Origin of the sequence: Microcoleus sp. A006_D1 (assembly GCF_036702805.1) — a bacterium.
Taxonomy (GTDB): Bacteria; Cyanobacteriota; Cyanobacteriia; order Cyanobacteriales; family Microcoleaceae; genus Microcoleus.
On the sequence record NZ_JAUBVZ010000003.1, the window covers coordinates 277,459 to 324,210 of the forward strand.

Consider the following 46,752-nt stretch of genomic DNA (forward strand, 5'->3'; position numbering starts at 1 on the left):
AGCTCTCGCGCCGCCGTGCTGAAGGCGCCGACTCGCACCACCCGCTCCAGAATTTCCACCCAGTTGCGGGGGAACACAGTATCGCCCCAACGCGCCATCTGCACCATGTGCCATAGTTGTTCGGTGCGACTTGGGCGGTTCACCCCGTCGCCGGAGAACAAGTGGTGGGCGTATTCCCGCATCGGAGAATCGAGGTTGCAAGCAGTAGATTTGGGGTCGCCGAGTTGGATGAAACTCTTATCGGTAGCGACATATTCCCGTCCCGCGACAATCTCGGAAACTTCATCGGCGTGGGCCGGATCGGCGCAATAGTGGGAAGCTTCCAGTAAAGCTTTGACTAGAGCAATGTGAGTGTTGGGATAAGCAGCAGCCCACTCTTCGCGAACTCCCAGAATTTTTGCCGGGTGTCCGGGCCACAGTTCCAAATCCGTAGCCACGGTAAAGCCGACTCCTTCCATCGAGGCCCGCAAGTTCCAAGGTTCGCCGACGCAGAAACCGTCAATCGTCCCGCCTTGCAAGTCCACAATCATCTGGGCTGGAGGGATGTTTTTGAGCAACACATCATGATCGGGGTCAATCCCGCCGGAAGCCAGCCAGTAGCGCAGCAGCAGGTTGTGCATCGATGAAGGGTGAACGATGCCCATGCGGTGGGTTTGGGCGGGGGTTCTGCGCAGCATTTCTTTGAAATCTGCCAGAGTGTAGATTCCTTGGTCGTAAAAGCGTCTGGCGAGGGTAATTCCGTTGCCGTTGCGGCTCATGGTGAGGGCTGTAACGGTTGGTATCGGCTTCTCTTGGTGGCCTCCCAAGGTCAGCCACATCGCCATCCCAGAGGGCATTTGCGCTGCGTCTAAGTATCCTGCGGCGATGCCGTCTACGATGCCCCGCCAGCTTGTTTCGCGCACGAGGTGGACTTCATCGAGTCCGTGTTTGGCAAATAAGCCTTTTTCTTTGGCGACGGCTAGGGGTGCGCAGGCGGCGAGGGGGATAAAGCCGAGTTCGAGGTTGACTTTTTCCAGGCCGTGGCGGGCGATCGCGGGTACTTTCCGCGCCCGCAGTTTTTTGACTCGTTTTTGCTGGTTGAGGAAGTAGATCATTTCGCTGCGCAGGGCGTAGTAGCTGGGGTGCGTGACTACTTCCATGCGCTTGCGGGGGCGGGGGATGTCTACTTCGAGGATGCCGCCTATCTTCGATTCTGGGCCGTTGGTGAGCATGACAATGCGATCGCTCAGCAGCACCGCTTCATCCACATCGTGCGTTACCATCAGGGCGCTGATTTCGTACTCTTGGCAGATTTCCATCAACTTTTCTTGCAAGTTGCCGCGAGTCAAAGCGTCTAGGGCGCCGAAGGGTTCGTCCAAGAGTAACAGTTTGGGGCGCAGGGCTAGGGCTCGGGCGATCGCCACGCGCTGTTTTTGTCCGCCGGAGAGCAGTGCCGGTTGTTTCTCGGAGTGGGGCCCCAAGCCCACCATGTCGATGTGTTTTTGGATGATTTCTAAACGATCGGCTTTAGCTAAACCGTTCATTACCGAGTCTACGGCTAGGGTAATGTTTTCTCTGACTGTCCGCCAAGGTAGCAGCGAATAGTTTTGGAATACTACCATGCGATCGGGGCCTGGTTTGGTGATTCTTTGTCCGTCAATCGTCACCAATCCTTCTGTTGGCAAGTCCAAACCTGCCACCATATTTAGCAGCGTAGATTTACCGCAGCCGGAGTGTCCGATTAAGGAGATAAATTCGCCTTTTTTTATTTCTAAGTCGATGCCTTTGAGGGCTATGTATGTGCCGCCGTCTGATAAATTAAATGTTTTTCCGACTTGTTCTACCGCAATCAAAACTGACATGGTTTTCTTGCCTTTTTTGTAGGTTTTTCCTTGACTTTTTGACGATTGATTGTTGACTGTTGACTGTTATATTATGTCGGCTCGCACAACTGCTATATTGGTTCGTAGTGAGGACAAAGAATTCTCTTACACAGGCTGAGGACTTCAGTCCTTACTAAAAACCAGATCGCAGTTATTTTACCGGACTTGATATTAGCTTTTAGCTTTTAGCTGTCAACTGACAACTGCCAACTGTCAACTGACAACTGACAACTGTCAACTGTCAACTGTCAACTGACAACTGTCAACTGTCAAGTTAGCTATTTTCCTTGAGATGGAGCAATCTTGTGCTGCAACCACGCCATCAGGCGATCGAGCATCAAGCCAACAGCCCCAATGTAGAACACCGCTAATAGAATTTCGCTGATGTAGTTTTGCTGGTAAGCATTCCAAATAAAGAAGCCAATACCCGTAATCCCCGACATCACAATTTCCGCTGCAATAATCGCCAGCCAAGCCAAACCGATCGCAATTCTCAATCCCGTGAAGATATAAGGAAGCGCCGACGGAAACAAGATATTGATGTAATACTCCTTCCGAGAAAGTTGCAGCACTTTCGCTACGTTGTTGTAATCGTCAGGAATTTGGCGGACACCTTCAGCCGTGTTGATTAAAATCGGCCACACTGAGGTAATAAAAATTACGAACAAAGCAGCAGGTTCGTTTTGTTGGAGTGCAGCTAGGGCAATGGGTACCCAAGCCAAAGGCGCCACCATCCGCAAAAACTGGAAAATCGGGTCTAAAGCCTTGTTCAGGAAAGGATTTGTACCTACCACAACTCCCATACTAATGCCCACAGCAGCAGCGAGAGTGTAGCCTTTTGCTACGCGTTCCAAACTAGCCAAAGTCTGCCAAAATAAGCCGACTCCGTAGGTTTTGGAGTTCATAAAAGGATACATCAACAAGATCCGCGTGCGTTCGTCAGTCCAAACGCTAGTCGGCGGTGGCAACTTGATGATTCCAGTACCCGATAGGAATTGCCAAATTAGCAGAAACCCCAAAAGTCCTAAAATTGGCGGCAATATATTTGAGGAATTCTTCTTCCAAAACTCGCCCAGCGTGCCTTGGACATCGACTCCGCCTCTCCGATTTGTGCTTGCAGCCATCTTGCTAATCTCCTATGTTTCTGCTATTTTTTTCGACACTAATACCATTTTTACAAAGTTGACGCACCCTAGGAATAATCTCCGATGTTTCTGCTGTTTCTTTTGAGACTAAGTTATGGGAAGCTTCTACCCATCACGCTTTTTTAATTGCCAAACTCTTGAGGTAATCTTCTGGCTTGTCCGGGTTAAATTCTTTGCCGTCAAAGAACTTCTCAACGCCGCGAGATGTATTTTTGGGAATATCAGCATCAGCAACTCCGGCTAATTTAGCCGCTGCTTTCCACAAATCGCCGCGGTTGACTTTACCGATAATTGCCTTATAATCTGCCAAAGTTTTTGTTGGCAAGAAACCCCAGCGGACGCTTTCGGTTAAGAACCACAAATCGTGACTGGCGTAAGGATAAGAAACGCTGCCGAGGTCGTCTTTCCAGTACAGCGTACTCATTTTGAAGTCGTTGATTTCGGGCTTGCCGTCACCCAGATCATACTTGCCTTCATAAGGAGTAAGCAAAACTTCCGGCTTTACGTCAAAGAAGTTTTTGCCAGAAACAATCGACACCAATTCGGCACGATTTTCAGGTTTGTCGCACCACTGCTGCGCTTCAATTATTCCTGCTAACAAAGCTTCGGTGGCTTTCGGGTGTTTGTCTACCCAGTCGCCGCGAATTGCTAGGTATTCTTCTGGATGTGCTTTCCAGATTTGGGCAGTTAGGGCTGACAAGAAACCGATTTTTTCGCTGACTATCCGCAGGGGCCAGGGGTCGCCGGTGCTGAAACCGTCCATGCTGCCGGTTTTCATGTTGGCTACGGTTTGGGCTGCCGGTACTGTCAGCAACTCGACATCTGTGTCGGGATTGATGCCGTTAGCTGCGAGCCAGTAGCGAATCCACAAATCTTGGTTGGCTTTGGGAAAGGTGTAGGCTGCTTTGAAAGGCGTGCCTGCTTTCTTGAGTCCGAGGATGTAGTCTTGGGCGGATTTTTCGAGTTTGAGTCCGATGCCTTTGCCTTGGTGTTTGCCCGCGATCGCAATTCCATTTCCCTGAGTGTTTAGCTGTAACAGCACGTACATCGGGATTTGGACGCTGTTTTTGGTGATCAGACCTTGACTAATTTGATAAGGCATCGGCATTTGCCACTGGCCGCCGTCTATGCCGCCGCCTGCTGAGCCGATTTCTACGTTGTCTCTGGCAGAGCCCCAGTTGGCTTGTTTGGCAACTTTGACATCTACCATGCCGTATTTGGCAAAGAAGCCTTTTTCTTGGGCAATAATTAATGGTGCTGATTCGACGATCGGGATATATCCTAATGTAATCTTTGTGCTTTCGATGCCTTCTACTCTTTTCTCGTTGGCTACAGCAACTGCTGATGTGGCAACAGGAACTGCTCCGCCAGCACCGACACCACTACCACCGCCAGCACCGGCAGTTGCACCGGGTTCGGGGGGATTTCCCAAACAGCCTTTGAGCAGTATTGAACTGACAGCACCGGCACCTGCTGTGACGATAAATTTGCGTCTTGAAAATTGATCTGAAAACTTTGTCATAGCTTAGCCTCACTCCAATTCATAATCTTCTGTAACGACATCACTGAAGTTTATCAAAGCACTTTTTTGCTGTTCGCTAATTGGGTTTAGGGAACTCTTTTAAGCGCAGGTTGGCAGTAAGGAGTAAAAAACTTATTGTTACCATAAGCTTTTATGATATCCCTGCTGATTTGACTCTTTTGATTAACTCAATATTGCGATCGGCCAAGTTGCGTTAACTCGCCAGCAGCGAGCTCCACGTTTTCTCAGCTTGATTATTCAGTTTACCGTACTGTAGCTGTAATTATAAAACAAATATTAAATTTAACTGATAAGTATATGTTGTAGAGTCTTGAGTTTTGTTAAGTATTTCTTGGTGTTGCCTGCTTGTTTGACCCTTCGCCAATATTTCACCAAAATGCTTGTGGTGTCAGGTTTTGGGCAGTCGCCCGCTGCCTGCATTCTCATGGTTGTCAACGATCGGCTGCATCTCATACTTTTGATGTATTGACTGTATTTCTAAAAAATGTTAAAGAATCGGTTCAGGATCTGCCGATCGAGCGATCGCCCGTGGAGGTGGCGCGCTTATATTATGAGAAAAAAATGAGACAAAAAATGAAGTTTTGAGTGTTTTGCTGAGAGACAGGCTCCCAGCAAAACACTCAAAATTCACAATTGTCAAGTATTCAATTGTCGGTAAGTAGAAGAAAGTTCGGCAGCGGATTTTGTAGCGGATGTAACGGATGTAGCGGATCTAGCGGATGTAAGGAAGAAGTAAGAAGGAAGTACGACCATAATCAGATTGGTTCGATCGTTCGGAATGCGAGTCCCCATTCAAGAAGGGCTCTTCGTCCTCACTACGAACCTTTGATGAATGCCGAATTCTATTAGTTAGGCGGATCGAAGCGGTTGACAGAAAGCGCAACGCCGATCATCGGTAGCGCGACGCCGAAACAAATCAGCCACTGATCGAGGTTCATCGGAGCCGTCCCGAATATGCGATTGATAAACGGAGAGTTAGCAAAGACAATCTGCAACAGCATGGCGATCGCAATTCCCACACCGAGGGCGGGAGCACCGCTAACTTCTTGCTTAGAACCGCTAAATTTGGCCATCAAAGAAGGTAGCAACTGGCTGAGACTTAACAGGTAAAAAATTCTCGCCATTACCAAAGCTTGAATCGCCATTGTCCGGGCGAGCGGCAAAGTTCCCCAATCTGCTTGGCGCACCCATTCAAACATTCCGAAAATCACAGTCCAGTTATACAGAGAAATAGCCAAGATCCGTTTGATCCGACTTTCAGTCAGGAAAGGTTCGTCAACCGGGCGTGGCTGCTGTTGCATCACTCCGGGAGACTTTGGCTCGAAAGCGAGCGGCACAGTCATGGTGATTGAGTTGAGCATATTCAGCCAGAGGATTTGCAGCGACAAAATCGGCAATTCTCGGCCCAGGAGAGTGCTGAGCAAAATGGTCATCGATTCTCCGCCGTTGACTGGCAGAATGAAGCTGATGGATTTAAGCAGGTTTTTGTAGACCGATCGCCCTTCTTCCACCGCAGCCTCGATCGACGCAAAGTTATCATCGGTCAAAATCATGTCGGCGGCTTCCTTAGAAACCTCCGTACCGCTACCCATCGCAATCCCGATATCCGCTTGTTTGAGGGCGGGCGCATCGTTAACGCCGTCTCCCGTCATCGCCACAATTTCGCCTTTGTGTTGCAAAGCTTCTACGAGGCGGAGTTTTTGTTCTGGGGCGACGCGGGCAAAAACTGAGCCGGCTTCTACGGCTTCGGCGAGGGCGTTTTTGTCCATTTCGGCGAGTTGCGCGCCGGTATATGCTACAAGTTCTCTGTTATGTTTAGTTTTGCGGAATCCCATGCGACGGGCGATCGCCTTGGCCGTAGCGATGTGGTCGCCGGTGATCATTTTAACTTGGATGCCGGCGGTTTGACAGGCTTGGACGGCGGCGATCGCAGAGGCGCGCGGCGGGTCGATCATGCCTTGCAGTCCCAAGAAAATTAGGCCTGATTCTACGTCTGAGTGAGCAACAGAGTTCTGTTCATCGGGGACGATTTTTTTAGCCAAAGCCAAGACGCGCAAGCCTTGATCGGCCATTGCATCGACTTGGTGATGAATTTGCTCGCGATCGACTTCTACCGGATTTCCTTGAGTGTCGAGACTGGAACCGCAGCGGACGAGAATTGATTCAACAGAACCTTTGACATACAAAATTTTGCCGCTCGTCGGAGTTCGGTGCAACGTCGCCATGTATTGAAACTGAGATTCAAAGGGAATTGAATCGAGGCGCGGCATGGACTTTTCTAAGACTTGCTGGCTAAGTTCTGCTTTTTTGCCCGCAGCAATTAAAGCTCCTTCCGTCGGATCTCCGACGACAATCCAATTATCGTCTTTGAATTCGAGGTGAGAGTCGTTGCAAATCAATCCGGCTTGTAAACATTCTTGCAAAGTTGGAGCTTGACTGACTGTAATTGGCAGTTGGTTGAGCTGAAGTTCGCCTTCTGGGTTGTATCCCGTACCTGTAACTGAGTAGGATTCGCCGCCGGAATAGATTTCTTGCACCGTCATCTGATTTTCCGTCAAAGTTCCGGTTTTGTCGGAACAGATGACTGTAGCGCCACCTAGGGTTTCTACTGCGGGCAGTTTGCGGACGATCGCGTGTTTGGCCGCCATTCGCGAAACCCCGACGGCGAGGGTGACGGTGATGACGGCGGGAAGTCCTTCGGGAATTGCCCCGACAATTAGGGCGACTGCGGGTTCGACTGCTTCTTTAAAGGCTGAAACTCCGGCTGGAACTGGTCGCCCTAAACGCACTGCAAAGGTCAAGCTTGCCATCGTTAGCACGAAGAGCAGCCAGTTTTGACTGAATTGGTTAAATTTGCGGGTGAGGGGCGTGGTGAGGTCGATGTGGCGATCGAGCAATTGGGAGATTTTGCCGGTTTCGGTGTTATTGGCGATCGCAATTACGATACCGCTACCTTGGCCGAAGGTAACAAAACTGCCCGCATAGGCCATGTTATCGCGTTCTGCGAGTGGCGTTTCTGCTGGCAAAACCAAGTCTCCCGCCTGTCCGAGTTGTTTTTCGACAGCAACGGATTCGCCCGTAAGTCCCGATTCATCAATTTGCAAGTCGCGCACTTTAACTAAGCGCAAGTCAGCGGGTACTTTGTCGCCGGAAGTCAGAGTTACTAAGTCGCCGACAACGAGTTCTTTTGAGGGAACTCTTAATTTTTTGCCACCCCGAATGACTGTGGCTTCGGTGGTGACAGCTTGGGCTAGGGCTTCAATTTTTTTCTCAGCCCCCGCTTCTTGGATAAAACTAATAGTAGCGTTGGTGGTGGTTACGCCCCAAATTACGCTGGCGTTGAGCCATTCTCCAATCAGTGCTTTGATTAAACCTGCACTCAGCAAGATAATCAGCAAAGGTTGGTTAAATTGCAGGATGAATTTTAACCAAGCTGGTTTCCCTGCTTTGACTGTTAGTTCGTTGGGGCCGAATTTCTGTTGGCGGCTGGCGGCTTCTGTCGGATCGAGGCCGCTTTCCAGGTTGGTGTCTAATCTAGTTGCAACCTTTGATCTTTCTAAGTAGTGCCAATATTGCTCTGCTACGTCTACATCGTTGGCGGCTGTTGCTGGCATGATTTTTCCTTAAATTTTTGCTGTCGGGCGAGCTTTTATGGCTCATTAATCGGCGCGCTTAATACAATTCCTCCCTCGTTGGAGCGTGAATATATTGAGCGACTATGAGGTTTGTTGATTGCTTTAACGGGCTGTGACTTCGATCGATCTTACAACAGATGTGTCTGTCTTTTGCAATAGGTTTGGGAAATTCTTTTTGATGCTAAATCTTGTTTGGGATTTGTCCGAACCGGTAAAAAAAGTTACTCAACTCCTTGACATTTGGCAAGTTTTAGGTTTTGTTGAAGTCAAGCGTGAAGAGGGAAGAAGGCTAAAGAAAAATGCTCCCACTCCCCCACTCCCCCACTCTCCGACTCTCGGACTCTCCCACTCTTCGAGTCCCCCACGGACGATCGCGATCGCGTGTTAAAACTTAGGTTAAGCAACAAAATTTTGAATTCATGGAAATAGTGGTAACTCTGCTGCTGGGTTCGGCGCTGTTTGTCTGGGGAATGCGGTTGGGAAGGGTGTTAGTGCGATCGGGAGTGACCGCTAACGATCTGTTTAAGGGCCGAAACTCGATCGCCCTGCTGTTTTTAGGTTTTTACGTTGGCTTGCTGCTGCTGGCGTTAAATCTGCCTCAAATCCCAGCTTTGCCGATCGAGTGGCGCTTTCACGGAATGCAAGTAACTTGGACTTTGCTCAGGGTGATGCTGATGGGAGTCTGCGGAATTGGGTTTAGTATAAGTTGGTTGACGGCGCGATCGCAAGTAGTTGCAGTAATTTTAATTGGCTTGCTAGGATTGGGCGGATTTACCGGGGCTGAAGCTTATTTTCTGGCGCCAATTTACGCAGATTTAGTGGATAATTTGCAGCCAAACGGTGTATTTCGGCAAACTTCTAACAGCAGTTGTGCACCGGCAGCCTTAGCAACAGTTTTGAAGCGTTGGGGAATGGATGCGACGGAATCAAGTGTAGCGCGTTTGGCGGGTACGAGTCGTTTGGGAACTTCGATGCCGCAGTTAATTGTAGCAGCGAGGGCTTTGGGTGTGAACGCAATAGAATTGAGGCCGACTTGGGAGCAAATGCAGCAAATCAATCGCCCCGGAGTGCTGTCAATTTCGCTGGCTACTGGGGCTATCAAACGGCCGCACGCGGTGGCTTTGCTGGCGATAAATGACAGTGTAGCTATTATTGGCGATCCGGCGCTGGGGAAGATTTTTTATTTAGACAGGGCAACTTTAGCTCGGCTGTGGCTGAAGGAATACGTGCCGATTTTTCTAGCGACTGATATTTTGTTAAGTGACAAGCAAGCTGTTAATTATTTGACTAAATTAGGATATAATTCTGGAAATTTAGCAGCAGACATCGAGCGCTTTCAAGCTGATAAAGAAATGAAAGTCAGCGGCAAATTAGATAGGATGACTGAATTAATGTTGAGCGGCCCTTTTTTGGAGGGCGTACCGAGATTGGACGGGAAATAGATCAAGGAATGAAAATCCTTCTTGCACCCATGTAGTTGCCAGTATAAAGCGCAATCTCAACAAGACGATCGACGCACTGTTCTCGATAACTTGAGTCATTTAACACTCGATCGGCATTACCAATTGTCGCAACTGGTAATGAGTTCGGAGTGTTTTCCTCACGCATGACTTGCTCCAATGAGTCTTCATCTTTCATGCTTCGATTAGCTGTGGGTAAAATCATTTGATTTTCCTGAGCTAGTCTCCAAACGACTCTATCACTGCTATCAATTGATAATCCCACCTCCTCAAACATGACAAAGCGAATTTGAACAAAATCAAGCCAGCCTTGGCTGGCAATACTGCCAAGAAGGATTCGTGCGTGTCCTTTGAAGTTATGATCTACTAAAAAAATCATGAGTGGATTTGGTGACGAGCCTTCGATGCTTGAAGTTTTTCCCAGGCGGCTTCCAACCCTGGTGGTGGTGGCAGAGTGGCAATGCGGGCAAAGAGCTCGCGATTTTCCTCTTGGTAATATTGTCGAAGTTCCTCAGTTTCCTTGAGAACAACTTGGTATTCTGCGTCAACTTCGGCCCAATGTGTATCTATGTAGGAGAGGGCTGCATTAATTTGCTCCTCTGTCAAATCAAACAGGGAACGAATAAATTTAGCGGGATACTGGGCGATTACGTAATCCATCACGTCATAGAGAGTGATGCGCGTACCTGCGATCGTCAACCCACGCTCTGTACGGATAATAGCCGATGGCTCATTGGATACTGAAGTCATAGTTAAAGCCTGTTGTTAACTTATCTTTATTGTACCTCACAAAGAAGCTAACAACGCATTTGGTGTAAGGTGTGCATTGCGAACCCAAGGGATTTTGTGTGAGGTACTCTTCGGCACACCCTACGAATTAGAAATATCTAGCCAAGTATCAATTGGCTGAGTAGATTTAACCACATTCATCCCCGCCTGCGCGAATCTTTGAAAAGCCGCATCTGCTTGTTCCGTAAAATCAACAACACCCGGAACAACCACCGGCGAAGTGCAATCTTCCAACAAATAAACCTTCCTAGCCAACTTAGAATCCCGCGCCACAATTTCAGTTAACAAATCATCAATCGTCCAAGCAACGCAATGACTCTTCGCTTGTCCCGCAATAATTACGGCATCGAAATCAAGCAACTTATCAATAAACGCAGCATTCTTTTCAGCAATAGCAAACCCGTCCGGCCCGTCTAAGACTTCCGGCCGCAAAACCGAATAGTTTTCAGTTAAAGGATTGCCGCCTTTAATCTCAAAAAGTGCTTGGCTGTTGCGGGCGATGCTGTGGAAAAATATCGCTTCTTCCACGGCGGAAACCAGGGCGTGTCCGATGCCACCCAGCATCGAGTGATAGGGCCAAATTGTCAAGGGAAATTTGCCGTTATCGCTGAGTTTCTGCACGTAGTGAAGGCAGTGTTTTTGTAGTGCCGCATAATTCCCGCCCGCGATGCTATCGGCGACGGCTGGGTTGACCTTCCAAAATCCTTGCTGCACATCTTCCAGAGTAATTAATGTAGCGGCGGGAATAGGGTTTTCGCCTGCATCATTGATCCAAAAGATTGGATGAAAAATTTGCATGGCGGTGTGCGTATCCATTGTCGGCGCAATCGTGGTAATTGCGTTTAAGTTGCGGTAGATGAATTCGCACAGCCGCAGATTATCATCGACAGCGCCGCTACCAGAATGCCCGCCAACAAACAGTTCAAATTCTGGCAAACAAAAGGTATTTTGAGCATCGATTATCAGCAAAAAAATCCGATTTTTGTCGCTACTTGCGGGCTGGATGCTGTGTTGCTTTGCCCAGTTTGTAGCTTCAGCGGCGCGTTCTCCGTAGGGGACTCGCCAGACTTCGCTGATTTTCTTGGCGTCGAAACAATCGGGGATTGGGAGTTGCATTTTTGGTGTCAGGGCTGATTGAGTCTGGCGGATAATGGTAATTAGTAATTGGGTGCTGACTTGGAAGTACCTCTCTTGTTTGAAAACTGTTATATAATGTTGGTGTCTATTTACGGGTGAATCATGGCACAAGAACCAAATCAAAATTTTACGATGGAGATTTTTAAACGCAGATTGTTGTTTTTGTCGATCGCGCTTTCGATCCCTCTCTTAATTCTAGCAACTAAGTCTCCCTACGTTCAAGAGCTGTTAAGAACGGTTTTAATGCAAATCGAGGACTTAGGCGTTTGGGGCCCAGTCGCCTTCATCGTTACTTACAACTTAGCTACGATACTATTTATACCTGGTTCGGTGTTGACGCTGGGAGGTGGGGTGCTTTTTGGCTGGTGGTGGGGCTCCATCTACGTGTTTGTCGCCGCAACTTTAGGGGCTACATTTGCTTTTCTGATCGGGCGATACCTGTCGCGCGATCGCGTGATAAAATATATGGAAGCTCACCCCAAGTTTAAAGCGCTCGATAGCGCAGTTTCTAAAGAAGGATTAAAAATAGTTTTTTTGACTCGTCTCTGTCCTTTACTTCCTTTCAATTTATTGAATTATGCTTTAGGAATTACTCAGGTTTCTTTGAAAGATTATGTATTGGGTTCCTTCGGGATGATACCGGGAACTCTGATGTACGTTTACTCTGGTTCTTTGGTAGGAGATATTGCGACAATTGGCTCAGCAACATCCTCTACAAATCCCCAAGCAGAAGCAATCAAATGGTTGATTAATATCATCAGTTTTGCGGCTGCTGTCGCTGTCACAGTCTATATAACTCGGATTGCTCGCAAGGCTTTGGATGAAACTGTTTAATTAGGAGAATTTGCTCGTGTCGCAGTCAAAAGTTGATCGCATAATAGTTCATCCGATGGACGAATACAACCAAAAATTAGTCTCCTATTTAGGGCCGCCAGATTGGGTAAATCCCCAGCCTGCTAGCAGTTACAACTTAGTCGTAATTGGCGCGGGGCCAGCCGGATTAATTGTGGCTGCGGGCGCGGCTGGTTTGGGTGCAAAAGTTGCTTTGATTGAAAAACATTTGATGGGCGGCGACTGTTTGAATGTCGGTTGTGTACCGTCAAAAGCGATGATTCGATCTGCCCGCGCTGTCGGCGATATCTGGAATGCCAGTAAATTTGGCGTTAATGTTCCGAACAATCCCGAAGTAGATTTTGCCGCAGTCATGGAACGGATGCGCCGGATTAGGGCGGGTATCAGTGATGTTGATTCAGTCGATCGCTACCAGCACAAATTAGGAGTCGATGTTTTCTTAGGTTACGGCTCTTTTACTAGCAATCATACCATAGAAGTCGCAGGTCAAACTCTTAAATTTAAGAAAGCAGTAATTGCCACAGGTGGAAGGGCGCGAAAACCGCAAATTCCCGGCTTGCAGGAAGCTGGATATCTGACAAATGAAACTGTATTTAACCTGACAGAAAGACCGCAACGTTTGGCAGTAATTGGCGCCGGGCCGATCGGCTGCGAATTAGCTCAAGTCTTTCGGCGCTTGGGTTCAGAAGTCGTATTGCTACACAAAAATGCTCAAATTTTGGACAAGGAAGATGTCGATGCTGCTACAATTGTGCAGCAGGCTTTTGTACGAGAAGGAATTAAACTAATACTTGAAGCCCAAATAGAGCGCGTTGAGAAAACAAATTTAGGTAAAATCATTTATTATCAATCTCAAGGTAAGGAAGCATCAATAACAGTAGATGAAATTATCGCGAGTGCGGGGCGATCGCCCAACGTGGAAGGATTGAATCTGGAAGCTGTCGGCGTTGAATACGACACACAAAAAGGCATATTTGTCAATGACAACTTACAAACTACTAATCCCCGTATTTATGCCGCCGGCGATATTTGCATGAGTCACAAATTTACTCACGCTGCTGATTTCGCCGCCCGGATGGTGATTCAAAACACCCTGTTTTTCGGGCGCAAAAAGCTCAGCGCTTTGACGATACCTTGGTGTACCTATACAGATCCGGAGGTGGCGCACGTCGGAATGGGCGATCGCGAATTTCAAGCCCAAGGAATCGATATCGATACATTTTTAATTCCTTTCAGTCAAGTCGATCGGGCAGTTATTGACGGCGAAGAAGAAGGATTCGTAAAAATTCACGTCAAGAAAGGCAGCGACAAAATATTAGGTGCAACGATTGTAGCGCGACACGCTGGGGATATGATAAGCGAGATTACTTTGGCAATGGTTAACAATATTGGTTTAGGAAAGATTGCGAGTACAATTCACCCCTATCCGACGCAAGCCGAAGCAATTCGCAAAGCTGGGGATGCGTACAATCGCACTCGTTTGACGCCGTTTGTGAAAAATTTGTTCAATCGCTGGCTGGCTTGGACGCGGTAGAAATGCCATGATAATTTACACACAAATTCAATATAATCTTGTGGGATGGGCTTTGAGCATCGTCCCATAAAGCCGATCCCCCCTTAGCTTGCCCCCTACTCCCCCTTGAAAAAAGGGGGGGACAAGAAGTTCTTCAAAGTCCCCCTTCTTAAGGGGGATTTAGGGGGATCTCCGGGCCAGAAAAATAAATTATTAACTGAACCATATTGATTTATGTTTCTGTTTCTGTTTCAAACCCTACACCTTCATACAAAAGTGCGATCGGCAAATCAAACCCAATACTTGATAAAGTGATAATCTCCCCAGCAGTGTAAGAATAGTATAGCCACATTCTGCCCTCTCCTCGACAGTAACGCTCAACGAAAATCTTTTCTGCGTCAATCAAGATATACTCTTGCAAAGTCGGAATTTTTAGGTAACAAGTGAATTTTTCATCCCGATCTTTAGCACTTGTACTGGGAGAAAGAACTTCCACAATGATTTTAGGATTCTGAATGAATTTGCGGGAATCCATGTCTTGAGGGTCGCAACTGACTATCACATCAGGGTAGTAGTAACGGCTTTGAAAACTGACTTGCAATTTCACATCTGATACGTTGATTCGACAGCCTCTGGAACGCAGATGCGGGTACAAGTTCCTGTAAAAGTTGAGCGCAAGATCGTTATGAGGAATTGTACTGCCTGTCATGGCAAAAACTTCGCCGTTGACATATTCGTAGCGAATGTCTTGTTGCGCTTCCCATTCGAGATATTCCTCGAAGGTCATTGTTGGGGGAATAGCTATCATAGTAAAATTTTGATTCAATGTTACTTGGATTATAGCATCACGGCCAAGGCGATCGTCGGAATTTGCGATCGCCCTGTCCAACATCCATCCTCCGTCAAAAATCCCCTTCATCTACTTGAAATACAGTCAATCCCAAGCTTCTCCACATATCAACAACTTGCTGGCGATCGTCCAATACAAACTTAACATTATATTGCCCTGCAATCTGCTGCCGATAGATTTCCTCTTTCATAATCGCATCCTTCCTCATATCTCCGGTTTTCCGCATATAAAGACCAGCATAATTCACCTCGTACTGCTGTAACCATTTTTCTGTTTGAGGCTGACAGTCATCGGTTCTCCCCGATACTACAATGATATTGGCGCTGGGCTGCCATTTGCGGATGGTATCTAAGACGGGCTGATTCGGTAAATCGCGATCGCACATCGAAGCATCAAAAGGATTTCTACCGTTGAGAAGCGCCAACGTGCCGTCCATATCCACAATAATTGCATCCGGCAAATCCGGGTTGTATTCCGGCGGCGCAACCGGAACCCGCACATACTTATTGTACATCTTCATTATCACATCTTTGCCCACCGAATTTAGCCTTTTCAAATCCCGTTTAATACACTCCTCCACCGGAACTTGCAAGAAAGAATCATTAACTTCAACGATAGCTTTACCTTTCACCAACTCCTTGATATGCTCGATATGAGAGCCGAAATTAGTATCATCAACAATCACGTGCTTGCCGCTTTCCAAAGCCATCAAAATAATCGTATCTCTCAACTGCACAATAAACTTTTCATTCGCAGGCGACCAATGGGAAGCATGAGCCATTTCCCTGAGCAAATCTTTATTGCTGCGAACCCACTTCGCAGGTTCAGATAGCAGCAATTCCTTCGCAAATTGAGACTTTCCAGAAGCAGGTAAACCGACAAGAACAATAACTCTTTTCATGGTAATTGGTAATTGGGCATAGGGCATAGGGCATCGGGCATCGGTTAGTCGTTATTGTTTATTGGTAGAGCATCACTAATAACAAATAACAAATGACAAATGACAAATAACTACTCACACTCGATAATTCATCCGTTCAATCCGTTACAAAATCCGTTGCCGAACTTCTTTTACAAACCTAAATGAACGTAATCCAAACCCAATAACTCCTCTATCTTATTGATCGTAACATCGCGGAGAGCTTCTTTCACTCCCGCAACTCTGCGGGCCCGCAAAGAAAACAAAATCCCCGAATATGGCAAATGTTTCACAGCCAAAGCAAAATCTTTCTGCACTTCGATATGTTCATGCTGTCGGTAAACATCCTCAATTTCTGCAACCAAACATTGATATTTGTCCTTAACTTTTTGATACAACTCCGTCCACTCGGGAAAATAAGCTAAAAACTCTTCTCCTTCATTCGTCAAAACAATTTCTATCATGCGGCGAGTCGAAAACCCTTCCCGCAGATGAGAAATAGCGACATATTGCGGAGACTTTACTTTAACTCGGTTGAAGTTAGCATCGCAGATAATATACCCTTCGGAATTCATCGGATCTAAATGTTGAGCCGCTTCGATAACTTCTTTCCAGCTAGTTAAAGGATAGGATGCAACCAATTCCCAGCCGTATTTATTTGCCCAAATACTGGGCTCGCTTTCTAACAGCGTTTGAGTGTTGCGAACCCCGTGCAGCACGATTTGATTGTTTTTTGGCTGAACAACTATTCTATTGTAAGGTGTCATCAACTCAAACATAAAACACTCGTCGGTTGCTTCCGGCAATTGATATCCCAACTCTTGCCAGACTTTCCAAAAAAGTTCGGCAAAGCTGAATCCAAAGCCATTAACTTCGCCCGCTGCGTCGGGAGTGCCGCTAGATTGCACTCTCCATTTTCCTTGGTAAAAATACAGTACAGTCAGAGAACCGTCTAGTTTTTCGTAGACTTTGGCGTGACTCCAATCAATTGCAGCGGCGTGCCCTTCCCCGTAGTTAAAAAATTTGTCGTAGGGATAAGAAACAATCTGCCAGTCTTGAGACGCATCTAAAATAATGCCCCGGCACTGCTGGACTATTTTTTCGCCCAGGGGAGATTCTATCTGCGAGTATTTCAGACAGACTACATCGGGATATTGGCGGTGGCGGGTAACTTTTATCTGATAATTTTCGCACAAAGTTTCCAATCCGTGCTGGCGTAAATACTCTTGCAGTTCCACGTTCAACTCCTAAATTGCTCGCCTTCTCTATCTTATCGGTAACTGCATATTTTTTGGGCGTCTTTGTTGAGAAAATTTAAACGTTTTATTTCCTGAGTGCCTGTTGTGACTTTTGGATTGGGGAATTGTGTTATAAATTAGGCTCAGCGGTTCCGGGTAAAACTGGACTGTTTCGACATTGAGGAGAAAAACTCTGTATAGTGTAGGTATTTAAAACGGACGGGAAGCAGATGTAATTAAGATTGTAAATTCTGCGATTCAAGCTGGAAAACGTTAATACAATTTGCGATTTTTGATTGGGGATTTTTTACTCGTTCAATCAATCAAAAGTGTCCGAAGCGAGGCAGAGCAAGAGTGATATGGGTTCCCAGGCTCAGAGAAAGGAACCAGTTAAAAGTCCCCTTTCCAAAGCTGGGGGAAGCAAGACAGAATGGTTGTGATGTCTATAGGGAAATTATGATGAGGGGAAGATGGCTATTTGGGGCGATTTTTGCTGGTGTGGTGACTGCTTTGGCGATCCTCTTCGTTGGCGTAGCCCCCGTAGGGGCGGGCTTCGCTAAGGCACTTTTGACACCCAACTCAGTCTTAGCAAGGACAGAAGCGCCGGTTACAGAAATTCGCTGGTTTAATTATACTTCTAAAGATAACTGGCAATCCCTACAATTTATTGTACCCGATCGCCATACTGCAAAATCTGCCGACAGCCGTAAGTTGCGGCTATACGATGTTCATATTGCCAAGATGTTTGAGATTTCTCGTTTTTTGTGCGATCGCGATCGCACTTCTGCCGGTTACAATTGGTCTTATGAAGCGGAAAATGGCAATATTGAGATGGGACGCTTCAAAATTAGCTGCAATCTCGCCCGCGAAATCGCCACAGCATACGGGTTAGGCAAACCGGAAATTACAGTCATTCGCCGCAACTTCGATCTTAAAAACGGCCGCCCTTCTGTTGCTGTAGAAAAATCTTCAATTCCTACTCTGAATATCGCTAAAAATAGAGTTGTGCAGTGGAGAGATTTTGTACAAAAGTTTCCCCCAATCCCCGATAAGTCAGGTGCAAACCAAGCTAACAGTCGTTTTCCTGCGAGTAACATCTTTCGGCAAATCAAAGGCAAAACGCGAGTGCCTGTTTTTCTGCCAAATATACTTCCCTTATCTGACATTCAGGAACTTGATTTTGATGTGCAAGCGGGTTCCCACGGTTACATTGTTGGAATGTATTTAGGCAAAGGATGCCGCGCGGGAGCCTGTTATTTTGGCACAATCGAAGCTAAAAAAAATGAACCGTTTTCGCCTCCTTCGCAATTGCCGAGGGATAGTTACAGAAGCATTGAATTGGCGGGCGGAATCAGGGGGATTTATTTCAATAATTGCGGTGCTTACTGCACTGCTTTTGTTGAGTGGCAAAGGCTGGGGGTGCTGTACCGAGTCACAAAGAAAAACGGACGGCAGTCAGAAGTTGTTGCGATCGTAAATTCTGCACTTCAAGCAGGACAACGTTAATACTATTTTCGTTTTTTGATTCCAGTTGATGTACAATTTAATTGTACCTAAAAAACTAATAATAAGATGCCTGCGATTAGCGTTGAAGAAGCCAAGCAGAATCTGCAAGATATCTTGGAAAAGGTGGCAAAAGGAGAAGAAGTGACAATCGTACAGGAAGGTAAAGTAGTAGCTCGCGTAGTCCCGCCCCTATCCAAGGAGCAGCGGTTAGCTAGGCGTAAAGCATTCCGAAACTCCATTAATGTCAAGGGCGAACCCCTGAGCGCAACAGTCATTAGGCTAAGGGAGGAAGCACGGTATTGATTTATATAGATACCAGCGTTCTTGTCCCCTTCTATTTACCAGAAGCTCTCAGCGATGCTGTGGATGAATTACTGAGGATTCAAGACAGACCTGCACTAAGTCAATTAGTTGAGGTGGAACTGTTTTCAGCAGTTGCCCGCAAATTGCGAATGAGGGAAATTTCTCCAGAAGAGGCAAGACAAATAGCGCTCGATTTTCAAACTGACTTGGATGAAGATTTTTATACTCGCATCCCCTTAGAGCCAATTCATTACAATTTAGCTCGCGATTGGATTAGTAGTTTTGAAGTACCGTTGCGTACCTTAGATGCACTGCATTTAGCAGTAGCAAGTTCTAATCAGTTGCTTTTGGTGACTGGCGATGAGGCTCTTGCTCGCAGTGCTCGGACTTTAGGAATTGAAGTTCAGTTATTAATTGCCGTAGCTGAGGGCTAAAAGTTCGATGCCATGTTGTAAACCAAGCTGTACTTACGCCTCTACCAAAGGTGCATAGCAGGATTTCATATCCTCGTGGGAAATGATTTTAGTTGATGTTTCCGCAGGTTCTAATCCCTGGCGGGCGTTGAGCCAAGGTGTCTCCGATTGCGTCAATTCTGCGATGTTTAGCACTTAATTATCCATAAGCATTCCCAACTTCTTCAAGTACCTCGATCTCATTTTCATCAAATTCTCCTTCAAAATTATCGGTAGCGGGAATATCGCTATATTTGTAAGCTTTGTACTCATCCCAAACATCGCGGACAATGGGGCCGGAAACCCAAGCTTCAATATCTCGATCAAATAGCGGCTGGTCTCTAAAGACTAAACTCCAAGCTTGTGCATAATACACGAGCTTTTGCAGTTTCAGAGGAGAAATGGTATCGCCTGCTTCTCGATCGACACGACATAAAAAGTAACGCGCAACGTCAAGAGCACTTTTCATAGTTTTAGGATTTTAGTAATTTGACAAATTTACTTTTGATGGTAATATGACTTACGCACGAGTGTTTAGAAACCGGGTTTTTTTACCAACATACTTGATTGTAGACCGCAGATTCGGTAAAAAACCCGGTTTCTGGGGCCCCATGTGTAAGTCCTGGGTAAGCTATTTGGTGGCTTTAGAAGTACGATCGCAATTACGATCGCCCTTTTCCCCTGATTCCAACATTTCTCTCCCCAAATCCTGCAACCTTGCAGCTAATTCTTTCTCGCTACTGCTGAGCCAACTCTTCAGGCAAACCAGCTTGGGCCCGATCGACCCTAGGCAAATCATACACCGTCGGCTGCCTGTCGCTCTCCAGGTCGATCGGCTCAGTTTTATGGCCTGAATTATCCCAACCAGCAATTAAAGTCCCCACCTGCGGTACGCTAGATCAGGTGAATATATTGGCTGATTTCAAGCTATCCTCCGATCGATCTTATGTCCCCAACCACATCTGCCCCCTCCCGAACCGTCCGCATCGGTTCACGCAAAAGCCAACTCGCCCTCGTCCAAACCCACTGGGTGCAAGCAGAGCTACAGAAACACTTCCCGGAACACACTTTTGAAGTCCACACCATGTCCACCCAAGGGGACATAATTCTTGATGTCGCGCTTGCTAAAATTGGCGACAAAGGACTTTTCACCAAAGAATTAGAAACGGGAATGCTGAACAATGAAACGGACTTTGCCGTTCATTCCCTCAAAGATTTGCCCACCAATTTACCCGAAGGTTTAATTTTAGGATGCGTCACCGAACGGGAAAATCCCGCTGACGCCCTGGTAGTTCACGCCAAGCACAAAGACAAGCAACTCGACACCCTCCCAGAAAATGCAGTAATCGGCACTTCTTCGCTGCGCCGACTGGCTCAACTGCGGCATCATTTCCCTCATTTTGAATTCAAAGATATTCGCGGCAATCTCAATACTCGACTCGCTAAATTAGATGATGGCGGTTACGACGCGATTATTCTAGCAGTTGCAGGACTCGAAAGATTGGGAATGGGCGATCGCATCCACCAAATTATCTCTCCAGAAATCTCCCTTCACGCCGTCGGACAAGGTGCTTTGGGCATCGAATGCCGCACCGGAGACACAGAAATCATGGCAGTGATTAAAGCTCTCGAACACTCGGAAACCGCCCAAAGATGTTATGCCGAACGCGCATTTCTCCGGGAATTAGAAGGCGGCTGTCAAGTACCCATCGGCGTCAATACCAAAATAGAAAACGGTCAATTAACCTTAACCGGAATGGTATCGAGTCTCGACGGCAAGCGCTTCGTCAAAGATACTGTTTCCGGCCCCGCCGAGACTGCTGAAATGCTGGGAATTGACCTCGCTCACCGCCTGCGCCAACAGGGAGCCAGTGAAATTTTGGAGGAAATTTTTATCGAAGTTAAACGCGGTTCATAAACCACATCGGCATCTATTTGTCAATGCTTTTAGACGCAAAATATCGCCTTTTATCAAATAAAAATAACTGGCGGTTCGCTTTTGCTTTCACAGGTACAGTAGCAGTAGGGTTGTAGATTTTTGATGGGAGCTTTAGATAAAATCGCCCATGATTTCAAAAATATATAACTAATTTAGGACGCTCCGCACGGTGTTGAGAAACCAGGTTTATGGATGGATGCTTTGCTATAAAGCCCAGGATTTTTCGTAGAAACCGGGTTTCTTTGGCCTGAGTCCTATAATTGTCAACGTACCAATCCAAAATCCACAATCAAACATCCAAAATAAATCAGCAACCTATTTCAGGGAAAGGCAAAATATGAGCGCTAGAGAAACTCAATTAAAGCTTGAATTGAAAAAAGTTCAGGAACTTTATCGCAAAATGCAGGCAGACAAAAAAGCTTTGCAGCAGCAATTGAAAGAGTTTAAAACCCAGACGGGAAACTTTTCCGATGTCGTCGAGCAAGTCTTGCCGTCGGTAGTTTCAGTTTACGTGATGGATTGGGATACAGGAGAAGAGATTTCTTCTGGAAGCGGATTTTTTGTATCGCCGGACATAATTGTCACTAATTATCACGTTGTCGAAGATATTGCCGATGAAGATTACTTCTACGAGGAAGATGAAGTCGAACAGGTTTTAGTAGAAACTAACGACGGAAAGTTGAGAATGGCAGAGGTGGTATTTACTGGCAATGCGGAAGAGGATTTAGCATTGCTTTTGATTACTGGTTTTATGATCGATCCGGAAACAGGAGAACAAGTAGAATCTCCAGATGAATATCCTCCCCTAGAGTTGTCTTTTGATGTCAAAGTTGGCGATCGAGTAATTGCTGTTGGCAATCCTTTGGGACAGTTTGCTTCAACTATAACTCAGGGTGTTATTAGTGAAATTCGCGAACCAGATGAGTATGAGGAAGGGGACGAAGAAGATGATGATGTTGCCGAGGTGAAGGTGCTGCAAACTGATGCGACGATCAATCCGGGAAATTCCGGCGGCCCGCTGATTAATATGGCCGGTCAAGTTGTTGGGGTTAATACCTGGGGATGGGAAGATGCTGATACTATTAATTTGGCGATCGCCTCCGTTGCTTTGGATGACTTTTTAGCTGGATTTGAGGAAACTTTTGAGGATGATGCCGAGAATTAGTCGCTAGTTGTCGGTAGATTTTATCCAATTACCACCCATGTAGGGGCGGGTTCACCGAAATATTTGATACCCATCGACCAATCATAAAAACCCGCCCCCACCACACCTTTTGAGTAAAGTGCCAGATCCACCTGTGCAACTGAGATTTATACTGGTTTTTGCACGTCGCGTTAATATTGTGCCGATCGCCATTTAAACTTAATCTAGACTAACTACCTTAAGAAACACAAAAAAATCATGCGCATTTTATTTGTATCCGCCGAAGCAGCACCCCTAGCCAAAGTAGGCGGTATGGGCGATGTCGTCGGCGCTTTGCCTAAATTTCTGCGCCGCATGGGTCACGATGTCCGCATCTTCATGCCCTACTACGGTTTCGTCCCCGACAAAATGGACGTTCCCAAAAAACCCGTTTTCCAGGGGGCGGCGATGTTCCAAAGCTTCTCCGTCTTTGAAAGTGTTTTGCCGGGAACCGATGTACCTTTATACTTATTGCAACATCCATCTTTCTTACCCCGTCGCGTTTACGGCGGATTAGATGAAGATTGGAGGTTCACTTTCTTTGCCAATGCCGCCGCTGAATTTGCCTGGAATCACTGGAAACCCCAAATTATGCACTGTCACGACTGGCATACAGGGATGATACCTGTTTGGATGAAACAAGACCCCGATATCAGCACAGTTTTTACTATTCACAATTTAGCTTATCAAGGGCCGTGGCGCTGGCGTTTGGAGCAGATGACTTGGTGCCCGTGGTATATGCAAGGTCACAATACAATGGCTGCGGCAGTACAGTTTGCCGATCGAGTAAATACAGTTTCACCGACTTACGCCGAACAAATCAAAACCCCAGCTTACGGGGAAAGTTTGGAAGGTTTGCTGTCTTTCCTCGGCGGCAAGGTGTCGGGGATTTTGAACGGAATTGATACAGAATCTTACAACCCAGAAACAGACAAGTACCTCCATCAACAATTCAGTGTTGATACTATTGAAAAGCGTCCAGCCAACAAAATTGCCCTGCAAGAAGAAGTCGGTCTGGAAGTGAATAAAAGCGCCTTTTTAATCGGCATGGTGACGCGGCTGGTAGAACAGAAGGGATTGGATTTGATCATTCAAATGCTCGATCTCTTCATGGCCTATACCGACGCTCAGTTTATTGTACTCGGAACGGGCGATCGCTACTACGAAACCCAGCTCTGGCAAATGACCGCCCGCTATCCCGGTCGGATGTCCACCCAATTACTCTACAACGACGCCCTCTCCCGGCGCATTTACGCAGGCTGCGACACCTTCCTGATGCCCAGCCGTTTCGAGCCCTGCGGCATCAGCCAAATGCTCGCCCTCCGCTACGGGTGCGTCCCAATGGTGCGCCGCACCGGTGGTTTAGTCGATACCGTCTCCCACAACAACCCGATCGACAATACTGGTACCGGTTACTGTTTCGATCGCTACGAGCCCCTCGACTTGTTCACCTGCATGATCCGAGCATGGGAAGGTTTCCGCTACAAAGATAAGTGGAAAGAACTGCAACAACGCGGGATGAGAGAAGATTTTAGCTGGGATATTTCTGCCAAGAAATACGTCAACTTGTACAGCGATATTTTGGGAATCCCGCCCGAAGAAACTGCACCGGAATCAGAGCCAGAATTAATCATTGGCAAGGGTTGATTTCTTTGCTTGTAGGGTGTGTCAGGCGTTATTTTCGATTTAAGCGGTAGGATATTTGCTGACACACCCAAAAACCTGTCATCTAAATTCGCACCTCTTCTCTCAAAATTCATCCGTTAAATCCGTTACATAATCCGTTGCCGAACCTCTTCTCTCAATATCCATCCGTTAAATCCGTTACATAATCCGTTGCCGAACTTCTCATCAATTAATCAACAAACAAATCCAAAGGTAAATGACCGTAAGTCCCGCTAACTCCACCTTCTGAGGAAAATTGACACGACACCAAAACGCCCCGGTAAGTTCCGGTATAACCGTCAACATAATACGAACCCTTCAAAGTATTGAACTTAATATAAACCGAACCAGTAAAGATCGAACCAGCATTTGGATCTAAAACAGCTTGATATCCCAAAGCTTTTAAATAACTTGCTAAAGCGGCAAAACCCTCATCCGTCGAAGACGCGCAAACTCCCAGCATTTGGTAATCAGACAAACTTGCTACCAGCAAAATCGCTTGACGCAGCGCCTGTTTTTCCAGCGGCGATACTACAGATTGCATATCCAGACAAGTAAAATCCTTGAGGATTTGCTGTGCTGCTTCTACAGTTAGGGTAGTCGGGTTTTGAGTAGACATCAATTGCTCTGATATTTCCAAAAAGTACGATCGACACTCAGGTACTCGCCAACGAAATTCTGGCATTGTCACCCTCGATCCACGGCAGTAACACTCGCGCCAGCCCCGATTATAGCGCATTCTGCGCTCTGGCAATCAAGGGAGGGCGATCGTCTTCGAGGCTTCGCCAACGGCTGCATCTCAAACTATACCTAAATTCCAAATAAATCGCCAAAAAAATGTCAATCTTGCTGAATTTGCCTCTATTAATGGTAGAGATGAATAGCACGAAAAATGGTAATAAAATTATGAAGAGCGAGCACTTGTTAAAAAAAGCAAACATCCTGCGAGATTTTCTATCTCGCCTGCTACACAAAGCCAAACCGATTTACTTATTGCTAATATTTGCAATCAGTATAGGTATTTCTGGCTCGACACTAGAATCTAATTTCATTAGAATCCCGATTATCGGCTTTCACGATATTGTAGACACTCGAAACCCCGCCGAAATGCCACCTCGGAGACTCGCTTTTCCCATCGACTACACCAAACAAAATTTTTCACTCTTTTTAGAATATCTAATTAAAGAAAATTATTGGTTGTTATCATCTCAAGACTTGTACGTATACTTTATCAACAAGTCGCAGCCCATACCAGCTCAATATCTAGGTAAAAAACCAATTATGCTCGCTTTTGACGACGGCTACAAAGGCGTTCACGAAAATGCACTGCCCCTCCTAGAAAAACTTTCAGTTATTTACAAAGAAAAGGGCAAATTTGTGTTATTTGTCAATCCTCACTTTTTAGGCGTTAATATGGGAAAAGATTTTTTAGCTCACACTACTTGCAACGATTTAAGAGATGGATACCAAAAAGGTTTTTATGACGTTCAGTCTCACGGTTTTACTCACAAAAATTTAACTAAAATCAGCGGCAAAGAATTAGAATTTGAAATTGCTAAATCTAAGTCAGAGTTGAGAAAATGTATGGGAGATTTAGACAAAAATAAGGTTATCGGCGCTCACATCGCGTATCCCTACGGTGCATCAGACAGGGAAGTCGAAGAAATTTTGCCTAAATATCATTTAACTGGCTTTTTGTACGATGACAATCTATTCAGAGTAAACCGACTGAAAAATAACTACCGGATCTCTCGCATAACTGTGGACAAAAATACATCGCCGAGAGATTTAATTCGGATAGCTAAAAAAGCTTCTACTCTCAGAAAGAAAGGGTGGTTTTAGGCAAAATTTGGGGTTATGCTATCTCTTGGATTGGGAAAGTTTAGTTGTAGCAATAATCGCGAATGCACGTGTTTTTTGTGTCATCTGGCAAAAAAGCTAGTAGTTTTTACCGATATTGTCATGTTTAAATCAGTCCGCGTTTTTTCAGCTTTGCTAGCGCATCTTCGGCTGCATTTTTCTCAGCATCTTTTTTACTTTTGCCTTTACCTTCTCCGTAGCATTTGTCTGCAACATAAACTTTAGCGAGAAATTCCGGCTGGTGAGGAGTTCCCCCTGCTTGGACTGTGACGTATTTGGGCGGAGTCGTGTCACCGTTGACCTGTACCCACTCCTGAAAGCGGTTTTTCGAGTCTACAGTCGATCGAGTTTCCACAACATTGTCGGGAACCGAATCAAACATTTGCCACACAAAGTCACGAACTTTATCCATTTCTTCCGTATCGAGATAGTAAGCGCCAATGAATGCTTCAAAAGTGCTGCTGAGCAAATTTGGGTTGGTAATCCCGCCTTCTCGATAAGCTCCTTTACCGAGTCGCATTTTTAAGTCTAAACTGATTTCAGTAGCAAATCTGGCTAATTGTTTTTCATCTACCAATGCAGAACGGCGGCGAGTCATTTGGTCTTCTCCCATTTCTGGGTGACGCTGATAGAGATATTCGCCGCTGAGAAAAGTCAGCAAAGCATCGCCGAGAAATTCTAAGCGTTCGTTGTCTGCTTCGCGGAAGGTGGGGTTTTCGTTGACGTAGGAACGATGGGTGAGGGCTTGGCGCAGCAGTTTTTCATTGTTGAATTGGGGAATGGTTATTTGGAGTTCTTGTGTTTGATTAGTTAATGGCATGGGAGTTTGATAATTGTTATTGATTTTGGAGTTTCGTGTTGTTATGTTGGCGGACATGAAGGAGCCGCAGATAGCGGTTGGTTGGGAGAATCTAGTTTATCAAATAAACTGGATTTTGGCTATCTGCGGCGAGGTGAATGTCTAGGAAGTTTAGGCAGTCATTTTGTAAGTCTCGATCGACTTCGGCAATTCATCGATCAAGTAAAATCGATCGGCAAGCTTTTTGAGATTGTGACTATCATTACCTTTGCGGGCAACAATTATTACCTTCTTCCCCTTTTCATGCAGATCGTGAGTCAAAATTTCACCGTAGCCGTCTCCAGACACAATAATAAATGTGTGTGGGTATGAGCTCATTGAAGCCTCGCTACAGCAGTTCATTGACAAATAAAAGTCTACAGCATTTTTGATGTTTAGGGATACATCAAAACGTTGAAAATTTAGATAGTCTAAAGTTTCTTGTGCAGTCTTATTTCTTTGTTTCCAATTGTCGTAAACTTTTTGATTGACTACATATCCTAGTCCACTAGCCAAGAATAATAAATCTTTGGCTCGTTTGTAATCAGGGACGTTCTGATAATCCCAATAAATGGAAACTAAAGCTTGCTGTTGGTAGATTAATCCATTTGAGGTTCGATCGGTGTCCATTCGAGTATTTCCTAAAATTAGGTTGACTGGACAGCCTCGACGTATCGCGCATCTACCATTAATGGAACGTTGCCTGTGGATTTGCTCAAAAATGAACATCTCAGCACAAGACAATCTGTTACCACAAAACACTGTAATTTTGTGGGATTTGATTAGCGTCTTAGCTACAGGATTTATAGAACTGGAAGGAGCTTAGTAGCAGCCCGTTGAAGGGAAATCTAACTCTATAATGTTTCGATTTTCTCAAGCTTGTATTAACTATCAACTTGTTAAAACGACATTAGACTTACTTTCCGCTCAACGGGGTGCTAGAAACTTGTTCGAGTTGTATACATCCTGTAGCTAAGACGACTCAATCAACATTCCTTGATTTTGAATGCGATATTTACTTTTAGCTGTGGCTTTAGTATGGCGCTCTAATTATGGGATGTCAAGTATTTATTGAAATTGTTTTTTGACATCCTTATATCTCACCAAGATTTTCGCTAACCTGACACCGATCGACCCACGCGCCCTGACCTCAGAAACCGGGTTTCTACGAGATTTGGCGACGAGTAACGGAAATATCTGAAGAAACCCGGTTTCTAGCCCCCGAGGCGATCGCCCGTCCCCAATGCACCACCATCTCCCCACAGGGGTTCATCCCCCTTATGGCCGATATTTGAAAAACAAATGTAAAAATATGTTGCAATATTTTTACATTTGTGTTAACTTTAGTTACATAAGGTTGAAATACAACGAGGTTTATGGTCATGGAAAACAAAGACGCAAAATTAGGCTTCACTGAGTTCGCTGAAACCTGGAACGGCCGTTTGGCAATGCTGGGCTTCGTTATCGGCTTGGCTACCGAATACCTCACCGGTCAAGGCATTCTCTCTCAAATCGGTTTGATGTAATCAGCTTAACTGCACACAATAGCTGTAATTTGTGGCGGGCGATCGACGCATCACTGCGATCGCCCGCCCACAAGTCCCCTTCACTCACACTGAAGGGGCTTTTGCATTTTTAATCAAAAAAAATCCAATCCATGGCACAATCAAAATTTTTTTCCGTCTCAATATTTATCGCCACACCAACTACAGCTTTCCTAAGCAATTCCTACCGAATCCAAAATCCTCACTTTAGGAGTCAAACCAGGAAGCTTCACCAAACCGTCCCGTTTGTGAGCCCGCAGGGTGTTACTTAAAATCATTTCCGACAGATCCGGCATTTCCTGCCAGCAGTGCGAGCAGAACCAATAAACGCGATTGTGGCGAGCGTGGCGGAGTAATGTCGAGGAGCAACAAGGGCAACTATTCATGATATTTTAAACCTTCTTTAAGATATGGAGCGATAACCAATTCATTACAGACCGTGACTAATGTCGGTGCATCTCAAATCCAGACACAACAATAAAAAAAAAATCACTCAAAACTTTCCGCGTTTCGTAAGTAGCACTTTTGGATACCCAGCAGCAGCATTACAATCAGAAGCTGAATGCTCCAAGGGGCTAAAGAGAAACCCCAGACAAAACAACCCAGTCCGGCCAAACCCAGCAGTACAAAAATATCTTGAGAGGTTTGCCAGTAAGTCCAGACGGCCGCCAGAGAAACTATCAGTAGTAAAATGTAAGCTGAGGGCATATTCGTCTTCTCCCAAGGTTTCTGCCAACAGTCAGGAGCGATTCCTGACGATGTGCTTAAATTAAAACGAAAAACTGAAGAACTTATGAAGATGAGCAAGTTGTTACAAAATAAAATATAATCCTGCCCGATGATATTCAGAATAAAAATCTAGCAGGAATAGTTTTTTTATTTGGTTATACAATTTGAGAGGCCCGATCCTCTTCGTTGATGATCCTCCCGTAGGGGCGGGCTGCGCTAACGACTTATACTTCATCCCAGCCCAAAGCTTCAGCCACCTGAGCAGCCAAAGCCATCGGTTCAAAAGGCTTAGCAATCACACTCACCACCCCCAAATCCGCGAACATCCGCCTGTCGCTAGCGAGAGCCTTAGCCGTCAATAAAATTACCGGAATGTGCTGCGTAGCATGATTAGCTTGTAACTGTTTAAAAGTAGTAGGCCCATCTTGGTCGGGCATCATCACGTCCAAGAGAATAGCATCAGGTTGTTCGGCAAGAGCCTTAGCCACACCCTCGCGGCCAGAACTCGCGGTCAGGACTTCCCAGCCCCCCACCACCTCAAGACTGACTTGAGCCACTTCCCGAATATCTTCCGCATCGTCAATCACCAAGATGCGCTTGGCAGTCAAAATTAACATCTTTTGTAGGAATGAGAACTGATCGTAGACTAGAAGTAAAATGTGAATATTTGGTAAAGCAAACCATTTTACCAGATAGGCTTTACACTAAATTTACAAAACTGTAAAATTTTCCCACCCAAAAAATCCACTTTTCGACCTCACATCGCGATTTTTGCCCGCTTCTGCCTGTATATCCCGAGGGGCAAGAATCACAGTCCCGGACGCACTCGCGACTCCTCGAACCCGGGTTTTTTTTAGCGTTTCTACAGGCTGCAACGAAGTATTTAGGTAAAAAAAAACCAGTTTCTGCATCTAGGAGGGAATGAAAATTTTGGCATTCAATTTTTTTCATGACTAATGACGAACGACCAAGGACTTCCCTTAACTTTCTCGCTCCCCAATAAGTGGCAGACTTAAGAAAAAAGTGCTGCCTTCCCCCAAAACGCTCTCCACCCAAATCCGGCCCCCGTGCTGCTGCACGATGCTGCGACAAATAGCCAGCCCCAAACCAGTTCCTCCTTTCTGGCGACAATCAGAAGCATCAACCTGTTGAAAGCGCTCAAAGACCATCTCTAGCTTGTCCGCCGGAATGCCGCGTCCTTGGTCTTTAACAGCAATCAGGATTTCCGAACTCACTGGCAAGTGCGGATTGGCGGCCGGCTCAGGAGACAATAAAGACGACCCAGCTTTTTCTGCCACATCCCGATCGCGCGTCAACTCCCCGCTTAGCCAAATCCTAGCACCCGGAGCCGAAAATTTTATAGCATTACTGAGCAAATTTGTCAAGGCCTGAATTAGCCGATCGGGAACAGCCAGTAATTGCGCCCCCACAGGCGTCACCGACAGAGTAACTCCTGCCTGCTGAGCCATTCCCTGCATCTCCTCAGCAGCCTGCAACATCAGATCCGCGACATTGCAAATTTGTTTGATGGCAGTGCTGTAATTCGACTGCATCCGCTCTAAATCCAGGATGTCGTTGACCAAGCGCACCAAACGGTCAGTATTAGTAACAGCAATCTCCATCATCCGCTTGGCTTTCTGGGGGTGAGCGTCAAGGATGCCGCTGTTGAGGAGGCCGAGGGCTCCGTGAATCGAGGTCATCGGCGTCCGCAATTCGTGGCTGACAACAGAAATGAATTCATCTTTCATGCGCTCGATCGCCAGCCGATCGGTGATATCTTTAAAAGTCACCACAGCGCCAATAATTTCGCCTTGTTCTCGCATCGGAGCGACAACGTACTCAACCGGAAAACTGCTGCCATCTCGCCGACAAAAAACCTCATCGGTGACGCGCCGCACCTCTCCGTCTACCAAAGTGTCTAAAATTTGAGAACTTACTGGGTTCGACAGTTTTCCCGTCGCCGGTGCGGCGCAGTGTGGGGCAAGTTGAGAGCCGGAATTGATGTCTGTTGCAGATGACAAAAGCTCGATCGCCCGCGAGCATTCTTCCTGTGAACGGTGTATGGTTTCATAGAGCGGTCGATCGATCAATTCCTTCGACTGGCAGCCGGCCATTCTTACCGCCGCCGGATTCACAAAAGTTACCTTTCCCTGTTTATTCAACCCGCAAATTCCTTCGCCTGCGGAGAACAAAATCATTTCATTTTGGTGGCGGAGTTGTTCGAGCGCTTTTTCGATGCGCTTGCTATCGCTGATGTCGCGAGCGATTGTCGAAATGCCCGTTAGTGTTCCTGTCGCGTCTTTAATCGGAGAAATCGTCAGGGAGACATCTATTTGTTTGCCGTCTTTACGCAAATGCAGGGTTTCGTAATGGTCGATAGTGGCTCCAGCCCGAATATTTTCCAGAATTTGCGACATTTCCTTGGGGCGTTCGGGAATTGCTAAAATCTCGATCGACTGCCCCTTGACGAACTGCGCGCTGTAGCCATAGAGCTTCTCGGCCCCTGTATTCCAGCTCTGAATTGTCCCGGCGAGGGTTTTGCTGATGATGCCGTCGTCGGAAGACTCGACAATGGACGCTAAGCGCACCAGTTCGTCTTGCGCCTGCTTGTATTCGGTAATGTCGCGGCCCAAAATCACGATACTTTTGCGTCTGCCCTCGGGGTGAAATACGGGTACTTTAATTACGTCGTAGATTTTTAGAGTACCGTCCGATCGCGGAACCACTTCTTCTCCCCTAGAAAGTGTACCTTTTTCCCACGCTGCTCGATCGCTTACTTCGCACGCCTGTAGGGTCTCCCGGTAAAAACTGCTGAGTTCTCCTAGCTGAGAATCTGTCAGCCCGCGGTATTCATCTGCTGATAGCTCGAAGACTTCCAATATCGCTTGATTTGCCTCCTGCCACCTGCCCTCGCCATCTTTGAAGCAGACAATATCTGGCATGGCATTCATCAGCAAGTCGAGATAGGAGTTTTCTCGCAGTGCAGCTTCAACCTGGGCCCGCTTGGCGATTTCCTGTTGCAGGTTTTCGTTTGCCGTTTGCACCGAGTCGATTAACAAACTTTCGGTAAAAGTGCGTTCTTTAATTACTTCCTGAAGTCGGTGGATTTCTAGGGACAATCGCCTGCGCGCCAACAAATTTTCTACCCGTAAGTGCAGTTGGGTGGCATCTACGGGAGTTGTGATTAAATCGTCAATTTTGCCTTGGAGTTGTTTTGCACTCAGCGAAAACGGCGGCTCAGAAACAGCCGAAATTTGGGATTTTGTCACGAGCAAAAACGGTAAAAATATCGGAGCGGCGGCTGCTTTTAATGCTTCTACCAGCGGCCCAATGCGATCGAAGTTTTCCTCGTCGAGAATGCACAAGTCAAAAGCAATTTGGGTAATGGGAAAATCCGAGTTTGGTTCTGAAGTGCGATCGTCGGGTACTATCACCTCATGGTCGGTGTTGAGGTGTGCGATCGGCAAATGTTGTTGTTGGAGGCGATCGATCAAGAGCAAAATGCGGCTCATTAGTTTGATAATTTCCCAATGACTAATGATTTGATGTTCGGTAAATTCACCCAGTCTCAGGTTTGTAGTGAGGACTTCAGTCCTCATAAGACAGAGGACGGTCGTCCTCACTACAAACCAATTTTATAGCGGTAGAACGACCGGACACAATAGGACTAATGACCAATAACTAATGACCAATGACTACTGACAACTGTCAACTGTCAACTGTCAACTGTCTTTTTACGGCATTCCGATCGGAATCAAAGCATCTTCCGGCATAGAACTAGAATAACGCTCCCCTTCCGATAAAACCGCAATCAGCCTCATTTGCCAGTCGGGCATAATTTGCAAATCCGCCCAGGGTATTGCTACCTCCAAACATTTATCCAGTCCCACTTGGGCGCGGCTGATGCGGGAATGCCACTCATCGCGCTCTCCTGCTTCCTGAAACCAAATCGATTTCGTCAGCAAATTAATCTCTAACTGATGGTGGAATCGATAGTTTAGCGGTGCTTCGTCTGGCAAACCCGACAGCGGAATCATACTATTGTGCATTGTGCGATCGGGATAATACCAGAACAAATTCAACTCCGGCGGGCAATCAATACCCGGGCGTATCCCAGCCTTAAAGTCGGCGCGAAGGTAAAAATTCAAGTGATCGACACCGTACCAAAGCCGCTGAATTGCCGAACTCCGGTGCATTGTACCCCTTGCTCCCCCAACTTCAATCCGGCCGGCTTTGTCCCAATCCTGTTCGTTACCGATACCGTCGATAATCGGGTGAATAAAGCTCAGCGGCAGGTGGTCACCTTGAACCTGGTGCACCTCTACTTGCTGTCGCACATCCGGGGGTACGGGCTCGCCCAGAGCTTCGTAGATGGCAGCTAGGTGTTCGCGAAATAGCTGGTCGAACATGGCATCTTGGTTCGACGTATGGCCTTCGCCAAACCACCAGAACCAATCGGAACCTTCGGCCGCAAACAGCGCTTCCCAAGCTTCTGGATTGCTCTCTTCTGTGGCCTCTGGATGGTTTGCTAGTACCTGTCTCGCGGCCCCTAACAAGTCCCAAGCGCGATTTTTAGCGGGATCTCCGATCCAAGTTGTCAGGGAACCGTCTACCCAGGAACCGGTATGGAGTTGGGCGGCGGGTATGATTTCGGTGGCTGGGAATTTGTCGAGAAATTCCGAGACTGTGACTAATTTGATATCGGGATTGTCGCTGAGAGTTTGATAGAGTGATTCTAAGAACGGTTTGCCGTCTTCGGGATAGAATTCCCAGCAATTTTCGCCGTCTAGGGCGATCGTCACTAACCAGGGATTTTCTAAAGCTGTTTGGCCGCTTGACTGTCGGTGTTTGAGAGTTCTGCCGATCGCCTCCAAGTGTCCCACCAAATCAGATGCTGCTTTTTCCGGTTCCATAGAACCGTAGGTAAACCCAATCAAATCAGACAATCTGTGGTCTCGAAATACGATCGCCAAATCCCCATCAGGAGTTTCTAAACGATAAGGGCGATATAACAATTCTGGTTCACAAACATTCCCCGCCCCATCGCGATTAAAAAAGTGTTTAATTGTCCACCCCAATACCGCCTCATCCGAGACAATCCATTTAAACCCTTGTTTAGCAATGTAGGGCAAAATTTCCGGGCTGACTGCTTGTTCCGACGGCCACAAACCACGCGGTTGGCACTCAAATCTGTCTTGATACATATCCCAGGCTTTTCTCAAATGTCTGGGAATATCTTCTGCCCACTGAAACCTGTGTTCTGGCAGCGTCATGTTAGGAATCGCTATGCGGCCGCCGTTGGTGTCAGCAAGTAGCGGTAAAATCGGGTGCGTGTAGGGGGTTGTGGAGACTTCCAACTGTCCCTCAGCTTGCATTTTACGGTGCTGTGGAATGATTCTGGCGAGGATTTCTTTTTGTTTTGAGTAGATTTTTTTTCGGTCTGCCTGATTGAAATTTTGTCCTTGTTTGAGCCAGCCTGCAATCTCGGGGTCATCCCAAAACAGCGGGTCAATCCAAGCTAAATTGTGCCACGCCAGCAAGTCGCCAAAATCCTGCACTTTCCAGTTTGCCAAACACCACTGAATGCCTTTTTCCTGCCGTTGAGTGTAGAGTTGAGCGTAGCGGGGATGCGGCTGAATCAGGGTGTGGTAATTGGCATCAAAGAAGTGTTCTAAAATGAACTCTTGTTCTTGGATGTTTAAAGTTTCGGCGGGCTTGAGAGTGACCGCCAAGTAAGGGTCTAATGCTCTGTCGGCGATGCAGTCTTCTATCTGCAAAATCAAGGACGGAACCAGGTTTACTGTTTGATGCAGTTTGGGGTATTTTGCCAGAATCAAAACTAAATCTAAGTAGTCTTTGACGCCGTGCAAGCGCACCCAAGGCAGTCGATAGTGTTCTTGGAGGTGAAATTTGGGGGACTGCAATATCGGCGAGTTTGACCCCGAACTGGTGTCTGGCTCAGCAGCGGATGCCCTCGATTTATACAAAGGCTGGTGCTGGTGCCAAATAAAGGCGACGTAGAGAGGGTGTGACATTGGTAATGAGTAATTATTGATGAGCTAGTTACGTCTTGTGCAACTTTCAGATAAATTCCACTCTGTTCACTAACATAAAGTTTATGATGTTTTTGTTAAGTACAGTGGAACTATGCTAGTCAGATCGACACATTTAGGGCACCGGGAGCTGCCGACCAGTATGGTGCCGATCGCTCCACAGAGCAGCTTTCTTGGCAGTGCTGTTGAGGTCGAAAATGGAGAAATCTCGGTATCAATAGTTCCATAGATAGGCGACCGTTTTCTGTGTTAGCAGGCACGCTGCTAAAAGCAACTGGTACCACAACTTCGCTCAAAAGCCCGCTCTTTCGGTTTCTCTTACGCTAAATTTATTATGTCATCAGTTAAACAGCTTGCTGTCCGAGGGGCAGTGTGGACGATCGCTAGCTACGGGCTCAGTCAAGTGCTGCGGTTGGGTAGTAACCTGATCCTGACTCGCCTGCTAGTACCGGAAATGTTTGGTCTGATCAGTCTCGTTTACGTGTTCATCACGGCTCTGCACCTGTTCTCAGACCTCGGTATCGGTACTAGCCTCATCCAGAATAAGCGCGGGCAAGAACCCGATTTTCTCAACACAGCCTGGACTTTGCAGGTATATCGGGGCCTGATTCTTTGGTTTTGTACGCTGTTGATGGCCTGGCCAATTTCCCAGTTATACCAACAGCCTCAGTTCCTCTGGTTAATCCCTGTGGTGGGTTTGGGCACAGTGATCTCTGGGTTCAATTCAACTTCGATATTCACGATCAACCGGAATATGGATTTTCGTAAGCTGGCAATTTATGAGTTGTCGGGACAGTTAATGGGGATTGTGGTAATGATTGCTTGGGCTTGGTTCAGTCCGACCATCTGGGCGATATTGATCGGCTCCTTTGCATCACAAATTCTGCAATTGGCGTTGAGCCACTATTGGAATTCTGGTTCGCCTCACCGCTTCATCTTGAATCAAGAGGTAGTTAAAGAAATTATGTCTTTTGGAAAGTGGATATTTGTGTCCACGGCTTTAACATTTTTTGCTGAGCAAGCCGATCGGCTGATTCTGGGAAAAATACTGACATTGGATGTTTTGGGCATTTACGGCGTTGCTCTGACGCTTGCTGACATACCGCGCTCTGTCACTTTAGCTCTGAGTGGCAAGGTGATGTTTCCGGCTATTACCAAGTTTGTTGAACAGCCTCGCGAGATACTTCGCGCTAAGATCCTCAAAAATCGCCAACCGATCCTGATCGCATTTGCGGCTGGCTTAGCACTCTTGGTGAGCTTTGGAGATGTCGCGATTAAGATATTGTATGACGATCGGTATATTCAGGCTGCTTGGATGTTGCCGATCCTAGCTCTGGGCATCTGGCCTCGGGTACTTTGCAATAGCGGAATTGAGTCAGCTCTATTTGCGATCGGGAAAATTCAATATCCAGCTTTCGGTCAATTCTTGCGGTTTCTTTGGACTAGCATTGGATTGTGGGTGGGATTTTCCACCGCAGGATTGGTGGGGGCGATCGTCGCAGTTGCCCTGAATGACCTTGGCTTCTATGCTGCAATTAGCTACGGTCTTTGCCGCGAAGGATTGAATGCTTTGGTGCAAGACCTTCAAGCAACAATTCTGCTTTCAGTGTTTCTTGCAGCCCTGCTGTCAGCTCGGTACTTTTTGGGGTTTGGTCTGCCTATAGATTTACTGCTTTAAATCAATCGTGAACCGCGAATTAGGGAGGTTTTTTTTGAATACTCCTGGACGCAAATTTTAAGTTTTTACACTACCAATAATGAATGTAAGGTGCAACCTAAGCACTCAACAAATAGAGTTTGTGGATAATATCAATTCTGGCTGCGCCGGAATGATCAGCGAGATTTTGGATAATATTAATTCCAATCCAACCGGAAATGATATTAGTCCTGTTGAAGTGAGGTACGAAAAAACTAATTCGCAATTCCCTTCTATGAAAAGGAACCACTGATTTCCGCGAGGAGCAGCTAATTTAACTGATAAAGGCTATATTTCTGTTGCAACTCGCGGAACACCGTTTGGGAGCATTATGGTCGTCGCCCGACTAGCTGGGCGACTCCCTCGGAGAAGAATCGGGGACGGACTGCTTGGTTTGAGACGTAGTGAATGGCGATCGCATCTGAGGAATTTGTCGCTAGTCCCATCTGGTACGAAGGCGGCAGTTCATTCCACCCGAACTCTCCGGCCATCAGGGCCATCAGGGTCTGCTCTGCGAAATAATGGGCGCGCCATTCGGGCGTGTAGGCGCGCAGCATCCGCTCTAGGAACTGAAACTGCTCGTCCCCAAACTTGGGAATCACGACCATACCGCAGTTGAATCCGCATTCGATACGAGTCCCGCACCGCGCCTCGAACTCCTTCACCGGAGCCAATACCGACACCCAGTCGAATTCGTCGCGAAAGCTTGTTAGCGCGAGACTTTCGTGGGCCACCAAGCACTGTTCGAGCATCTCCGTCGGGCGATCGAAAAACAGGACATCGGAGTCTAGAGCAACCACCACTTTCGCCCGCTCTGACATATGGGAAGCAACGAGTCGCGAGCCAAAGAAGTGAGTACCGAAGAAGCTTCGCAAGAATTCAAACTCGTTTCCCGCTAACCGCTGATCGACCCACTTCTGGGCGTCTTCATGCCAAATGAATTGAATGTTTGGAAAAAACTGCCTAAACCGCAAGACATCCTCTGGGGTGATCGAACCGTCTGAGTGAATCACCGGGGTCATCTTGCCGTCCGTCCATCGGAGCAGGCTCCACAAGCTCCAGATTCCCATCGTTATGTGGGAATGACCGCAAAGCATATGAACTTCGATCTCTGATTCGACTGGAGTATCGATCGGATTGAGGACGCCCTCGGACGCCAGTTTGTCGAGGAGATTACCCGCCCAACTATTCAGGCGTTTGAGCCGCAATTTATATCGGACTTCCTGATGTCCGCCGTCCAACAATACGTACTTTGCGTATCCCAATTGCTTGCGAATTCTGTGCAGAAGGTTTTGGGGGGAATCAGTCGTCTTCATTGTGTTTGATGGCTCCATGCGCGTTCCTCAATACCGAGATAGGGTGCTTTGACGATCGGACTGCGAAAATTCATACCTCATCTGAGGTTTAAAGTTACAAGGTCTGGCAGTTTCATTGACACTCTCAGGTCTAAAGACACTGAGATTCTGCGGACAAAGCAAGCTTGGGTAACACCCAAAGTCTAACTCTCGCTACGGTCGTCAAACACCGCCTATTCAGTTGGTCAAGGCTTACACCTAACTTACTGACTACTTTTCTGAGAATATTGGCAGCACCATTTAAATCTGCATTCACCACCGTTCCATTAGCTGACCGATACAGTCCACGTTTAATTCGTTTTCCAGATGCTTTCCACCCAGATGGCTTTTCACCATATCTGGGCAGGGAGTCTCCATCCAAAAAACTAGCTTTCGATGTATAGGCTTCTTCGGTTTCAGCAAACTTGATGCCGTGCAAATCACACAGTTTTTTTAACCTATTTTTCAGTTTACCTAAAGGCATTTTAACGAATTTTTGATTGTTCACTTTGCCCAGATTGCTGTTAGATTTGAAACCTTGATTCCACCCAATTATTAGTGTACCAATGCTGGCCGTCAACCCCAAGGAAAATATTAAGTGATTGCCAACAAGTTTCGGTCTTAACCCTCCAGAATTAGGATAAGCTACTTTGAACAGCTTAGACCCTTTCAGGTATCCCGGTGGCTTGGGCTTAAAATGCAATTGACTTTTAATGTACAAATCCCTTAATTCTTTAAAAGATTTGAATGTCTCTGTGACCGACATCAATGTTTGTTGCATTGGTGTTGATGGCAAGGACTTAGCAACCATTGACTTTGAAACTGACGATTCAACAGACAAATCAAACTTTCCAGTTAACAACTTTCCTGTTTTGAAAAAAGTTTGACGAGCCAAATAAACGCCACTGTTGTACAGTTTACCTGATTGTTGACAGAGATACTCCAACAATGCTTGAAGTTCCTTGTTAGGAGACAGCAATACTTGCTGAACTCCCATTACTTTTTTAGCTTTAGTCACCTCTGTTTCCCTAAAGACTGGTTGATTTGTCTAGTCTAGGCGAGTGAAGACCCACATCACTCGGCCAACTAAAGAAAGAACACGGGGACTGAAGTCCCCCGTACCGCTTCCCTAGGAAGGACTAAAGTCTCGCTCGTTTCTCGCATCCCGTATTATTTTTATGATTGAGCGATCGGCTACATTACCTGTTCTACTTCAGAGATTTCTGGGATGGCCTCGCGCAGGCGGCGTTCAATGCCCATTCTCAGAGTCATTGTGGAACTCGGGCAAGAGCCACAAGCTCCTTGCAGTCTCAGGTGTACAACTGGGCCGTCGATTTCTACGAGTTCGACGTTGCCACCGTCGGATATCAGGTAGGGGCGCATTTCATCAAGAACTGTTTCGACGTTATCTCTGGTTAGTGCTAGTGTCGTCATAATATTTCGCCTCTGTGATGATGTGTTGCAGTTGATTTTGTCGGATTTGTTCGATTTGACGGAGCAGCGGGAAATTTCAGAAACTGATGGGTTTCTCGATCGAAGATTTGGGCGCTCAGATCAGCCGCTGGCAGAAAATGAGGTTTCTGTGATGCTGATGCTCGATCGGAGTTGACTCTCTAGTTCGATCGTACCGTTACTTGCCGCCAAATCAAGTTGATTCTGATAGACCAACCCAAAAACCCGTTTTATTTAAGAAATCGGGTTTTTGGTTAGTGCTACACTACTGCTGGTTGTAGCAGTTTGACGTTGGAGTAGTTAAACTCGGTTGTTGTCAGTTGACCTTTTTCTTTCGATCGCACTACTTGCTTGGTCATCACATAATAGTCGCCAATCTTCTCAAAGGTATCTTCAAATTCGAGTTCTCTGATGATCTCGTCAGTTTGGGGGTTGCGGAAAATCGCGTCGTAGTGGCTCGCCAAAGAACCTTCGGGCGTTTCTAAGCTTTTGTGGGTGTCAATTACAAAAGCCATGCGGCCCATCACCCGGCTGACTTGAGAAATCGACAGACCTCGGATTTTATAATTCGACCCCATGGAGTCGCCCTGGACTAAAATATCCACAGCGTCGGTGCTGTCCTTCTCGCCGAGGGTGAAGCTATTTTTGCCGTGAGATTTTTCAAATGATGAGCGCTTGCGGTGGGTAACAATGTCCCGCATTTGCGTGTAAACGCTCTGCTGCACTTCCTCGTCTGCAATGCCGCTGACTTCCACGGTCATGTCCGGTTTGATCGAAACATGACCCGTATATACTTCCTCGCCTTGTTTGAGTTCAATATCGGCGCTGTAACCGGGAAAGTTGGCATCCCAGGTGTAACGGTGTTCGTAAGCAGCGCGAAATAAATCGCGAGCGTTGGCTGGCTCTGTCATAAATCTCTCTTTCTATTTACACACATCTAGTTTAGCTTAACCGCTCCAAGCCTGGCATTCACGGGATAGGGCAGTTGCGGGCAGTTGCGGGCACTTCTTGGGGGTGCTGTTGGGCTGGCAATTCGATCGCAACAAGAATTTACCTTCTGTATAGCTTGCTACGATCTGCCAATAAAGTGACAAAATAGATGGTGATTGAGATCGCAGTCGATCGCCTGACAGCAGTCTTAGTTATGCGTTATCTTGAAAAAACTTCTGTCCACTTTTGAGGGATTGCACCTTTGGCAACTATTATATCCTCTCATTAATAAAATGCTAGAAACAGTTTACAAATACTTAGAAACATTGCAGGAACAAGTTAACCACTTGCCACCCCCGCAACAGGCAATTTTAACAAAAGCTGTGGAAAATTTATCAAATTCTTTGCAGGAAATGGCAGCCCGCCGCCAGTTTGAAAGTGCGACAAATAACGCAGCAAAGTTAGTTGAGGCAGAAAATTTAAATCGCCTCTTGGAACGCACAATCGCGCAGCAAAGAGCGCAAATCAGACAGCTACAGGAGAAATTGGACAAAGAAATCAGCCAGCACCGCAGGGACAATCAAGTATTAACTAAAAGCGAAGCCAAACTGCAAGCTACGCTGCGCTATTCTCCCGATATAATTACTATTATCGGCTCCGACGGGCGAGTGCGATACCACAGCGCAGCCCTAGAGCGGGTTTTGGGTTACAACCCAGAAGAGAGAATTGGCAAGTTTCACGGCGAGTTAATCCATCCAGACGATTTGCTGGCTTGGCGGGCGTATTTTGGCAAGCTACTCGAAAATCCCGGAATTCCAGGGACGATCGAATATCGCAAACGCCACGCTAACGGTTCTTGGATTTACTTGGAGTCGATCGGCAACAGTTTGCTTTACGATTCTAGCGTGCAGGGAATTCTGATAAATTCGCGGGAAATTGGGGAACGCAAGCAAGCAGAAATCGCAGTCCGCGAGTCGGAATCCCACTACAGAGTTATATCGCAAATTACTTCGGATTTTGCCTATTCTTTTCAGAGGCTTGCAGACGGCAAGTTCGCCTGCGAATGGGCGACAGAAGCTTTTGAGCGCCGCATCGGCCGCCTTCCCCAACAATTAGAATCGTTTGGTTGGTGGAACTCTGAACTCGTTCATCCCGATGACAGGGAAATGTTAGTTAAACAGTTAGAAGGCTGTAGTTTCAGCCGCACTGGAACCAACGAGTACCGCATTATAAATCAAAAAGGCGAGGTGCGCTGGGTGCGCGACTCTTGGCAAGCGATTTGGGACAAAACTGAAGGGCGGGTTGTGCGTTTGTGGGGCGCTTGTCAGGAAATTACCGATCGCAAGCAAGTAGAATTGAAACTGCAACTCGCTAACGAAGTCACGATAGCACAGATAGCATCGGCGCCGCTAGCGATTAACTGTACCGGCAATGACGGCACCACTCTTGTGTGGAACCGCGCCGCCGAAGAACTTTTTGGCTGGACTGCGGCTGAGGCTGTGGGGCAACCATTGCCGAATATTCCTGAAGGCCAAAAGCAGGATTTTTACGCGCTGCTGAAGTCTGCGGGTAATGGCAAACTGCAAAAAGGTTTGGAAGTATCTTTGTTGAAAAAAGACGGTAGTTCGATCGATGTTTGGCTGTGGGCGGCACCCGTGCGAGATGCCGCAGGCGAGACACTCGGCAGTATCAATATATTTTCTGACCTTTCAGAACGCAAGCGCATAGAGCAGGAGCGCCAAAAACTAGCCGCGATGAAAAACATGAAAGAACCTTTTTGGGCGCGCTATGTCAGCCCTCCAGAAACTAAGAAAAAAAATGGCGATATGTAATTCCATCAAGCACAAGTGCAAAACATTAAAAGTGCTCCACAGCAATCTTTTGCTGGCGATATAATTTTCGGTAAAATAACCGTTACCAAACAGAATTGGTTTAAAGCCTCCACCTTAAAGGCGAGAAATTAAAATCAGACTATTCATTACTCCAATCCTCGGACTTCCAGGTAGAGGTCGCCCTCAACTGTCAACTGTCAACTGTCAACTGTCAACTGAATGAAGACTTTGTAGTGAGGGCTTGCAGCCCTCATAGGTTGATGAGGACTTGCAGCTCTCACTACAAACCTATTTTATGGGTCGTTCTAGCCGACATAATATGATATAGCAACCGCCACATAGGCTAGGACATAAATAATGTCATGAATAGATCCTATGACCATGGGAGCATAAACGGTTTGATGCTTGTACACTGTCAACTGTCAACTGTCAACTGTCAACTGTCAACTGCTATAAATGCACCCAGATGCTACGTTTAGTAGTTGGTATGCTGTGCTGGACAAAACCCTAATGACCTAAAAATAATTGAGTAACCAGCCACTGAATTTATTCAGGGAATCTATAGATGCAAGTGTAAGATTTTCCAGGCAGAAGACTTGCCTGCACGGTAAATATTCTACTTTTTAAATGGGCGGCTCAAATCTTTACTGGTGCAGAGATTTCTCTTGCCTCCTGAAAGAGGCTAACTCTGCGTGAGTCTGGCAAGCTTCACTTGACTCAATAGAATCTAAGACATTACCAATTACCTTAGAAAGGTGGAGAGCCGAACGGTGAGCTTCTTCGATAAAAGCTCTCTCCTCTATAGGATCGTCGGCCAGATCATCTACAGTTAGTTGTAGATAGCCGATGATGTGATTTAGGGGAGTGCGCAGCTCGTGGGATGCGGTTAACAAAAATTGCTTTTTGAACTGGGATATGTCTTGTTTTCGCTGGCTGTTCTCTTGGTAGAGGGTGGCAAGGGCGATCGCACTTCCGACTTGATCTGCAAGTTCTTCTGCGAATTCGATCTGGCATTGAGTCCAAGGTCGATCGACCCCACCATTCCCCGACGATCCGCCCTCGCATCGGTGCAAACTAATTATGCCATTAGGTTGCTCTTGATAAGCGGTAGCCACTACTAGCAGCGAGTGCCGCTCAAAAGGATCATCGGCTCCCAAGGACTCTACTACCACAGGTTCGAGGGTGGCTAGAGCTTGAACGATATGAGGTGCTGATGCGAGCGAGATTCCCACTCCCAGCATGGGTAGAAATGGTTCTTGGCAGTATTCAGCAGCCACTTTGACTTGCAGGCTAGAACTTTGATAGGGACAAATGATGCAGCGACTGAGGCCTAGCGTTTCTCCCAGATTGTTAACTGTTTGCTGCCAAATGGTATGGATATCCAACGTTCGACGAATCTTTCTGCCCATTTGCAGTAAAAGTTTTTGTGATTGAGCTGATACTTGCTGATTCATAGCAACCCCTTTTTCTACTAGATTTTGCAAAAGCTTACTAGCCGGACAACAGAGCAGGAATTTACTTAATTTGCTGGCCGCAAACTGTCCGATTTGGAACTTACGTAATTACACTTAAATTTTGCCATAGGCAATCAAATATTACTAAGTAGTTTGGCAATCTTTACAATATCTTTATGATTCTCATATAAAACTGAGAGCGTCAAGCTTTCTTAATAATCCTTTACATTAGGGGATTGGGAAGCTGAATCAGTCCTATGAGTTGAGATGAAGTTCTTGTAAAGTTGGCGATTTACGGGGGTTAATGGGGGGGGCGATCCCCCAGGGGACAGATCAAGATGAGCTGTTATCCCTACCCCCCCGAATGCCATTGATGCGAATTCTGCGTTGGTCTGGAAGTGGCGGGGGCGATCGGTCTGAACCCAAAACATCTATGGAGGGAGATTGGTGACGGACAATGTAAAATTTGATACTGTGGTGACTAATATAACTGTGTTTTTAGGAAAATTGGCAATTTTCGATGATTTTTATCCAGGAATTGGTAATTCTGGATACAGTAATCTCGAAATTATCAAGTGAGCGATCTCAAATTGGTAAGTGGTGAATTGAACCATATTGACCAATGACCAATGACCAATGACTAATGACCAATGACCAATTCCCGCGATCAATTTTTAAACAGCGGTTCTTGATAAAGTGGCACAGTAAAAGTAACAGTCGAGCCGAGTCCTTCTCCCATACTGTAAAAATTTACTGTACCCCCCATTGCTTCTATGAGTTTTTGAGAAATAGCTAATCCCAAACCGGTGCCGCCATACTGCCTGGTACGAGCGCCGTCCACCTGAAAAAATGACTCAAATAATTTATCTTGCTTGTCGAGAGAAACCCCAATGCCAGTATCGGCGACTCGGATTTTTACCATTCCGGGGAATTGCTGGCTGTAAACCGTCACCTTTTTCTTGATAACTTCGGCAGTGATCCGAATTCCTCCTTCCCTGGTAAATTTAATCGCATTGCCAATCAGGTTCAACATTACCTGAAGCAAGCGTTGGTAGTTGCCGTACAGAATAATTTCGTCCTCGGCTGCGGGTTTTTGGATCTGAAATTGCAATCGCTTTTGCTGTGCTTGAACCTGGGTAAAATTCTCAACTTGCTGCAACAGTTCGTTGAGTTTGACGGGAGCGAGGTCTAACTGCATTTTGCCAGCTTCGATTTTAGCAATATCCAAAATATCGTTAATTACATTGAACAAGTGTACTGCCGATCCGTAAGCTTCTTCGATAAATTGGTGGGCTTCTACGGGGTCATCTGCCATGCCGTCCAGAACCAGTTTTAGGAAGCCGAGGATGCCGTTGAGGGGGGTGCGGAGTTCGTGGGAAGTATTGGCAAGAAATTGACTTTTAAGTTGGGACAGAGCGACGGCTTCGGCGCGGGCTTGTTCTAATTCTTGGTAAAGTGTAGCGTGGGCGATCGCGCTGCCGACTTGAGCGACTAACTCGCGGGCGAATTCGAGTTCGACTGGACTCCATGGAGGGGAACTGCCGCAGCGGTGCAAACAGATGAGGGCATTGGGTTGTTCTTCATAGGATGTGGCTGCTACGAGCACTGAATGGCGATCGAAGGGATCGGCGGCGGGGGAGGCGTAATTGAGTGCTACAGGTTTTAGGGTGGCTAAAGTTTGAATCCACCCCGGCTGTTCGGCTGCGCGCAGTTCTAGTCCCAGCATCGAAGAGTAAGGTTCTTGGCGGTACTCAGCTACTACTTTAAAAGTTTTCGATTGGAGGTTTTCGATTTGAGCTGGGGAAAGTGGGGGCGAGCAGTCGCTGGCAATTGACTTTTGTAATTCGGCTTCTGGGGCTGGATAATTTTGCTGATTTTCTGAGGCTAGGAAGGGGGAGGATTCGAGATTTTCGCTGGATTTTTTGGAGGAACAGATGATGCAGCGGCTCGCGTTCAAGACTTGACCCAAACTGTTAGCTGTTTGTTGCCAAATTGTCTCTAAATCGAGGGTTCTGTGCAGGTTGTGAGCGATTTGGGAGATGATGTTGCGATCGATTTGGGAGTAGGGAGGGAGCGCTCTACCGATCGGGCTTGCTGGATAGAGCATTTGTTGGCGGGCGTCGGAGGGGGATGGCAAAGCTGGATCGGGCATGAATTCTGGGGAATCTGGCGGCAATTCTGTGGGTTTGTCAGACAGCAGCCTTCCCATAACTAAGACTTTTGTAGCTTTGCCGTTGGAGTCGATCGCTGGAGTGACTGTCAAATCGAACAGAAAATATTGTCCGGCGCGGCAAAATGGATAGCTGAACCGTTGCGGGACGAGGGTTTCGAGCACTCGGCGCAGGATTTCGAGATAAGGCTTAGGGGCGATGGGTTGCAGGGTTTCGCTGAGGGGGCGATCGACAATTTCTGCTGCTGTGAGGTTGTACTGTTCGGCTTTTTGCCAGTAAAAAGATAGGTATCGACCCTTTGCGTCTTGGATAAATGCTAATTCTGCCCCTAACTCTTGAAAAAATGCTGTAGAGGCGAGGCTCGATCGCCGGAAATCGGTGTTAGAGTCCATCATGAGTTGGGGATGAAAGTAGTTCTGATTTTTTAATCTTAAGTTTTTGATTAAAAACTCAAGATTAAAAATTGTTTTCGGCTTCGATCGTTAAGTTGTGAGTTATTGCAGAAGGAAGTTTGGCAACGAGTAATGTACGGGATTTAACGGATAGGAGGAAGAATTAAGAAGCAATATAAGAGCTCATTTTTCAGCAATTAAGAATGTCCTAACCCTGTTGGCGATTGCTATATTAATCAACTAAAAAGTTCTTGGCTCTTTAATTAATGATGCACAGATTCAGAACTCACAACTCACAACTATTTTAGGCTTCTACGATTGCGTCTTGAATTATTAATGAGCTAAAAAAATACTTTTTTAATTCAGAACTGAACTCAAAACTCACAACTATTTGTTGTCAGCCGTTTTGGGTAATTAGGTGGGTACAAATAAACATTAGGTGGGTCGGGCGGGTTTTGCCTTGACAAACTGGTTTG

Annotated in this window: 43 protein-coding genes (1 of these 43 only partly in view); 16 read left to right on the forward strand and 27 right to left on the reverse strand. The window is 46.5% G+C overall.

What is annotated here, in order from left to right; translation table 11 throughout:
• The 4 genes from QUB68_RS06795 to QUB68_RS06810 all read right to left on the reverse strand — a co-directional run.
• Window positions 1–1,841, reverse strand: the 5' portion of a protein-coding gene (locus tag QUB68_RS06795) for an ABC transporter ATP-binding/substrate-binding protein (RefSeq protein WP_332990603.1). It extends 160 nt beyond the left edge of the window; the window shows 1,841 of its 2,001 coding nt (coding positions 1–1,841); the start codon lies at window positions 1,839–1,841; the stop codon falls past the left edge of the window.
• Window positions 1,842–2,140: 299 nt separating this feature from the next.
• Window positions 2,141–2,986, reverse strand: coding sequence for a nitrate ABC transporter permease (gene ntrB, locus QUB68_RS06800; RefSeq protein ID WP_332990606.1), 846 nt, complete (start codon window positions 2,984–2,986; stop codon window positions 2,141–2,143).
• A 133-nt stretch (window positions 2,987–3,119) separates the two neighbouring features.
• A complete protein-coding gene (locus QUB68_RS06805) occupies window positions 3,120–4,529 on the reverse strand; it encodes a CmpA/NrtA family ABC transporter substrate-binding protein (RefSeq protein ID WP_332990610.1) in 1,410 nt (469 codons plus the stop codon).
• An 866-nt stretch (window positions 4,530–5,395) separates the two neighbouring features.
• Window positions 5,396–8,164, reverse strand: a complete 2,769-nt coding sequence (locus QUB68_RS06810; protein WP_332990612.1) for a cation-translocating P-type ATPase — start codon at window positions 8,162–8,164, stop codon at window positions 5,396–5,398.
• Between the two features lie 199 nt (window positions 8,165–8,363).
• Between QUB68_RS06810 and QUB68_RS06815 the strand changes: the two genes are divergently transcribed.
• Together QUB68_RS06815 and QUB68_RS06820 are read left to right on the forward strand one after the other, a co-directional pair.
• Window positions 8,364–8,573 carry a hypothetical protein gene (locus QUB68_RS06815; protein ID WP_332990614.1) on the forward strand — a complete coding sequence of 70 codons (210 nt, stop codon included), beginning with the start codon at window positions 8,364–8,366 and terminating at the stop codon, window positions 8,571–8,573.
• Between the two features lie 31 nt (window positions 8,574–8,604).
• A complete protein-coding gene (locus tag QUB68_RS06820; RefSeq protein ID WP_332990616.1) occupies window positions 8,605–9,627 on the forward strand; it encodes a cysteine peptidase family C39 domain-containing protein in 1,023 nt (340 codons plus the stop codon).
• A gap of 1 nt (window position 9,628) precedes the next feature.
• Here QUB68_RS06820 and QUB68_RS06825 read toward each other — a convergent pair whose 3' ends face one another.
• From QUB68_RS06825 to QUB68_RS06835, 3 genes are all read right to left on the reverse strand, one after another.
• Window positions 9,629–10,024, reverse strand: coding sequence for an ACP S-malonyltransferase (locus tag QUB68_RS06825; RefSeq protein ID WP_332990617.1), 396 nt, complete (start codon window positions 10,022–10,024; stop codon window positions 9,629–9,631).
• On the reverse strand, window positions 10,021–10,395 hold the full coding sequence (locus QUB68_RS06830; protein WP_332990619.1) for a DUF433 domain-containing protein: 375 nt from the start codon (window positions 10,393–10,395) through the stop codon (window positions 10,021–10,023). The genes QUB68_RS06825 and QUB68_RS06830 overlap by 4 nt, the downstream gene beginning before the upstream one ends.
• 120 nt (window positions 10,396–10,515) lie before the next feature.
• Entirely contained in the window at window positions 10,516–11,550 is a 1,035-nt protein-coding gene (locus QUB68_RS06835; protein WP_332990620.1) for an isochorismatase, read from the reverse strand.
• A gap of 123 nt (window positions 11,551–11,673) precedes the next feature.
• Here QUB68_RS06835 and QUB68_RS06840 point away from each other — a divergent pair, with 123 nt between their 5' ends.
• Together QUB68_RS06840 and QUB68_RS06845 are read left to right on the forward strand one after the other, a co-directional pair.
• Window positions 11,674–12,405 (forward strand): TVP38/TMEM64 family protein, encoded by a 732-nt coding sequence (locus QUB68_RS06840; protein ID WP_332990621.1) that lies wholly within the window; start codon window positions 11,674–11,676, stop codon window positions 12,403–12,405.
• Between the two features lie 16 nt (window positions 12,406–12,421).
• On the forward strand, window positions 12,422–13,957 hold the full coding sequence (locus QUB68_RS06845; RefSeq protein WP_332990623.1) for a mercuric reductase: 1,536 nt from the start codon (window positions 12,422–12,424) through the stop codon (window positions 13,955–13,957).
• Window positions 13,958–14,168: 211 nt separating this feature from the next.
• On the opposite strand, the gene QUB68_RS06850 is transcribed toward QUB68_RS06845, so the two are convergent.
• From QUB68_RS06850 to QUB68_RS06860, 3 genes are all read right to left on the reverse strand, one after another.
• Window positions 14,169–14,855, reverse strand: coding sequence for a Uma2 family endonuclease (locus QUB68_RS06850; protein WP_332990624.1), 687 nt, complete (start codon window positions 14,853–14,855; stop codon window positions 14,169–14,171).
• On the reverse strand, window positions 14,839–15,687 hold the full coding sequence (locus QUB68_RS06855) for a phosphatase domain-containing protein (protein WP_332990626.1): 849 nt from the start codon (window positions 15,685–15,687) through the stop codon (window positions 14,839–14,841). The genes QUB68_RS06850 and QUB68_RS06855 overlap by 17 nt, the downstream gene beginning before the upstream one ends.
• A 170-nt stretch (window positions 15,688–15,857) precedes the next feature.
• Complete coding sequence (locus tag QUB68_RS06860) at window positions 15,858–16,943, reverse strand: T4 RnlA family RNA ligase (protein ID WP_332990628.1); 1,086 nt, start codon at window positions 16,941–16,943, stop codon at window positions 15,858–15,860.
• A gap of 456 nt (window positions 16,944–17,399) precedes the next feature.
• Here QUB68_RS06860 and QUB68_RS06865 point away from each other — a divergent pair, with 456 nt between their 5' ends.
• From QUB68_RS06865 to QUB68_RS06875, 3 genes are all read left to right on the forward strand, one after another.
• Window positions 17,400–18,449 carry a hypothetical protein gene (locus QUB68_RS06865; RefSeq protein ID WP_332990630.1) on the forward strand — a complete coding sequence of 350 codons (1,050 nt, stop codon included), beginning with the start codon at window positions 17,400–17,402 and terminating at the stop codon, window positions 18,447–18,449.
• A 66-nt stretch (window positions 18,450–18,515) separates the two neighbouring features.
• Complete coding sequence (locus tag QUB68_RS06870; RefSeq protein WP_332990631.1) at window positions 18,516–18,752, forward strand: type II toxin-antitoxin system Phd/YefM family antitoxin; 237 nt, start codon at window positions 18,516–18,518, stop codon at window positions 18,750–18,752.
• On the forward strand, window positions 18,749–19,186 hold the full coding sequence (locus tag QUB68_RS06875; protein WP_332990634.1) for a type II toxin-antitoxin system VapC family toxin: 438 nt from the start codon (window positions 18,749–18,751) through the stop codon (window positions 19,184–19,186). The genes QUB68_RS06870 and QUB68_RS06875 overlap by 4 nt, the downstream gene beginning before the upstream one ends.
• Window positions 19,187–19,219: 33 nt before the next feature.
• On the opposite strand, the gene QUB68_RS06880 is transcribed toward QUB68_RS06875, so the two are convergent.
• From QUB68_RS06880 to QUB68_RS06890, 3 genes are all read right to left on the reverse strand, one after another.
• Window positions 19,220–19,360 (reverse strand): hypothetical protein, encoded by a 141-nt coding sequence (locus QUB68_RS06880; RefSeq protein WP_332990636.1) that lies wholly within the window; start codon window positions 19,358–19,360, stop codon window positions 19,220–19,222.
• 4 nt (window positions 19,361–19,364) lie between these two features.
• A complete protein-coding gene (locus QUB68_RS06885) occupies window positions 19,365–19,673 on the reverse strand; it encodes a Panacea domain-containing protein (RefSeq protein WP_332990639.1) in 309 nt (102 codons plus the stop codon).
• A gap of 268 nt (window positions 19,674–19,941) precedes the next feature.
• On the reverse strand, window positions 19,942–20,088 hold the full coding sequence (locus tag QUB68_RS06890) for a hypothetical protein (protein ID WP_332990642.1): 147 nt from the start codon (window positions 20,086–20,088) through the stop codon (window positions 19,942–19,944).
• Between the two features lie 62 nt (window positions 20,089–20,150).
• Here QUB68_RS06890 and hemC point away from each other — a divergent pair, with 62 nt between their 5' ends.
• The 3 genes from hemC (at window position 20,151) to glgA (ending at window position 23,973) form a co-directional block, all read left to right on the forward strand.
• A complete protein-coding gene (hemC, locus tag QUB68_RS06895) occupies window positions 20,151–21,122 on the forward strand; it encodes a hydroxymethylbilane synthase (protein ID WP_332990644.1) in 972 nt (323 codons plus the stop codon).
• Between the two features lie 358 nt (window positions 21,123–21,480).
• Window positions 21,481–22,308 (forward strand): S1C family serine protease, encoded by an 828-nt coding sequence (locus QUB68_RS06900; protein WP_332990646.1) that lies wholly within the window; start codon window positions 21,481–21,483, stop codon window positions 22,306–22,308.
• A 237-nt stretch (window positions 22,309–22,545) separates the two neighbouring features.
• On the forward strand, window positions 22,546–23,973 hold the full coding sequence (gene glgA / locus QUB68_RS06905) for a glycogen synthase GlgA (protein ID WP_332990648.1): 1,428 nt from the start codon (window positions 22,546–22,548) through the stop codon (window positions 23,971–23,973).
• Between the two features lie 208 nt (window positions 23,974–24,181).
• On the opposite strand, the gene QUB68_RS06910 is transcribed toward glgA, so the two are convergent.
• A complete protein-coding gene (locus QUB68_RS06910) occupies window positions 24,182–24,676 on the reverse strand; it encodes a DUF1824 family protein (protein ID WP_332990650.1) in 495 nt (164 codons plus the stop codon).
• A gap of 221 nt (window positions 24,677–24,897) precedes the next feature.
• On the opposite strand from QUB68_RS06910, the gene QUB68_RS06915 reads away from it, so the two are divergent.
• The gene (locus tag QUB68_RS06915) at window positions 24,898–25,833 is read left to right on the forward strand and encodes a polysaccharide deacetylase family protein (RefSeq protein WP_332990651.1); all 936 of its coding nucleotides are present in this window, start codon (window positions 24,898–24,900) and stop codon (window positions 25,831–25,833) included.
• Window positions 25,834–25,957: 124 nt separating this feature from the next.
• Here the strand turns inward: QUB68_RS06915 and rnc are convergent, their stop codons facing one another.
• Window positions 25,958–26,671, reverse strand: a complete 714-nt coding sequence (gene rnc, locus QUB68_RS06920) for a ribonuclease III (RefSeq protein ID WP_332990654.1) — start codon at window positions 26,669–26,671, stop codon at window positions 25,958–25,960.
• Between the two features lie 150 nt (window positions 26,672–26,821).
• The gene (locus QUB68_RS06925) at window positions 26,822–27,319 is read right to left on the reverse strand and encodes an NYN domain-containing protein (protein ID WP_332990655.1); all 498 of its coding nucleotides are present in this window, start codon (window positions 27,317–27,319) and stop codon (window positions 26,822–26,824) included.
• Between the two features lie 752 nt (window positions 27,320–28,071).
• On the opposite strand from QUB68_RS06925, the gene QUB68_RS06930 reads away from it, so the two are divergent.
• A complete protein-coding gene (locus QUB68_RS06930) occupies window positions 28,072–28,215 on the forward strand; it encodes a chlorophyll a/b-binding protein (RefSeq protein WP_106150802.1) in 144 nt (47 codons plus the stop codon).
• A 191-nt stretch (window positions 28,216–28,406) separates the two neighbouring features.
• Here the strand turns inward: QUB68_RS06930 and QUB68_RS06935 are convergent, their stop codons facing one another.
• The 5 genes from QUB68_RS06935 to QUB68_RS06955 form a co-directional block, all read right to left on the reverse strand.
• The gene (locus tag QUB68_RS06935) at window positions 28,407–28,619 is read right to left on the reverse strand and encodes a hypothetical protein (RefSeq protein WP_332990656.1); all 213 of its coding nucleotides are present in this window, start codon (window positions 28,617–28,619) and stop codon (window positions 28,407–28,409) included.
• Window positions 28,620–28,722: 103 nt separating this feature from the next.
• A complete protein-coding gene (locus QUB68_RS06940) occupies window positions 28,723–28,941 on the reverse strand; it encodes a hypothetical protein (protein WP_332990658.1) in 219 nt (72 codons plus the stop codon).
• A 245-nt stretch (window positions 28,942–29,186) separates the two neighbouring features.
• Window positions 29,187–29,579 (reverse strand): response regulator, encoded by a 393-nt coding sequence (locus QUB68_RS06945; RefSeq protein ID WP_332990661.1) that lies wholly within the window; start codon window positions 29,577–29,579, stop codon window positions 29,187–29,189.
• 363 nt (window positions 29,580–29,942) lie between these two features.
• A complete protein-coding gene (locus QUB68_RS06950) occupies window positions 29,943–32,561 on the reverse strand; it encodes a PAS domain S-box protein (RefSeq protein ID WP_332990663.1) in 2,619 nt (872 codons plus the stop codon).
• 135 nt (window positions 32,562–32,696) lie between these two features.
• On the reverse strand, window positions 32,697–34,997 hold the full coding sequence (locus QUB68_RS06955; protein ID WP_332990665.1) for a glycoside hydrolase: 2,301 nt from the start codon (window positions 34,995–34,997) through the stop codon (window positions 32,697–32,699).
• Between the two features lie 352 nt (window positions 34,998–35,349).
• Between QUB68_RS06955 and QUB68_RS06960 the strand changes: the two genes are divergently transcribed.
• On the forward strand, window positions 35,350–36,693 hold the full coding sequence (locus QUB68_RS06960) for an oligosaccharide flippase family protein (protein ID WP_332990667.1): 1,344 nt from the start codon (window positions 35,350–35,352) through the stop codon (window positions 36,691–36,693).
• Between the two features lie 347 nt (window positions 36,694–37,040).
• Here the strand turns inward: QUB68_RS06960 and QUB68_RS06965 are convergent, their stop codons facing one another.
• The 3 genes from QUB68_RS06965 to QUB68_RS06975 all read right to left on the reverse strand — a co-directional run bounded on the left by QUB68_RS06965 (window position 37,041) and on the right by QUB68_RS06975 (window position 39,479).
• Window positions 37,041–38,027 carry a hypothetical protein gene (locus tag QUB68_RS06965; RefSeq protein WP_332990669.1) on the reverse strand — a complete coding sequence of 329 codons (987 nt, stop codon included), beginning with the start codon at window positions 38,025–38,027 and terminating at the stop codon, window positions 37,041–37,043.
• 130 nt (window positions 38,028–38,157) lie between these two features.
• Window positions 38,158–39,063, reverse strand: coding sequence for a zinc ribbon domain-containing protein (locus tag QUB68_RS06970; protein WP_332990671.1), 906 nt, complete (start codon window positions 39,061–39,063; stop codon window positions 38,158–38,160).
• Between the two features lie 176 nt (window positions 39,064–39,239).
• On the reverse strand, window positions 39,240–39,479 hold the full coding sequence (locus tag QUB68_RS06975) for a NifU family protein (RefSeq protein WP_193975189.1): 240 nt from the start codon (window positions 39,477–39,479) through the stop codon (window positions 39,240–39,242).
• A 22-nt stretch (window positions 39,480–39,501) separates the two neighbouring features.
• Here QUB68_RS06975 and QUB68_RS06980 point away from each other — a divergent pair, with 22 nt between their 5' ends.
• Window positions 39,502–39,654: a hypothetical protein gene (locus tag QUB68_RS06980; RefSeq protein ID WP_332990674.1), complete on the forward strand. Its 153-nt coding sequence runs from the start codon at window positions 39,502–39,504 to the stop codon at window positions 39,652–39,654.
• A gap of 103 nt (window positions 39,655–39,757) precedes the next feature.
• Here the strand turns inward: QUB68_RS06980 and QUB68_RS06985 are convergent, their stop codons facing one another.
• Window positions 39,758–40,408 (reverse strand): DUF3386 domain-containing protein, encoded by a 651-nt coding sequence (locus QUB68_RS06985; RefSeq protein WP_332990676.1) that lies wholly within the window; start codon window positions 40,406–40,408, stop codon window positions 39,758–39,760.
• Window positions 40,409–40,720: 312 nt separating this feature from the next.
• Here QUB68_RS06985 and QUB68_RS06990 point away from each other — a divergent pair, with 312 nt between their 5' ends.
• Window positions 40,721–42,259, forward strand: a complete 1,539-nt coding sequence (locus QUB68_RS06990; protein ID WP_332990679.1) for a PAS domain-containing protein — start codon at window positions 40,721–40,723, stop codon at window positions 42,257–42,259.
• A 644-nt stretch (window positions 42,260–42,903) separates the two neighbouring features.
• Here the strand turns inward: QUB68_RS06990 and QUB68_RS06995 are convergent.
• The gene (locus QUB68_RS06995; RefSeq protein WP_332990680.1) at window positions 42,904–43,713 is read right to left on the reverse strand and encodes a sensor histidine kinase; all 810 of its coding nucleotides are present in this window, start codon (window positions 43,711–43,713) and stop codon (window positions 42,904–42,906) included.
• 447 nt (window positions 43,714–44,160) lie between these two features.
• Here QUB68_RS06995 and QUB68_RS07000 point away from each other — a divergent pair, with 447 nt between their 5' ends.
• Window positions 44,161–44,292 (forward strand): hypothetical protein, encoded by a 132-nt coding sequence (locus QUB68_RS07000; protein ID WP_332990681.1) that lies wholly within the window; start codon window positions 44,161–44,163, stop codon window positions 44,290–44,292.
• Window positions 44,293–44,380: 88 nt separating this feature from the next.
• On the opposite strand, the gene QUB68_RS07005 is transcribed toward QUB68_RS07000, so the two are convergent.
• A complete protein-coding gene (locus QUB68_RS07005) occupies window positions 44,381–46,276 on the reverse strand; it encodes an ATP-binding protein (RefSeq protein WP_332991154.1) in 1,896 nt (631 codons plus the stop codon).
• Window positions 46,277–46,752 lie beyond the last annotated feature (476 nt).

Coding starts and splice junctions, on each gene's coding strand:
- ntrB (WP_332990606.1), bottom strand. CDS start 2,986: ATGGCTGCAAGCACAAATCGGAGAGGCGGAGTCGATGTCCAAGGCACG.
- QUB68_RS06805 (WP_332990610.1), bottom strand. CDS start 4,529: ATGACAAAGTTTTCAGATCAATTTTCAAGACGCAAATTTATCGTCACA.
- QUB68_RS06810 (WP_332990612.1), bottom strand. CDS start 8,164: ATGCCAGCAACAGCCGCCAACGATGTAGACGTAGCAGAGCAATATTGG.
- QUB68_RS06815 (WP_332990614.1), top strand. CDS start 8,364: ATGCTAAATCTTGTTTGGGATTTGTCCGAACCGGTAAAAAAAGTTACT.
- QUB68_RS06820 (WP_332990616.1), top strand. CDS start 8,605: ATGGAAATAGTGGTAACTCTGCTGCTGGGTTCGGCGCTGTTTGTCTGG.
- QUB68_RS06825 (WP_332990617.1), bottom strand. CDS start 10,024: ATGATTTTTTTAGTAGATCATAACTTCAAAGGACACGCACGAATCCTT.
- QUB68_RS06830 (WP_332990619.1), bottom strand. CDS start 10,395: ATGACTTCAGTATCCAATGAGCCATCGGCTATTATCCGTACAGAGCGT.
- QUB68_RS06835 (WP_332990620.1), bottom strand. CDS start 11,550: ATGCAACTCCCAATCCCCGATTGTTTCGACGCCAAGAAAATCAGCGAA.
- QUB68_RS06840 (WP_332990621.1), top strand. CDS start 11,674: ATGGCACAAGAACCAAATCAAAATTTTACGATGGAGATTTTTAAACGC.
- QUB68_RS06850 (WP_332990624.1), bottom strand. CDS start 14,855: ATGAAGGGGATTTTTGACGGAGGATGGATGTTGGACAGGGCGATCGCA.
- QUB68_RS06855 (WP_332990626.1), bottom strand. CDS start 15,687: ATGAAAAGAGTTATTGTTCTTGTCGGTTTACCTGCTTCTGGAAAGTCT.
- QUB68_RS06865 (WP_332990630.1), top strand. CDS start 17,400: ATGATGAGGGGAAGATGGCTATTTGGGGCGATTTTTGCTGGTGTGGTG.
- QUB68_RS06870 (WP_332990631.1), top strand. CDS start 18,516: ATGCCTGCGATTAGCGTTGAAGAAGCCAAGCAGAATCTGCAAGATATC.
- QUB68_RS06885 (WP_332990639.1), bottom strand. CDS start 19,673: ATGAAAAGTGCTCTTGACGTTGCGCGTTACTTTTTATGTCGTGTCGAT.
- hemC (WP_332990644.1), top strand. CDS start 20,151: ATGTCCCCAACCACATCTGCCCCCTCCCGAACCGTCCGCATCGGTTCA.
- QUB68_RS06900 (WP_332990646.1), top strand. CDS start 21,481: ATGAGCGCTAGAGAAACTCAATTAAAGCTTGAATTGAAAAAAGTTCAG.
- glgA (WP_332990648.1), top strand. CDS start 22,546: ATGCGCATTTTATTTGTATCCGCCGAAGCAGCACCCCTAGCCAAAGTA.
- QUB68_RS06910 (WP_332990650.1), bottom strand. CDS start 24,676: ATGCCAGAATTTCGTTGGCGAGTACCTGAGTGTCGATCGTACTTTTTG.
- QUB68_RS06915 (WP_332990651.1), top strand. CDS start 24,898: ATGAAGAGCGAGCACTTGTTAAAAAAAGCAAACATCCTGCGAGATTTT.
- rnc (WP_332990654.1), bottom strand. CDS start 26,671: ATGCCATTAACTAATCAAACACAAGAACTCCAAATAACCATTCCCCAA.
- QUB68_RS06925 (WP_332990655.1), bottom strand. CDS start 27,319: ATGGACACCGATCGAACCTCAAATGGATTAATCTACCAACAGCAAGCT.
- QUB68_RS06930 (WP_106150802.1), top strand. CDS start 28,072: ATGGAAAACAAAGACGCAAAATTAGGCTTCACTGAGTTCGCTGAAACC.
- QUB68_RS06935 (WP_332990656.1), bottom strand. CDS start 28,619: ATGAATAGTTGCCCTTGTTGCTCCTCGACATTACTCCGCCACGCTCGC.
- QUB68_RS06940 (WP_332990658.1), bottom strand. CDS start 28,941: ATGCCCTCAGCTTACATTTTACTACTGATAGTTTCTCTGGCGGCCGTC.
- QUB68_RS06945 (WP_332990661.1), bottom strand. CDS start 29,579: ATGTTAATTTTGACTGCCAAGCGCATCTTGGTGATTGACGATGCGGAA.
- QUB68_RS06950 (WP_332990663.1), bottom strand. CDS start 32,561: ATGAGGACTGAAGTCCTCACTACAAACCTGAGACTGGGTGAATTTACC.
- QUB68_RS06955 (WP_332990665.1), bottom strand. CDS start 34,997: ATGTCACACCCTCTCTACGTCGCCTTTATTTGGCACCAGCACCAGCCT.
- QUB68_RS06960 (WP_332990667.1), top strand. CDS start 35,350: ATGTCATCAGTTAAACAGCTTGCTGTCCGAGGGGCAGTGTGGACGATC.
- QUB68_RS06965 (WP_332990669.1), bottom strand. CDS start 38,027: ATGAAGACGACTGATTCCCCCCAAAACCTTCTGCACAGAATTCGCAAG.
- QUB68_RS06975 (WP_193975189.1), bottom strand. CDS start 39,479: ATGACGACACTAGCACTAACCAGAGATAACGTCGAAACAGTTCTTGAT.
- QUB68_RS06985 (WP_332990676.1), bottom strand. CDS start 40,408: ATGACAGAGCCAGCCAACGCTCGCGATTTATTTCGCGCTGCTTACGAA.
- QUB68_RS06990 (WP_332990679.1), top strand. CDS start 40,721: ATGCTAGAAACAGTTTACAAATACTTAGAAACATTGCAGGAACAAGTT.
- QUB68_RS06995 (WP_332990680.1), bottom strand. CDS start 43,713: ATGAATCAGCAAGTATCAGCTCAATCACAAAAACTTTTACTGCAAATG.
- QUB68_RS07005 (WP_332991154.1), bottom strand. CDS start 46,276: ATGGACTCTAACACCGATTTCCGGCGATCGAGCCTCGCCTCTACAGCA.